We start from the raw sequence: 54,741 nt of genomic DNA, 5'->3' as shown, positions 1-54,741 counted from the left end.
GTCGCGGCGAGGCTGTGGATGGAGATACGCTGATCCTGCGGGGCGAGAAGATCCGCCTCTTCGGCATCGACGCGCCCGAGCATGACCAGACCTGCGATCGCGACGGAAAGAACTGGGACTGCGGCAAATGGTCGGGCCAGCAACTGGCGCAACTGCTGCGCGGGCGATCTGTCACCTGCGAAGGGGACGCGCATGACAGGTTCGGGCGCCTCCTCGCAGTCTGTCGTGTCGAGGGGCAGATCCTGAACGCGGCCTTGGTGCGCGACGGCGCGGCCTATGCCTACCGCCGCTATTCCAATGCGTTCGTGCCGGAGGAAAACATCGCCCGCTCCGAGAAACGCGGCCTCTGGGCGGCGCGGATGGTGACTCCGGAGGCCTACCGTCATCCGGAAGGTGCAGGTTCGGCCCCAACAGCAGGGGCGGGGGGCTGCCAACTCAAAGGCAACATCTCTGCCCGGGGAGAGCGCATCTTCCATAGCCCGGGGCAGGAACACTATGCCACGACGGTCATCAGCCCGTCGAAGGGTGAGCGGTGGTTTTGTACGGCAGCCGAGGCACGCGCAGCGGGTTGGCGCCCGGCCGCCCGATAAACGCCGGCGCAGACTTGATCGGTGTCAAATCGCAGTGCCGGTCGTGCCGATAATGTGAATCGGCAACGTATCGAAAGGGAGACGCAGATGTCCAACACACCACATGATCTGGCCGAGGAATTCCCGGCTGAAGCTGCGAAGATCAGCGCGCTGAAACAGAAGGATGCGCATTTCGCCAAACTGGTCGAAGAGTATCATGAGGTGAACCGCGCCGTGCACCGTGCCGAAACCCGCGTCGAGGTGATCGACGAGGCCGGCGAGCATGAACTGCGTCAGCGCCGCATGCGTCTCAAGGATCAGATCTGGCACGCGCTGAAGGCTGCGGCCTGAGAATTCCGCCGCGGGGGCGTATCGCCCCCGCGGTCAGCCCGCGATTTCGTAGGGCAGTATGCCGCGCCGGTCTGGCGTTACCTTCAGCCGCCGCTCCAGAGGCGGGACCGACCGCTGATGACAGGTCGCGCGCTCGCAGATCCGGCAGGAAATGCCGATCGGCTCGAAGCGCCCGGTCAGGTCGAGATCATCCGCATAGACAAGTTCCCCCGCATGCTGCACCTCGCAGCCGAGTCCGATCGCATAGCGGCGGACCGGCGCATGAAACGACCCTCCCGATTTCGAGACGTCGCGCGCCAGACAGAGGTAGCGCACGCCGTCCGGCGTCTCGGCGAGTTGGCGCAGGAAACGGCCCGGTGTTTCAAAGGCCTGATGCACGTTCCAAAGCGGGCAGGCGCCTCCGAACCGGGCAAATTGCAGCCGTGTCGCCGAATGGCGCTTGGTGATGGTGCCGGCCTGATCGACGCGGACGAAGAAGAACGGAATCCCCTTGGCGCCCGGCCGCTGCAGCGTGGACAGGCGGTGCGCCACCTGTTCGATCGAGGCGCCGAAGCGATCGGCCAGTTGCTCAAGATCATGCCGCGTTTCACGGGCCGCCTGAAGAAAAGCGCGATAGGGCATCTGGGCCGCCCCGGCGAAATAGTTCGCTAGCCCGATCTTGGCTATGTCGCGGGCCTCGGGCGTGTGGAACCGGGCAAGGTCGAGCGTCGCCTCGATCAGATCGTCCTGCGTCAGCAGCGCGACCTGGTGCAGCAACTGGAAGGTCTGGGTCGCCCCGGCCACGCGCCGCGAAATCGTCAGGACGCGGGCGGCGGGATCGTAGCGGCGCAGGTCGCTGTCGTCGTCATGGCGCAGCGTGATACTACGCGCAGCCAAAGCGTCAGTGGCGGCAAGTAGCGGGTCGCGCATCTGCCCCCCTGGCGCTGCGAAATGCTCGGCGGCGCGGTCGACGGCGTCGATGTAGTTGTCGCAGTAGTGGAAGAAATCCCGCACCTCCTCCCAGGGCGAGGGCCGCAGCGTCGCGCCCTCGCGGCCAAGCGCCTCGTCCAGCGAGGCGAGCCGTTCATGCGATTGGCGATAGGCGCGGTGGAGTTCTAGAAAGGCGCGGGCCAGCGCGGGGGCATTCGACGCAGCCAGCCGCAGGTCGGCCAAAGGCGGGGTTGCCGAGGCAAAGACAGGGTCCGCCAGCGCCTCACGCATGTCGCTGACCAGCCGCTCGCTGTCGCCGGTGGTCAGGGTCGTGACATCGAAGCCGAACTCCTGTGCCAGCGCCAGCACCACGGCAGCCGAAACCGGGCGGTGGTTGTTCTCCATCTGGTTCAGATAGGGCAGCGACACGTCGAGCTTGGCCGCGAAGGCCTTTTGCGTCAGGCCAAGGCGGCTGCGCAATTCGCGCAGCGTCGTTCCGGCGTAGAGTTTCTGGACGGCCATCGGCGGCTCCTTTGCTAAAGCGAGCCTAGCCTTTGCAAACCTATCCCGGCAAGCCGCCGCTTCGCCGCAGCGACCGCTCTCGCGCCAGTACCCAGAGAATGAATACGACCGACATCACCGAGCTTGCCAGCATCAGGAGGACCAGCGGCAGCGCCCCGGATCCGGGGCCCAGAACCGCACCCGCCAAGACCGAAAGGGCGGCGCCGCCACCGATCATGAAGGCCCCGCCCAGGCCGGAGGCCGACCCGGCCAGACGTGGGCGCACCGAAAGCATCCCGGCATTGGCGCTTGGCAGCACGACGCCGTTGCCGAGGCCCACCGTCACAATCGATCCGAAGAACACCGCCGGTGCCGTGAAGCCCGCCAGGGTCAGCAGCGTCAGCGCCAGGAGCCCGGCCGTGGTGAAAAGCGTCCCGATCAGCACCATGCGATTGACGCCCAGCCGCATGGCAAAGCGCCCGGAGAGGTAGTTGCCTGCCATGTAGCCCACTGCCGGTGCGCCGAACCAGAGGCCGAGCGTCGCCGGGTCCATCCCGAAGACCTCCGAGCCGACATAGGGCGCCCCGCCCAGATAGGCATAAAACGCCCCGGCTGCGCTGGCGGCCGAAAGGCAGTAACCCCAGAACCGTCTTGCTTTCAGCAATTCCGGATACTGCCGGACCTGTTCGGCGAAACCCGATCCTGCGCGCTGCGCCGTCTCACCCATATCGGCCCAGATCAGGGCGAAAAGCCCAAGCCCGCCAAGCAGAAGCAGCACGAAGCTGCCATGCCAGGACCAGGCCTCTTCCAACGCACCACCGATCACCGGGCCCACCATCGGCACGATCGACATGCCCATCGTGACATAGCCGATCATGGATGCGGCCTGATCCTGCGAGACGATATCCCGCACAACGGCTCGGGACAGAACAAGCCCGGCCGTCATTGTGGCCTGCAGAAGCCGACAGACAAGGAAGACGCCATAGTTTGGCGCCACCAACGCCCCAAAGGTCGCCAGGATGAAGATCGCGGTCGTGGCCAGCATCACCGGCCGCCGCCCCATCATGTCCGAAATCGGTCCGACCAGAATCTGCAGAACAGCGGTCGCCACGAGATACAGAGACAGCGACAATTGCATCGTGCTGTAGCTGACGCCGAAATGGCTGGCCATTGCCGGCAGCGAGGGCAGGAAGATGTTGAGCGAAAGAGCCGGCAGCCCGGCCAGCAGGACGAGCGTCATGATATGCGGCGGGCTGCGCCTGTCGAGGAAACGGCTGTCGGGGGTCATGATCCCGAGCTAGACCCGCGCGGGCAGAATGTCCATCGACGAGAACTAGCCGAAATGCCGGCGCAGCACCTCAGCGAGGGCCGGACGGGCCGAAGCCGCATCGCACAGGCGGGTGATGCCGGGGCAGGTGGCGGCAAGCCAGTCTCTGTCGACCCAGTGGCACAGCATCCAGAGATAGATGTCGAAGCTGCTCAGTCGCTCGCCAAAGAGGTAAGGGCCGGGGCCGAGTTGCCCCTCGAAGATCTCGAAGTGCCGCTTCACATAGGCGGTCGCAGCCGAGGCAACGGCGGTCGCGCCTGCGGGATCGTCGGTATAGGTTGCGGGCCGGAGTTCGCGCAGCATCGCTTCATAGACATTGGCGTGAAAGAAGGCCGTCCAGCGGTCGAGCGTCGCGCGGGCGCTGCTTCCTCCCGGCGGGACCAGGCCTGTTCCTGGAAAGGCATCGCCGATATGCGCAAGGATCGCCGGACCCTCGGTCACGACCGTGCCGTCGGGCAGGACCAGGGCGGGCAACTGCTGGCGCGGGTTGATCCGGGTGAAGGTCTCGCCGCGAGTCTCGTCGGTCGCGCGGCTGACGGGAATAAAGTCGTGGTCAACCCCGGCCTCGGCCAATGCGGCCTCGATCGCCATCGAACCGGTCTGTCTCCAGCCATAAAGTCTGTAACGCGCCATCTTTCACTCCCCCGCTTCCTGTCAGGATAGGGCGAACGGCGCGCGACTCAAATGGTTCAGCTCCAGCGGTGGAAGATGAAGAACGCGCCGAGCGCGATGAAGGCGAAGCCCAGCAGGTGATTCCAGCTGAGCGGCTCCTTCAGGTAGAGGACCGAGAACCCGGCAAAGATCGTCAGTGTGATGACCTCCTGAATGGTCTTTAATTGGGCGGCGTTGAAATAGCCGTAGCCAAAGCGGTTTGCCGGAACCATCAGAAGGTATTCGAAGAACGCGATCCCCCAACTGATGAAGATGACCTTGAGAAGCGGCTGGTCGGTGAACTTCAGATGCCCATACCAGGCGAATGTCATGAACAGGTTCGAACAGATCAGCAGGCCGATGGTCAGGACTGGAACGGGAATGGAGGGCATGATGAGTCTCGGATATCTGGAATGGGCCTCGGCTTACGCCAGCAGGCGGACATTGGCCAGTCAGACCTGATTTGCAATTTGCATCTGGACATCTGCCAATAGTTTGCAAATTTACGGGAATATTGTTCTCTCCGCCCGAACACGTCGCTATGGTGCGGCGCAAATCCGGGGGAGGACCGCCATGAAGGACATCCTGCAGCAACTCGAAGACCGTCGCACCATCGCTCGTGCGGGTGGAGGAGAGCGCCGGGTTGCGGCCCAGCATTCGAAGGGCAAGCTGACCGCGCGCGAGCGTGTCGAGCTTCTCCTCGACGAAGGTTCGTTCGAGGAATTCGACATGTTCGTTGCCCATCGCTGCACCGATTTCGGGATGGAGGAGACACGGATCCCCGGCGATGGTGTCGTGACTGGCTGGGGCACGATCAACGGGCGCATGGTTTATGTCTTCTCGCAAGACTTCACGGTGCTCGGCGGGTCGGTTTCCGAAACCCATGCCGCAAAGATCTGCAAGATCATGGACATGGCCGTGCAGAACGGCGCGCCAGTGATCGGCATCAATGACTCGGGCGGAGCGCGGATCCAGGAGGGGGTCGGCTCGCTGGCGGCCTATGGCGAGGTGTTCCAGCGCAATATCCTCGCCTCGGGCGTTGTGCCTCAGATCAGCCTCATCATGGGGCCTTGCGCTGGGGGCGCGGTCTATTCCCCTGCGATGACCGACTTCATCTTCATGGTGAAGGACAGCAGCTACATGTTCGTCACCGGACCCGACGTGGTGAAGACCGTGACGAACGAGGTGGTCACAGCCGAGGAACTTGGCGGCGCCTCGACCCATACACGCAAGTCCTCGGTCGCCGACGGCGCCTATGAGAACGACGTTGAGGCGCTGGCTGAAACTCGCCGCCTGTTCGATTTCCTGCCGCTTAACAACCGCGACAAGGCCCCCGTCCGCCCGTTCTTTGATGATCCGGCGCGCGTCGAGATGAGCCTCGACACGCTGGTGCCCGACAACCCAAACCAGCCCTACGACATGAAGGAACTGATCCTGAAGGTCGCTGACGAAGGTGATTTCCTCGAGATCCAGAAGGATTTTGCGGCGAACATCATCGTCGGCTTCATCCGGATCGAGGGGCAGACGGTTGGTATCGTGGCGAACCAGCCGATGGTGCTGGCCGGTTGTCTCGACATCGATTCCAGCCGCAAGGCCGCCCGCTTTGTGCGCTTCTGCGACGCCTTCGAGATCCCGATCCTGACGCTTGTCGATGTGCCCGGTTTCCTGCCCGGCACCAGCCAGGAATATGGTGGGGTCATCAAGCACGGCGCGAAGCTTCTCTTCGCCTATGGCGAAGCGACCGTGCCGAAAGTCACCGTCATCACCCGCAAGGCCTATGGCGGCGCCTATGACGTCATGTCGTCCAAGCACCTGCGCGGCGATTTCAACTATGCCTGGCCCACGGCCGAGATTGCGGTGATGGGCGCCAAGGGCGCGACCGAGATCCTCTATCGCAGCGAACTGGGCGATGCCGAGAAGATCGCGGCGCGGACCAAGGAATACGAAACCCGCTTTGCCACCCCCTTTGTCGCAGCCGAGCGCGGCTTTATCGACGAGGTGATCATGCCGCATTCAACGCGGCGGCGGGTGGCGCGGGCTTTCGCTTCGCTTCGCACGAAGAAGCTGAGCAATCCGTGGAAAAAGCACGATAACATCCCGCTTTGACCAAAGGAGTCATGGAGGTGCGGGCATGCGGTGCAGGATTTGGGCCATCTGGGTGGGGGGGCGGTCATGACCGATTTCGCGCCGATTGCCGTGCAGGCGGAGGGCGAGCAGGTGCTGCCCGCCGATCCGACCCAGATCGCCGTGCCGTCGGGGCAGGCGATCACGCTGCAAGATGTGGTCTGGAATGCGCCAGGACCGGCGGGACTGACCCTGCGCTTCCGCTTCGTCGCCCCCGGCATAGCCAAGGGTGGAGCCGTCTCCTTCGAGGCAGCCTCGGCCGACATGGAGTGGCTCTGCCAGAACTATGCCGTTCCCAGGATCGCCAATCTCGGGCCGCAGCCGGCGCAGATAGTGATCTCTCTGTCCGACCGCCCCTTGCCCTTCGGCGAGTCGGCGCCGGATGCCACCCAGTTCTTCGAAGCCTACAGCTTCACGGACGGGCAATGCGTGTGGGACATGTTCTGATGAATGCTGGATTTTGCGGCGTGCCGCAACAAGATGATGTAGGCGTGTCACAACCTGCCAACTTCCCATGCGATGCATGGGCAATCTCGCCGGGATCGGCTAAGGTGACTCGTGGCCCATCCCAAGCGGCCACTACCTCGCATCGGGGGCGCGGGGAGCTGAGGCTTGATCCGTCATCCCCCCAAGAAACTAGGAGTAGAGGATGTCCACGAGCACGCGCGTGCTTCTTGCCCTTTGCCTCGTCGCTTTCGCGGCGGCTTGCAAACCCAAGGAAGAAGCCATCGTTGTCCAAGAGCCGGTCACGACCGAACCGACCTTCACCGGCAAATACAAGTGACACGAAACGGCGGGGCTGGCCGGCTGGTCCGGCTTGCCCCGTCGGCAATGACGCCGCCTCCACCGGAGGGCGCGCGCCATGCTGAAACACCGCGGGTTTCCGAGCCGCCTTCCGGGCACCGATCTTCAGTTCACCATACGCCGCGCCAACCACAAGGACGGCCCGACCAAGATCATCCGGCGCGAGCGCTTCCGGGACCGGAAGCATGTCGATCGCATGGCCGATCGCATGTTCATGGCAGCGCTCTGGGCGCAGTTCGGTGAAGAGCCGTTCGAGCGCGGAAACCTGGATGCCGGGCGCCTGAGCTGGTTGTTCGGGCGTGAGGTTGTTCCGGCGGAAGATCCCTTCGATCCAGAAAGTTACGAAGCTCTCTTGAGAATTGACCTGAAGCGGGCGCAGGCCTCGTTTCCCGAAGTCTTTGCCGAGGATGCCGAACCGCTTCCCGAAGGCGACGACGACGACTGGGAGGACGAGTAGGCATGTTTCCGCCGCGGCCAGACTCCTTCCGGCAAATCCTCGCGCAGGTTCTGGGCCGGCACGCCTTGGCCTTTGTGCCGGAAGCCCAAGGCGGGCATCCTGATGCAGTTCCCGGCCTTTCCCGGGTTCGTCACGACCAGTTCCCTTTTCCCTACTTCCTGCCCGGTCCCGGACCGGGCAGGTCTTTCCCGGGTCTGGGTCGGCTGACCGGTCATTCCACAAAAGCAATCGCAACCGCCGCCGCCCGCCTGGGCGATCTGCGGGAGTCTTCAGAGATCGGGCGGCTAGCGCGGCCCGATATCGTCACTGACGCGCGCCAGGCCCACCGGCGCGCCCGAGGGGGAGCCCAATGTTCAAGAAGATCCTGATCGCCAACCGGGGCGAGATCGCCTGCCGCGTCATCAAGACCGCCCGCAAGATGGGCATCAAGACGGTGGCGGTCTATTCCGATGCCGACCGCAACGCGCTGCATGTGCAGATGGCGGACGAGGCGGTGCATATCGGGCCGCCCCCGGCTGCACAGAGCTATATCGTGATCGACAAGATCATGGACGCCATCCGTCAGACCGGCGCCGAGGCTGTCCATCCGGGCTATGGCTTCCTGTCCGAGAACCGCGCCTTCGCCGCCGCGCTGGAAAAGGAGGGTGTCGTCTTCATCGGCCCACCGTCCCCGGCGATCGAGGCGATGGGCGACAAGATCACCTCGAAGAAGATCGCCCAGGAGGCGAAGGTTTCGACCGTGCCGGGCTATATGGGCCTGATCGCCGATGCCGACGAGGCGGTGAAGATTTCGGGCGAGATCGGTTATCCGGTGATGATCAAGGCCTCGGCCGGCGGTGGCGGCAAGGGGATGCGGATCGCCTGGAACGACCAAGAGGCGCGCGAGGGCTTCCAGTCGTCCAAGAACGAGGCGGCGTCCTCTTTCGGCGACGACCGCATCTTCATCGAAAAGTTCGTCACCCAGCCCCGCCACATCGAGATCCAGGTGCTGGCCGACAAGCACGGCAACTGCGTCTATCTGCACGAACGCGAATGCTCGATTCAGCGCCGCAACCAGAAGGTCATCGAAGAAGCGCCATCGCCCTTCCTTGACGAGGAAACCCGCCGCGCCATGGGCGAACAGGCCTGCGCGCTGGCCAAGGCCGTGGGCTATACCAGTGCCGGGACAGTGGAATTCATCGTCGATGGCGCGCGGAACTTCTACTTCCTCGAGATGAACACCCGCCTGCAGGTGGAACACCCGGTCACCGAACTCATCACCGGCGTGGACCTCGTCGAGCAGATGATCCGCGTGGCCAATGGAGAGAAGCTGCCCTTCGCCCAGAAGGACCTCAAGATCAACGGCTGGGCGATGGAGAGCCGCCTCTACGCCGAAGATCCCTATCGCAACTTCCTGCCCTCGATCGGGCGGCTGACCCGCTACCGCCCGCCGATGGAGGGGCCGACCGAGCGCGGCGGCGTCGTGCGCAACGATACCGGCGTCTATGAAGGCGGCGAGATCAGCATGTATTACGACCCGATGATCGCCAAGCTCTGCACCTGGGGCGCGACAAGGGCCGAGGCGATCGAGGAGATGCGTCTGGCGCTCGACACGTTCGAGGTCGAAGGCATCGGCCACAACCTGCCCTTCGTTGGCGCGGTGATGGACCATCCCCGCTTCGTCTCGGGCAATATCACCACCGCCTTCATCGCCGAGGAATACCCCGAAGGTTTCCAGGGCGCGGTCCTGCATGGCCATGACATCCGCCGCATCGCCGCCGCCGCTGCCGCGATGAATCGCGTGGCCGAGATCCGCCGCACCCGGATTTCCGGTACGATGGACAACCACCAGCGCCGCGTCGGCGACGACTGGGTGGTCAGCCTGCAAGGCGAAAGCCATCCGGTGCGGATCGAGGCCGACCGCGACGGCTCGACCGTGCATTTCCCAGACGGCTCGCACCACCGCGTCACCTCGGACTGGACGCCGGGACAGCCGCTCGCCCGCCTGATGGTCGACGGCACGCCGCTGGTGATGAAGGTGGGCAAGATACCCTCCGGCTTCCGCCTGCGCCTGCGCGGTGCTGATCTGAAATGCCATGTCCGCAGCCCGCGCCAGCACGAGCTGTCGCTGCTGATGCCGGAAAAGCTGCCGCCGGATACGTCGAAGTTCCTGCTCTGCCCGATGCCGGGCCTTGTGGTGAAGATCAGCGTGGCCGAAGGCGACGAGGTGCAGGAAGGCCAGGCACTGGCGACCGTCGAGGCGATGAAGATGGAGAACATCCTCAAGGCCGAGCGGAAAGGCGTGGTCAAGAAGATCAGCGCGGCCGCCGGGGCGAGCCTCAAGGTCGACGACGTAATCATGGAGTTCGAGTAAGGCGATGGAGCCGCGGTCGCTGCCTTACCGTCCTGCCGGCCGCTGCTCCAGCATCTCTTGCCGGCGCAGCGGGAAGCGGTCGATGGCGTGGGTGATCTCGCGCACAGTCCAGGCGGACGGCACGCGGCGCTTCACCTCGCCATCCTTGTCCATGAGCACCAGCGCAAAGCCGCGCGGGCGGAGCCGCTGGCGGGCGTCGGTGGCGGCGGCGGGATCGGTGTCGGTGATGACCACCACGTCGCGCTCGGCCAACTCCCCGAGATCCGACTCGATGCGGGCCATCTGGCGCAGGAACTGCGGATCGTTCGGCGTATCGGCGAAGACCACGATAGGCCGCTGGACCCAGAGGAACTGGCTGAGCGTGACCGTATTCGCGGTGACAGGGCCGACTGCAGGTGCAGGGCTTTCCTGCGCCAGAACGGCAAGCGGCAGCAGCGCCGCGACGACAAGACTGAGAACAGATTTCATCGGGACTCCTTCCCCCCTGATATAGGGGGGAACGTCCTGAAACCAAAGCGGAACTGCCGGGAGGCCCAACCCGGCCAGACGGAAGGACGAGAGCGATGAGCGACAATCTCGAGGCCTGGCGCAAGCTTGCAGCGAAGGAGTTGAAGGGGGCCGACCCCGACAGCCTGACCTGGAACACGCTGGAAGGGATCGCGGTCAAGCCGCTTTACACCGAAGCAGATACGGCAAGCCTTCCTCATATGGGCAGCCTGCCGGGCCTCGCCCCCTTCACCCGCGGCGTGCGGGCGACGATGTATGCGGGCCGCCCCTGGACGATCCGGCAATATGCGGGCTTCTCGACGGCGGAAGAGAGCAACGCCTTCTATCGCAAGGCCCTGGCCGCCGGGCAACAGGGTGTTTCGGTCGCCTTCGACCTCGCCACCCACCGCGGCTATGACAGCGACCATCCGCGCGTCGTGGGCGATGTCGGCAAGGCGGGCGTCGCCATCGACTCGGTCGAGGACATGAAGGTGCTGTTCGACGGCATCCCGCTGGAAAAGATCAGCGTTTCCATGACGATGAACGGCGCGGTGATCCCGATCCTCGCCAATTTCATCGTCACCGGCGAAGAGCAGGGTGTGCCCAAGGCCGCGCTTTCGGGGACGATCCAGAACGACATCCTGAAAGAGTTCATGGTGCGGAACACCTATATCTATCCGCCCGAACCCTCGATGCGGATCATCGCCGACATCATCGAATACACCAGCCGCGAGATGCCGAAGTTCAACTCGATCTCGATCTCGGGCTACCACATGCAGGAAGCTGGCGCGAACCTCGTGCAGGAGCTGGCCTTCACGCTCGCCGACGGGCGCGAATATGTCCGGGCCGCCATCGCGCGCGGCATGGACGTGGATGATTTCGCCGGGCGGCTTTCCTTCTTCTTTGCCATCGGGATGAACTTCTTCATGGAGGCGGCGAAGCTGCGCGCCGCGCGGCTGCTCTGGCACCGGATCATGTCCGGGTTCGGGGCGAAGAAGCCGGGCAGCCTGATGCTGCGCACCCATTGCCAGACCTCCGGCGTGTCGCTTCAGGAGCAGGACCCCTACAACAACGTCATCCGCACCGCCTATGAGGCGATGGCGGCGGCGCTTGGCGGCACGCAGTCGCTCCACACCAACGCGCTGGACGAAGCGATAGCGCTGCCGACCGAGTTCTCGGCCCGGATCGCACGGAACACCCAGCTCATCCTGCAGGAAGAGACCGGGATCACGCATGTCGTCGATCCGCTGGCCGGCAGCTATTACGTCGAAAGCCTGACCGCTCAACTGGCCGAGGATGCCTGGAAGCTGATCGAGGAAGTCGAGGCCATGGGCGGCATGACCAAGGCTGTTGCCAGCGGCATGCCGAAGCTTCGCATAGAGGAAAGCGCGGCGCGGCGGCAGGCGATGATCGACCGGGGCGACGAGGTGGTCGTCGGGGTGAACAAGTATCGCCTCGCCAAGCAGGACCCGATCGACATCCTCGACATCGACAACGTCAAGGTCCGCGAGGCGCAGATCGCCCGCCTGACCGCGACCCGCGCCAAGCGCGACGAGACCAAGGCGCAGGCCGCGCTGGCCGAACTGACCCGCCGCGCCACCGAGGGCGGGAACCTTCTGGAAGCCGCCGTCGAAGCCGCCCGTGCGCGGGCCTCAGTCGGAGAGATCAGCGACGCCATGGAAAAGGTATTCGGACGGCATCGGGCCGAGGTGAAGACGCTGGCCGGCGTCTATGGCGCGGCCTACGAGGGCGATGACGGCTTTGCCGCCATCCAGAAGGATGTGGAGGCCTTCGCCGAGGAGGAAGGCCGCCGCCCGCGGATGCTGGTGGTCAAGATGGGGCAGGACGGGCATGACCGCGGCGCCAAGGTGATCGCGACGGCCTTTGCCGATATCGGCTTCGACGTCGATGTGGGCCCGCTGTTCCAGACGCCCGAAGAGGCGGCGCAGGACGCGATCGACAATGACGTGCATGTCGTCGGCATTTCGAGCCAGGCTGCGGGCCACAAGACGCTGGCGCCGAAGCTGGTCGAGGCTCTGAAGGCGGCGGGGGCGGGGGATATCCTGGTAATCTGCGGCGGGGTCATACCGCAGCAGGACTACCAGTTCCTCTACGACCACGGGGTCAAGGCGATCTTCGGGCCGGGCACCAACATCCCCGAGGCGGCACGGGATATCCTCAAGCTGATCCGGGCGACGCGCGCCTGAACGGCCGGGTAGGGGGCTTTCTGCCCCCTCGCGCCTCCGGCGCTCACCCCCGAGGATGTTTTTGAACAGAAGAAAGCCCGGGGCCTAGAGGTCGATCTGGCTGCCGGCCTCGGGTTCTTCCTGAGGCGCGGCACCGGGCGGAGGAGCAGGGGGCGCGGCCTTCCGGCGGATCAGGATGTCGCCGTTCTCGAGCATGACCGGCATTTCATACTGATCGGCGTTCTTCATCAGCTGGGCCAGTTGCAGCAGCATCGGCTTCATCTGTTCCAGCGCCTGGCCCATCTCGTCGAGATGCGGCTGCATCTCGGTGGCGAAGCCTTGCAGAAGGGTCTGCAGGCCGAGGCCCAGAAGGTCCATCCCGTCCTGCATTTGCGCATTGCCCGCGTCGCCGTCATCCGGAGGCAGGCCGGGCATCCCGTCTTCGGCAAGCGCGAGGGCGGGGAACAGGCAGAGAGGCAGGGCTATCCAGCGCATGAGGAGCAGCCTAGTCGAACTTTACGACAGTTTCCAATCACAAGCTCGGCGGGGGCGACGGGCGGTTCAGGTCGATGTCGATGCTGACCGGGAAATGGTCCGAAGCTGCCAGCAGCGCATCGCGCAGTTCGGGCACCTTCAGGCAGCCGGGGTCGTTCAGCGGGTGCCAGATGCGCCAGGCGGGCTTGCGGACGGCGAGGTCGGGCGAGATCATGATGTAGTCGAGCATCGCCTCGAAATAGCGCTTCTGGTCGTCGAGCCAGAAGCGCGCCGAGGTCGGCGTGATCGCGGGCTTGCGCACCAGCGCGAGATCGGCATTCGGGTCGTGCAGCTTCATCTCCGGTGCACAGTTTTGTCCAAGAACGATCTCGATGCCGGAATGGCCGAAAAGCGCCTCGTAATCGTCAAGCCCGGGGCCGTCGTTGAAATCGCCCATCACCATGACGCTGTCGCCCGCGTCCAGATGCTCGTCCACCCGGCGGCGTAGCCAGACGCATTCGGCGAGCTGCTTGCGGCGGTTGTCGATGGCGATGCGCATTTCTTCCTCGGGCGAGTTGGCGCCATGCGGGGCCTTGGACTTTGCATGAACGCCGATCAGCCGAAGGGCCTGGCCATCGGCCTCGACCGCAAGCTCCAGTGGCGGCTTGGAAAAACGGATGAGTTCGGGCACCGCATCCACATCGATGTCGAAGTAGAAGGACGTGTCGAAGCGCGGCGCTCGGGCGCGGGCCCCACTGGCGTCGCGCTCGCCCCCGCCCCGGGGATCGTGCCGCGCCTGAATGCGGTCTGGATCGTAGAGAAAGGCGATTTCCTGATGCGAGTCATTGGCGAAACCCATGATCGCGCGCGAGGTGCGGAGCTGGTAGTACCGCGCGAAGTTCTGCAGGGCGAGAACGGTGTCGCGCCGGTGCCCCTGGTTGGGCCCTTCGATGATCATCACACCATCGGCATCCATGGCGGTGAAGACGATGCCAAGCGAGTCGGCCTGATCGCCGCGAGTGACGTTGTAGCGCGCCGACCATTCACGATCGGTCAGCAGGCGGTTGTCATTGCCGAATAGTTGGGTGAACCATTCGATGTTGTAGGTGGCGAGCCGAAGCGGGCGCATCACGCCGCCTGCCGTGACGAGATCTCTGCCCAGGCCTCGTTGATGGCGATGAGGCGCTTTTCGGCCAGGCGCAGCGCTTCTTCTGGCACGCCGCGGGCGATCATCCGGTCAGGATGGCAATCGCGCACCGCCTGTTTCCAGGCGGCGCGGGCCTGTTCGATCGTGGCGTCGGGCGGGATGCCGAGGATGTCGTGGGGATCCTTTGGCGCATCGGGCACGAAATGCGCCCGGACCGCACGGAAGGCGCGTTCGTCGAGGCCGAAGATCATCGCGACTTCGTGCAGGAATACCTCTTCCGCCGGGTGATAGGCGCCGTCTGCCACGGCGATGTAGAACAGCCCTTCGATGAGATCGGTCAGGACGGCCCGGTCGTTGCGGAACATGGCAGCGATCTTTCGGGCGTAGGAGTCGAAACCGGCGACGTCCTGCCGGGCGAGGTTGAAGACACGGGAGGCATTCTGTTCTTCGCCGGGCGGGATGGCAAAGACCTGGCGAAAGGCCGAGACCTCGTCGCGTGTCACCGAACCGTCGGCCTTGGCCATCTTCGCGCCAAGGGCGATCACGGCAATCGTGAAGGCCACCGACCGTTCGGGGGGCGTGCGCAGCTTGTCGAAGACCGCAGACAGCCCTTCGCCGGAGACGAGGGCCGCCAGCGCGTCGGCGATGCGGGTCCAGATCGACATTGGACCAGCATAGAGAAGCCGAGACCCCCTGTCAGGAGAGGAATTTCTGCATCAGCACAAGGTCCAGCCAGCGGCCGAACTTCCAGCCCGTCTCGCGAAGGGTCCAGGTTTCGCTGTAGCCCATGGCGGCATGAAAGGCGCGTCCCGCCGCATTCTCGGCTGCAACCCCGGCAAAGATCGAATGCGCTCCCCCCGCGCGGGCATGGTCTTCGACCGCGGTCAGCAGGGCGCGCCCCAGTCCGGCGCCCGACGCCCCGGGCCTGAGCAGGATCGTATGCTCCATGCAGCGCGCATAGCCGTCGCCATTGCGGAATTGTCCGTAGGTGGCAAAGCCCAGAACCTCGCCGTCGCGCGCAGCGACGAAGAAGGCCGGGCGGGTGGCAATCATCGCCTCGACCTCGGCCAGGGTCTTTTCGGTCGAGGCAAAGTTGACCACCGTATTGCGGATGTAGTGGTTGTAGATTGCCAGCACGGCAGGCGCATCCTGCGCGGCAGCTGGTCGGATCGTCACAGGAAGCATTCGCCGTTCGGGCCATGGAACTCGGCGCGGATCGCCTTTTGTGCGCCTTCGACGATCGCCACGCGCGGATCGTGGAAACGTCCCTCCAGCTCGTGCCGAAGCGCGCCGGCGCGGGGATGTATGACCTCGAGCCGGACAAGCCGGAGCCCGCTGTCGGGAATGTGGTGGATCGGGTGATCCGTGCCTTCCCAATGGATCAGTGCGGGAAAGGCGTCGTCATAGGGCAGCTTGCCGCTTTCGGGAATCGCCATTTGCCAATGCAGGCTGCCGCGCTCCAGCTTGACCGGATGGCCGATGCCTTCAGGGCCTGTGGCGATTTCCGACTTGAGATTTTCGCACGCGACGATCCAGTTCGTGAGCCGAGGCTCCCCCGCCAGATTGTCCAAATCGAACCAGCGCGGCCAATCCGGCTTTGGAGCTTCGGGGTCGATGGCGATGATCTCCAGGTAGATATCGCCGAGCCCGACCAGCAGGTTGTGGGTGCCCATGTGTCGGTGGCGTCCGCCCGCGACCGGCGTCACGCCCAGGGCCAACTCGACATGGTGGGCGCCATCTTCCAGCGTGGCGGCGGACAGGGCGATATGATCGAGGCGCATCGATGTCAGGCTTTCTGCAGGGTGACGGAAGGCGTGGCGCGCAAGGACTGGGCGAACGAGGTGAAGCGGGCCTGCGCCACCTCGCCGAACAGGCCGACGCCAAGCGGGCTGAGACGCAGTTCGATCGTGTTCTGTTTTCGGTCAAGGTGAAGCGACCCCGCCTTGCCCGGATCGGAGACCGAGAACATCGCGCCGAACCGCATCGCCTTGCCCAAGACCTCGGCTTCGCGCACGCGGTCGTCGTCGAGCAAGCGGAAGAGCGGCTCCATCCGCGATCCTGAGCGCGAATTCTTGTAGCGGTGCAGCAGAGCGAGGCCCAGGAAGACGCGGCCGGGATGGTCTAGCCCGCCAAGGTTGGCCCGGGTCGCGTTGTCGAAGCAGATCTCGGCGCGATAGTCGGGGTGCGCGCGCCAGGCCGTGTCATGTAAAAGACAGGCGGCCTTGACCAGCCGCAGATGTTCCGGCGGGGCATCCTCGTAAAGCGGCGAGAGGAAGGCGAAGAGTTTCTTGCCGAATCCCGGGATCCGCGACGAGGTCGCCTCCATCACGCGTGCGGCCTCGATCAGAGGATCGCGCGCCCGCAGACCTTCCGACATCTGTTCGTAAAGCAGGCCTTCGCGGATGCCATAGGCCGAGACATCGACCTCGCGCGGGCGGAAGGTGGTGATGAGGCCACGCAGCACCTCGCAGGCGAGGGGGACCAGATCCATCCGTTCCTGTGAAGTGCCGGTCTGCGCCCGCAGCGCCGCCTGATCGCCCGAAGCGATCCAGTCGAGCGTCTCGAGCAGATGGTCAGGCATCATCCGGTATTCATGCAGCACGGTCAGCGGATAGGACCGGCGCAGCATGTCGAGCCGCGCGATCACCCGCCACGAGCCGCCGACAAGGTAAAGCCGCGGCGCCTCTTCGGTGAAGAGCGGGCGCATCTTTTCGAGGATGCCGGCGATATGAGTCTTGCGGGCCTTGGCGCCCCCCTTGACCTGCTGGAGCCGGAACGGCCCGAGCGGCGACGTGGCGCGCTTGCCCACTTGCCCGCCGCCGACCTCGGCCAGTTCCATCGAGTTGCCGCCGATGTCCGAGACGATGCCGCGCGCATCGGGCCAGCCAAGGAGCACGCCCTGGGCCGAGATTCGCGCCTCTTCGTCGCCCGAGATCACGAACATCTTCAGGCCGGTTTCCTTCAGCACCTGTGCCTGGAATTCGGGGCCGTCAATCGCCTCGCGCACCGCGGCAGTGGCGACAACGCGCAGGGGGGATATGCCCATGCCATCGGCCAGAAGCGCGAAGCGTTTCAGCGCGATCAACGCCCGTTCCCGGCCGCGCGGATTCAGCCGCCCGGTTTCGACGAGCCCGGCGCCAAGGCCGCACATCACCTTTTCGTTGTAGAAATAGGCAGGACTGCGGGCCGCGCCGTCGAAGACAACCATACGGACCGAGTTTGACCCGACATCAACCACGCCGACCCGACTGAGCGCCCGTGCCGAGGGGTCTTCGAGGATCGGGCGGCCATAGGGGCCCCAGTCATCCTCCGATTCCCTGCCCTTGTGCTTCATGCGCCTTCTCCGTCGTCCGGCGCGACCATGCCGTCCGGGGCGCCAGGGGTCAATCCTTGGCGGGCGTCAATCGGCGGATTGTGCGAGGCGCGGGACGTCCTTGGCCCCCGCCGTGCCGCGTCCGGAAAGGGACGGGTTCTCCATGAAGAAACGGTGACAGTTGAACAGCGGATGCTGTCCATCGCCCAGATCGCGGCGGTAGTGGCCGTCCGGTTGCAGGACCCAGCTTTGCGCCTCGTCCGCCATGTTGGCGACCATGATCTGGCTGACGATCTGTTCCCTGACCGTGGCGTTCTGGATCTCGACCAGAGTTTCGACCCTGCGCGTCAGGTTGCGGCTCATCCAGTCGGCCGAGGAGATGAACACCCGCGCCTTCTTCGAGGGCAGGCCCTGTCCGTTGCCGAAGCAGACGATGCGGCTGTGTTCGAGGAAGCGCCCGACGATCGACTTGACCCGGATGTTTTCGCTTAGCCCCTTGATGCCCGGGCGGACGCCACAGATGCCGCGCACGACAAGGCTGATCTTCACGCCCGCATTGCTCGCCTCGTAAAGCGCATCGATTACATCGGGCTCGATCAGGCTGTTCATCTTGGCCCAGATCGCGGCGGGGCGGCCGGCGCGGGCATGGGCCGCTTCGGCGGCGATCAGTTCCAGAAGGCGCGGCTTCAGCGTGATGGGCGAGATGGCGAGGTTCTCCAGCCCCTCGGGCTGCACGTATCCCGACAGGTAGTTAAAGACCTTCGATGCATCGCGCCCAAGCGCCGGGTCGCAGGTGAACAGGCTCAGGTCGGTGTAAATGCGCGCGGTGATCGGGTGGTAATTCCCGGTTCCGTAATGGGTGTAGGTGACAAGGTTCTCGCCCTCGCGGCGGACGACTGTCGCGATCTTGGCGTGGGTCTTGTAGTTGATGAAGCCGTAGACGACATGCGCCCCGGCCCGTTCCAGCCGCCGCGACTGGCGGATGTTCGCGGCCTCGTCGAAGCGGGCCTTCAGCTCCACGAGCGCCGTCACCGATTTCCCCGCCTCGGCCGCCTCGCACAGCGCGTCGACGACCGGGCTGTCATAGCTCGTCCGGTAGAGCGTCTGCTTGATCGCCAGCACATTCGGATCGCGGGCCGCCTGTGCGATGAAGCGGATCACCATGTCGAAGGTTTCATAGGGGTGGTGCAGGAGCATGTCCTTCTGCCGGATCGCCGCGTAGAGGTCGCCGTCATGGTCCTGCACCCGTTCAGGCACCCGCGGGGTGAATGTCGGCCAGAGCAGGTCTCGCCGGCTGTCGAGCACCAGTTCCTTCAGGTCAGCGACGCCAAGAAGCCCGCGCACCTCGACGACCTCGTCCTCGGTGACAGCGAGTTCCTCCATTATGAGGCCCCGCAAATCTTCCGGCGCGCCCGCCGAGATCTTGAGGCGGATCACCTCGCCGCGGCGGCGACGTTTCAGCGCTGTCTCGAACTCCCGCACAAGGTCTTCCGCCTCGTCCTCGACCTCGATGTCGCTGTCTCGCAGGACGCGGAAGGTGCAATGGCCGCGATCGACATAGCCGGGGAACAGCATGTTGAGATGCAGCATCAACAGCTCTTCCAGCGGCAGGAAACGGTATTCGCCGGGGCGCGCGGGCAGCGCGATGAAGCGGGTGATCTGCTGCGGGATCGGCAGAAGCGCCTGCAGCGGCCGGCCGTCGCGGCTGCGTTCCAATTGCAGGCCAAGGCAGAAGCCGGTGTTGGGGATGAAGGGGAAGGGGTGCGCCGGATCGATCGCGAGGGGCGACAGCACCGGGAAGACCTTGGCGAGGAAATGCGCCTCGAGGAACTTGAAATCGCGCGAGGTCAGCTTGGATCGGGTCAGGATCGCGATCCCCTCCGCCTCCATCTCGCGCTTGAGCTTGTTCAGCGTCGTCTGCTGGGTCTGCATCAGCCGCCGCGCATCGGCGTTGATGAGGGCCAGCTGCTCGGCCGGGGTGCGGCCATCCTCGGACAGCATGGCGTTCCCGGCGCGCGCAAGTTCGCGCAGGCCGGCGACGCGCACCGTATAGAATTCGTCCAGGTTGGTGGCCGAGATCGACAGGAAGCGCAGCCGTTCCAGCAGCGGGACCTTCGGGTTCGCCGCCTCTTCCAGCACTCGCCAGTTGAAGGCGAGCCAGCTGAGCTCTCGGTTGAAATAGCGCGCGGGACCGGTGATCTCTGCCTCGGGCAGGGGGATCGGCTTGGCGAAGGGAACCTTTAGGAAATCGGCCTGGGTCATGGCGAAACTGCTCGCGCTTTTTCGGTCACGCTACTGTGCAGACCCTTCGCTGTCCAGCAAGGGCGCGGCCAGTTGTCGGGTGATCGGACGCCCCTCGGCCAGTGATCTGGCGTCAAGAGCGGCGACAAGATCATGGGCCGCCGCAAAGGATCGGTCCATGCGGCTGACGAGGTATGGGATCAGTGTCGGTGCGACGGTGATCTGGCGGTCGGAGAAAAGCTTGACCAGAACTGCCGCCAGAAGCGCATCGTCCGGCGGTTCAAGCCGAGCCACGGGAAAGGCCTGCGCGCGGCTCAGAAGATCAGGCAGGCAAAGTCCCCAGTCGCGCGGGGCATGCTCTGCGGTCAGAAGCAGCGGTTGCCTTTGCGCCAATGTGAGGTTCATCAGGTGGAAGAGCGTGGTCTCGGCGGCGCTGTCGCCCGCAATCCGGTCGGCATCCTCGACAGCGAGAGGACCCTCGGCAAGTTCGTTGGGGTCACACCTCGTCAGCGCGTCAGCCGCGATGATCCGTGCTCCGGCTTCGGCCTCCCAGACATGGGCAAGATGTGTCTTGCCCGAACCGGCTGCTCCAAGCAGCAGCATCCGCGCGCCGGGCCAGTCCCGCCAGCTGCCGACGGCTGCAACCGCCAGCGCATTTGACGGCGACACGAAGAAATCTTCGCGCCCAAGCGCGACGCGCGAGGGCAGGTCGAAGGCCAGTTGCCGGATCACGATGAACTCTCGTCCTCCCAGGACGGGCGCTTGGCCATCTCCCCCCGGTAAAGCGGACTGCCCTGATACTGTGCCAGTGCAAAGCGGACGAGCACGCCAATGACTGCTGCCACCGGCACCGCGACCAGCATGCCGACAAAGCCGAACAGCGCGCCAAAGGCCGACAGGGCGAACAGGAGCCAGACCGGGTGCAGCCCGACCGATCCGCCGACGAGCTTGGGCGACAGGATGTTGCCCTCGAAGAACTGGCCGACGGCGAAGATGCCGGCAACAAGTCCGATCGACCACCAGTCCCCCCAGAACTGGAACAGCGCCAGTCCGATGGCAAGCGCGCCGCCTACCAGCGAGCCGACATAAGGGATGAACGTGATCGCCCCGGCGATGGCGCCGACGATCAGGCCGAAATTCAGCCCGGCCAGCATCAGGGCGACTGCATAGAAGGTGCCGAGGATGAGGCAGACACTGACCTGACCGCGCACGAAGCCCGCAAGAACCTCGTCAATGTCGCGGGCGATCTGGCGGATCGTGTCGGCATGGTCGCGCGGTAGGTAGCCATCGATGCGCGCGATCATCCGGTCCCAGTCGAGCAGCATGTAGAATGCCACAACGGGAACCACGACGATGAAGACGATGGCCGAGATCACGCTCAAGGCCGATGTCAGGAGCCCGTTCGCCAGTTCCGCGCCGCGCGACTGGATCGCCTCGCCGATCTGGGTCAGGGTCTGGCGCATGGTGCTGGTGCTGTCGGCCAGTTCGGGGAAACGGGCCAGCAGGAAGGTCTGCAATTGCTTCAGGATCGTTGGCGCCTCATTGATGAGCGCTGTCAGCTGGCTGAAGAGCGTCGGGATGACGGCAAGGACAAGCAGGACGACGAACAGCAGGGCCGCGACAGAGATGACGATCACCGACATGACGCGGCTCAGGCCCAGCCTTTCCAGCCGGTCGGCGACAGGATCAAGGAAATAGGCTACCGCCCCCCCGACGAGGAAGGGCAGCATCACATTGCCAAGCAGGTATAGCGCGGCAAAGAAGACCGCGGCGGCGATCCCCCAGTATTTCACCTGATCGCGGACGGGCAGCGACATGTCGTCTCCTCTGGCTCTGGTTCCATATCGCCCCTGAGCCGTGGTCATGCAAGGACCGAGGCACCTGCGCTTGCCTGCCTTGGGCCGATCGCCTAGACACGGGGCGACGTTGAAATCCGCTAGAACGAGGCCCCGCGCATGCGCCTGTCCCGCTACTTCCTGCCCGTGCTCAAGGAAAACCCTGCCGAGGCGCAGATCGTCAGCCACCGCTACATGCTGCGCGCCGGCATGATCAAGCAGCAGGCGGCGGGCATCTATTCCTGGCTGCCGCTCGGCTACCGGGTCCTCCGCCGCATCGAGCAGATCGTGCACGAGGAACAGCAGAAGGCCGGACACATCCCGCTGCTGATGCCGACGCTGCAACCCGCCGACCTGTGGCGGGAGTCCGGCCGCTACGACGATTACGGCGAGGAGATGCTGCGCATCACCGACCGCCACAAGCGTGACATGCTCTATGGGCCCACGAACGAGGAGATGATCACCGACATCTTCCGGGCGAACGTGGCCAGCTACAAGGACTTGCCGCTGACGCTCTACCACATCCAGTGGAAGTTCCGCGACGAGATCCGCCCGCGCTTTGGCGTGATGCGCGGCCGCGAGTTCCTGATGAAGGACGGCTACAACTTCGACATCGATGTGGACTCGGCGCTGCACGCCTATAATCGCCACATGGTCAGCTACCTGAAGACCTACGAGCGGATGGGGCTGCAGGCGATCCCGATGCGCGCGGCCTCGGGTCCGATCGGCGGCGACAACACCCATGAATTCCTCGTCCTCGCCTCGACCGGCGAAAGCGAGGTGTTCTACGACGCCGCAATCACCAACCTGAAGTTCGGCGACCGCGTGGTCGATTACGACAACCGCGCCGAATGCGCGGCGATCGTCAAGGAATGGACGACCCCCTACGCCCGCACCGACGAGACCCATGACGAGGCGATCTTCAACGCCATCCCCGAGGACCGCCGCCGCACCTCGCGCGGGATCGAGGTCGGGCAGATCTTCTTCTTCGGCACTAAGTATTCCGAACCGATGGGCGCCTTCGTCACCAATGACAAGGGCGAGCGGGTGCCGGTGCAGATGGGTTCGCACGGCATAGGCGTGTCGCGCCTCCTCGGCGCGATCATCGAGGCGAGCCACGACGACAAGGGCATCATCTGGCCGGAAGGGGTCACGCCCTTCCCGGTCGGGATCGTGAACCTCAAGCAGGGCGACGCCGCGACCGACGCCGCCTGCGAAGGCTTGGTCAAGGCGCTGACCGCGAAGGGGCTGGAGCCGCTTTACGACGACCGTGACGAGCGGGCAGGGGCCAAGTTCGCGACGATGGACCTGATCGGCCTGCCCTGGCGCATCACCGTCGGGCCGCGTGGCCTCGCCACCGGCAAGGTCGAACTCACCTCGCGGCGCACGGGGGAAAGCGAGGAGATGACGCCAGAGGCCGCCGTCGACCGCATCGCGCAGATCTACGCCGGCGTCTGATCCCGAACGAAGAGAGGGGGCCTTCTGCCCCCTCTTGGCCTGACGGCCAATTCACCCACGAGGGTATTTGGGCCAAGAAGAAAACGGGATCGGTCCCGCCTTCCGGTGACGCAGGCGTGACCTGCTCGACCCGGCAGGCCGGCTTGACCTTGGCCTGACGCCGTCGCAAAGGTGGCCCGCCGCAGGAACGGAGCCGAGATGGCCGGACGCACGCCCCCTTTCGCCCCTTTCGAATGGATGATCGCCTGGCGCTATCTGCGCGCGCGGCGGGCCGAGGGCGGCGTTTCCGTGATGACATGGATCAGCCTGATCGGGATCACGCTGGCGGTCTTTGCCCTGATCGCGACACTTTCGGTGCGGGCAGGGTTCCGGGCGGAATTCGTCGATACGATCCTCGGTGCGAATGCGCATGTGACCGTCTATTCGACGCCCTGGACCACGGAGAGCGGGCAGGAGACGCGTACAGTCGCGGATTTCGAGAATTTTTCCAACAAGCTCAAGCAGATCCCTGGCGTCACCCAGGCAGCGCCGCTGGTGAAGGGGCAGGTGCTTGCCTCGCATGGCTCCAGCAGCACGGGGGTCGAGGTCTATGGCATCCGCCTGGAAGACCTGAGGAAGATCCCGCGGGTCGGGCAGTCGAAGGATGCCTATGGCGACATCGACAGTTTTGATCGGGGAATCGCCATCGGCTCGGGCGTCGCCCGCGATCTGGGGGTCACGGTCGGCGACAAGATCAAGCTGATCTCGCCGGACGGGGCCAAGACCGCCTTCGGCACCAGTCCCCGCGTCGGCGCCTATGAAGTGGTCTACGTCTTCAGCGCTGGGCGCTGGGATATCGACCAGACGCGGGTCTACATGCCCTTCGCCGAGGCGCAGAGTTTCTTCAACCGCGACGGCATGGCCGACGAGATCGAGGTGATGGTCGCTGAGCCCGAGAAGGTCGAAGACCTGATCACCGCGATCCAGACGGCGGGCGACGAACGGACGCTGACCTGGACCTGGCGAGACAGCGCGGGAAGCTTTCTTCGCGCCCTGACCATCGAGGACAACGTGATGTTCGTGATCCTGTCGGTCCTGGTTCTGATCGCCACGATGAACATCGTCTCGGGTCTCATCATGCTGGTGAAGAACAAGGGGCGGGATATCGGCATCCTGCGGACGATGGGCCTGACCGAAGGGTCGATCCTGCGGGTCTTCTTCATCTGCGGTGCCTCGACCGGGCTGATCGGCACGGCGTTGGGCGTTCTTCTGGGCTGTCTCTTCGCGATCTATGTCGATCCGATCTTCAGCTTCGTGAATTACGTCTCGGGCGGTGGGGTCTGGGATCCCTCAATCCGCGGGATTTATGCCCTGCCGGCCAAGCTGCAATGGGGCGATGTGCTGTCGGCGGTTCTGCTGTCGCTTGGCCTGTCCTTCATCGTCACGATCTTCCCTGCCCGCCGCGCGGCGCGGATGAACCCGGTCGAGGCGCTGCGCTATGAGTGAGGCGATGCTGACGCTCGACCACATCGAGAAGACCTACAACAAGGGCCGCCCCGGCGAGGTGCAGGTGCTGCGCGGGGCTAGCCTGACGGTTGCCCCCGGCGAGGTCGTGGCGCTGGTCGCCCCTTCGGGTGCGGGCAAGTCGACGCTCCTGCATATTGCCGGTCTTCTCGATACGGCCGATTCCGGGAGGGTCTTGCTGGGCGGACGTGGCGTTGACGGGCTGTCGGACCGGGCACGGACCGAGGCGCGGCGCGCCGAGGTCGGCTTCATCTATCAGTTCCACCATCTGCTGCCGGAATTCACGGCGCTCGAGAATATCGTCATTCCGCAGATGGCCAATGGCGTAGGCAAGGCGGCAGCCGAGACGCGGGCGCGCGACCTTCTGGCTCGGGTCGGGATCGCGGCACGCTCCGACCACCGGCCGGCGGCGCTGTCGGGGGGCGAACAGCAGCGCGTCGCTTTCTGCCGCGCGCTTGCCAATGCGCCGAAGCTGCTCCTTGCCGATGAGCCGACCGGGAACCTTGACCCGGAGACCTCGGACCATGTCTTCGAGGCATTGATGGACGTGGTGCGCGAGACGGGACTGTCGGCGCTGATCGCCACCCACAACCTGGCACTGGCCGCTCGGATGGACCGTGTCGTTCGGCTTGATGGCGGCCGCATCGCCTGAGCGATTGCGCCACGCGGGCGCGCATGGTTCTATGCCCCAAACCGACCCGGAGAGCCATTCGATGCAGCCCCTGCGCCCCGCTTTCGTCTTCCTTCCCCTTGCGTTCGCGGGCCTTCTGGCCGCCTGCCTTCCGGCGGCCAAGGAACCCGCGGGCTTTCCGACCGGGGCTGAGGATTTCGCCAGCTATTGCGCTGGCTGTCACGGTGCGGATGGCAAGGGTGACGGACCGGCGGCGGCCGGATTGCCAAAGAAGCCCGCCAATCTGACCGTGCTTGCCAAGAACAACGGCGGGACCTTCCCGATGACCCGGGTCATGGCGCATATCTGGGGCTATGCACAGGAAGACGGTCGGGTCATGCCCAAATTCGCCCCGCTTCTGGACAGCAACATGGTGCTGTTCGATTCCGGGGACGGGATCCAGACACCGACTCCCATCAGGCTGGTTCAGCTCGGCGAGTATGTGAAAGGCTTGCAGGGAAGCTGAGGGGTCAGAGTCCCAGCTGCTGCGCAATCTCTAGCGCAATGGCTTCGGTCGGCTGGTCGATCGAGACGGTGATTGCACCGGCTTCGCCCTCGGGCGGTTCGAGCGTGGCAAACTGGCTGTCGAGCAGGGCGGAGGGCATGAAGTGACCGGTCCGCGCAGCCATGCGGTTGCCGATCAGGTCACGCGAACCGGAAAGGTGGACAAAGGTCACCGGGCCCGCCGCACCGGCGCGCAAGCGCTCGCGATAGATGCGCTTGAGGGCCGAGCACCCGATAGCGACCGGTGCCCGCTTCGCGAGCATGTCGGCAACGCGGTCGAGCCAGGGCCAGCGGTCCTCGTCCGTCAGGGGAATGCCGGCGGCCATCTTGGCCACGTTCGCGGCGGGGTGCAGGTCGTCCCCGTCGAGATAGGGCAGGCCGGTCAGCCGCTGCATCGCCTCGCCGACGCTGGACTTCCCGCAGCCCGACACGCCCATGAGCACGATACGCAATGGGGCGACCACATTCATACCGAGGCCGTGATCCCGCCATCGACATAGATCATCTGCCCGTTGACGAAGGATGAGGCGTCGGAGGCCAGAAAGATGGCTGCGCCGACCAGTTCCTCAACCCGCCCCCACCGCCCGGCGGGGGTGCGTTTCTCAAGCCAGGCGGTGAAATCGGGGTCAGCGGACAGGGTGGCATTCAACTCGGTCGCGAAGTACCCCGGCGCGATGCCGTTGCATTGCAGGCCGTGCCGCGCCCAGTCGGCCGCCATGCCCTTGGTCAGATTGGCCACTGCGCCCTTGGTTGCGGTGTAGGGAGCGATCGACGGACGGGCGAGGGCAGATTGCACGCTGCCGATGTTGATGATCTTGCCCCGCCCGCGTCGGATCATGTGCCTGGCGACCGCTTGCCCGACATGGAAGACCGAGGCGACATTTGTCTGCAAGAGCCGCTCGAAGGCTTCGGCGGGGAAATCCTCGAGCGGCGCGCGGTACTGGATGCCGGCATTGTTCACCAGGATCTCGATCGCGCCGATCTCGGCTTCGTACCGGTCGATGGCGGCGCGCGCTGCCTCGTGATCGGTTACGTCGAACATGAGCACGTCGCCAGCGCCGATCTGCCGGTTCGCCTCTGCCATCTTGTCAGGATCACGACCGTTCAGGATGGGTAGGGCCCCCGCGCCCGCCAGCCCGCGGGCAAGGGCAAGGCCGATCCCCCTGGTCGAACCGGTGACAAGCGCGCGTCGCCCGCTCAGGTCGAAGAGCTTCAAGGTCATGCCGGTCTCCTGCTTGCCTCTGGTTTGGTCCGCCAATGCGGGGCAGGTCAAGGGCCACAATCCGACGAAACCCGCGCAGATTTTACGGACAGGACCCGCCCGGCTGCGCTAGCAAGGGGCAATTTGTCCTTTTCTGGTGGAAACATGGCTGCTCGGCTTCTGCAAATCATCCTTGCCCTCTGGCTAGCCGCTGGCCCGACCAGCGCGCAGGAATTCGAGCAACCGCCGGATAGCCCGGTCGCGCAGGTGCTGGGTTCCCTTGCACAAGGCGCAAACTACTCGGTCGCTGATCCCGTCTACAGCGACGGACTGATGCACAATTTCACGCTACAAACGAACTACGGCAGCTTTCAGATTTCCGGCGATGCGATGATGCGCGAGCGCCTGCGCGAAATGGGGGCGCTGGCCACGCTGGAGTCGATGTCGAAAAGCGACGTTTTTCTGAAATCGCTCGGCCAGACGGCCCAAGCGCCCATCACCTTCGGGAAGAACCTCGTCAACGATCCCGACGCGACGATGAAGCGCGCGGCCTCGGGCGTGTCGCGGATGTTCGACAGGGTTGGCACCGGGATCAAGAACCGCAAGGCCAGCCGCGACAGTACGGTCGGCAGCGTCCTGGGTGTGGATGCGGCGCGGCGACAGATCGCGGTGCAGCTTGGTGTCGATCCCTACACGGACTTCGCTCCCCTGGCGCAGGCGCTCAACGATATCGCCACGGCCTCGGCCATGGGCGGGCTTTCGGTCAAGGCGCTGACCATGATGATTCCGGGGGGGGCGGGCCTCGCGGTCGGCTCGACCACGACGGTCGAGTCGATCACGCAGGCGCTGGCTGAAAAGACGTCGGCCGAAATCGCAGTAACCGTGCAGGCCCGGCTTTCGGCGCTGAAGGTGCCGCCGGACGTGGTGAACAAGCTGATCCAGAACCGCGCCTACAGCCCGGCGGACCTTCTGGTGATGGCCGAGATGCTGACCCAGCTCAACGCCGATGGAACGGCGATCTTCGTCGCCAGGGCCGCCGATGCCTCGACGCGCGACGAGGCGGTGTTCCAGCGGGTGCGGGCACGCGTGCTGGCCGACCAGGGCAAGGCGCTCGGCATCCGCGCCTTCGAGGATGTCGGAGGCTTCCCGTTGAACCGCCTGGCGGATGGCCGGATCCTGGCGCTGTTCCCGTTCGATCAGGTGGCCTGGACTGGCAGTATCGGGACAACCTTCGAAGCGGTCGGCCAGGCGCTTCCGCCCGATAGCGGAGCGCCGCTGCTTGTGATTACCGGACAGATGACCGATCTCGCCCGTGCCAACGTCACCAAGGGGGGCTGGACGGTGCAGACGGTGCCGCTGCCCTAGGATCTAGGGCGCCACCAGCGCCCAGACGAAGCGGGCACAGGTGAAGGCAAGGAACAGGCCGAACAAGACCTCGAGCCGGCGCTTGGGCATCGTATGTGCCATTGCCACCCCGAAGCGCGCCGTCAGTACCGAGGCGGGCACCAGCAGCACGAAGGCCAGAAGCGAGACGAAGCCGAGCGAGAAGGGCGGCAGCCCCGCCTTTCCCCAGCCTGCAAGGACATAGCCGATGGCACCCGGGATAGAGATCAGCACGCCCACACCGGCTGATGTCGCCACCGATTCACGGATCGGTTTGCCGTAAAGCGTGAAGAGCAGGTTCGAGATCGCCCCGCCGCCGATCCCCATCAGTGACGAGAAGAGACCGACGAAAAAGCCCATAACCTTGCGGACCATCCCCCCCGGCAGGCTATCCCCCAGCCGCCAGTTGTCGCGGCCGAACAGGAGCTTGAACGAGTTCGTCCCGGCGACGCCAATGAAGACCAGCTTGAACACCCAGGGCGGCGCATAGCGCGCGATCACCGAGCCGAGGATCACCCCGGTCAGGACCGGGACGATCCAGCTCTTCAGGATCGCCATATCCACGGCCCCGCGCTTGAAATGCCCGCGCGCCGACTGGATCGAGGTCGGGATGATGATGGCAAGCGAGGTGCCGACGGCAAGCGGCATCCTGACCGTGTCAGGTACCTGGATCAGTCCGAAGACCTCGTAGAGCACGGGCACGACGATGGCCCCGCCGCCCACACCGAACAGGCCGGCCAGGATGCCGGTCACGCCCCCCGCAACGAACAGTAGCCCGGCGATGATTGCGATCGTCTCGAGGTCCAGTCCGCCCATCGGTTTCTCCCATGCCTGTCAGGCCTGCTTAGCGGGGGCGTGCAGGCAGGGCAACGCAGGGTCCGCGCTCAGAACCGCATTCGGAGCAAATTTAGATCAAGGCTGATCGCGGTGCCGTCAAAAAGGTCGATGCTCGACTGCCGGTTCTCGATCGACAGCGTCGCGCTTAGAGTCGGGGAAATCTGCGCCGTCAAGTCGAGCGTGATAACGTCGTCGCTCCGGTCCGACCCGAACAGGACATCGCCCCCCTCGCGTTCCCAGGATAGGCCGATATTCGTGCCCACCCCCAGGACTGGGCGGCCGTAGTTCACATAGGCTCCGTAGAGCAGGGTGTTCTCGCCCTCGATCTTCTGGCCCCATGCCACCCGCCCGGTAACCACGCCGAAGTCGTTCAGATAGCTTTCCAGTCCAAGCGAAAGCGAGGCCTTTTCATACCGGTCCTGGAATTCCTGAAGCACGAAGATATTCGCCAGATGCGTGCCGGCGCCGCTGGAGAAAGCCTTGGCGTAGTTGGCCGAAAGGTATTGGGTGTTTGCCTCGCCCAGATCCTCCTGCTCGTAGATCGCTCCGCCGCAGATATCGAGAAAGCGCCACTGCTCAAGATAGGATCGCAGGCAGGTCTGCAGGTTGGCGTTGGTCTGCGTGATCTTGTAGTCCGGCGAATAGACCAGCTCGACAGTGCCTGAAACCGACAGGGTCTGGCCCGTCCCCACACTCCAGCCGATCGACTTGCCCAGTTCGGCCCCGACGACCGGACCCGACACGGCTTGCGAGTCCTCGTCGATCTGGAAGATCAGGGACCCGATCTCAATCTGGTCCCCCGGCAGGCCGCCGTTGATGTTGGGCTCATAGCGCAGGACCGGCTGGACGCTGGTGAAGTTCCACGCGGGTTGCGGCCCCTGTCCCTGCTTGTGAAGGAAACCCAGGCCCTGCATCAGCACGGCAAGGGTCCGGTCGGTGCCCGGCGGACGCGTTTCCACAAGGGTATAGAACAGCAGGCGGGGCGAGACGGAAAAGAACGTATCCTGGAAATCCCGCAGGGTGTTCAGCGTCGCCTGTGCCCGTGCAGGCCGCGCCACAGGGACAAGGCTCATCACAAGGGCCAGCAGAACGAGGATCCGCCCAAGCGCGGGCATTGGCCGCACGCGCGACACCTTACCGGCTGGACCCCAAGACCCCGATCAGCGTGGAGTCTGGCGTGGTCAACCCGCGGTCAATTCGGACCGCTCCGTATGCATACTCTGCCGCATCGCCGCCAAAGACGCCTTTTACGGTGCCTGTCGACGGGTACACCTCTCCTGCCGGTCCGATCGAGCCCCCCATGTCCCCCGTGAAGTCGCTGCCGCTGATCACGCCGTTCGAAATGCTCATCCCGCCCTGCCAGACGCCGGTAGATCTATCTGTAAAGTTCGCAAGGGTACCAAAAATCGTGCTTGCGCCGAAGTTTGCATTCAACGTCGCGTCGGACACCACTTGGGGGTTGTCCACGATGTATTTAGGTTTTTCTGCATCTGGTATTGCCGAGAGATCAGCAGACGAGACATAGCTGACTGCACCCCTGTAAGTGGCAGTTCCCGTGGTCGGCATGTTCGCTTCGGGCGTCACGCTTAGGGACTCGGTCTTGGCAAAAAGTGTCTGGCCAAGAGCCGCAAGTTCATCGAACGTGGCCTGACCATCTGGCGTGTCGGGATCGACCGGTGTTTCCCCTCCGCTGCTGTCTCCTCCAAGCGGACCGAACACACCTGAACCGCCCGAACCGCTGCATGCCCCGATCAGGCAGACCAAGGCGGTCGAAAGAACGATTTGCGTCGGTGCGGGGAACGGAACAAACGGCATAATCATCTCCAGAACGACCGATGCTGCCCTGCATTTTGCCGGGGATCGACTCAGCATTTGTCGAGACGCTGTTTCGACGCAAGAGCAGCGACGGGCTTCCAAAGCAAAAGCTTGAAATGGTTGCAGCGCCGCCGATGGCTTTCCGTAGACAAGACCGCTCAGGCTGTTGCTCAGGTTGACCGGTCCGACATCAACCAGTGCCGGACCGCAATCCGGGGTCACCGGCGCAGCGTTCGCGGGCTTGCGCTCAGGACTATGCCTTCACGCGAGTCATTTTCGGATCATAGAACGGCTCCAGTGACACCTGCGCCCGGACCCTCTCCGAGGCCACTTCCAGGTCGTAGTCGCCCGACAGCACGAACTCTTCGGTCACGCCCTCGGCCCGGCGGACGTAGCCATAACCCACGGGTTTGCCGAGCGTGTGGCCGTAGCCGCCCGAAGACAGCCAACCGACCCGTTCGCCGTTGCGGTAGATCGTCTCGCGGCCGAGGAGGATGACGGAGGGATCATCGACCACGAAGCCCGCAAGGCGCTTCTTCACACCGCCGTTCACCTGAGCCTCGATCGCGGCGCGGCCGATAAAGGGCAGGCCGGACTTCAGCTTGCAAGCCCAGGTCAGCCCTGCTTCGACCGGTGTGTGGTCCGGCCCGATATCGGCTCCCCAGGCGCGGTAGCCTTTTTCCAGCCGCAAGGTCTCAATGGCGCGATAGCCGGCATTGACCAAGCCGAGAGGCGCGCCTGCGGCAACCAGCGCCTCGTAGACGGTCACGGCGAATTCCGTCGGGATGTGCAACTCCCAGCCCAGTTCGCCGACATAGGTCACGCGGAGCGCCAGAACCGGGCAGCCGGCAATGCCAATCGTGCGCGCTGTGCCAAAGGGGAAGGCCGCGTTCGAGACGTCGTCCTCGCTGACCGCCGACAGGATCGCCCGCGCTTGCGGTCCCATCAGCGACAGCACCGCCCCGCCCGAGGTGATGTCGGTCAGCATCGCGCAGGCATCGTCGCTCAGGTTGCGCCGGATCCAGTCGAAGTCATGGGTGGCAAAGCCCGTGCCGGTGACGATGTAGAAGCGGTCCTCGGCCGTCCGCGCGACTGTCACGTCGGCCTCGATTCCGCCCTTGCCGTTCAGCATCTGGGTGTAGATCAGGCTGCCCACGGGCCGGTCGACATTATTCGCGGCGATGCGGTTCAGTTCGGCGGCGGCGTCGGGCCCCTTCAGTTCGAACTTGGCGAAGCTTGTCTGGTCGATCAGCACGGCGGCGTTGCGGCAGGCGTGATGCTCGCGCGCGACGGCGTCGAACCAGCCGGGACGCTGGTAGGAATAGCGGTCCACCGGTTCTTCGCCCGAGGCGAGGTCGGCGAACCAGTTCGGGCGCTCCCAGCCGAGTTTCTCGCCGAAGCAGGCCCCGGCGGCCTTCAGATGGGCATAGAGCGGCGAGCGGCGCATCGGGCGGCCGGTCTTATACTCTTCGGACGGCCAGGCGATCGTGTAGTGCTTGCCATAGGCCTCCATCGTCCGCGTGCGGACCCACGAGGTTTCGTGGTGCACCGGGCCGAAGCGGCGGATGTCCACGGGCCAGAGGTCGAAGGGCGGTGCCCCTGCCGCCACCCATTCCGCCAGCGCCATACCCGCACCGCCGCCCGAGGCGATGCCGAAGGCGTTGAAGCCCGCACCGACGAACAGGTTCTTCAGTTCCGGGGCTTCGCCGAGGATGAAGTTTCCATCCGGCGTGAAGCTTTCCGGCCCGTTCAGCAGCTGCTTGATCCCGGCCTCGGCAAGCGCCGGGACGCGGCCGATGGCCAGATCCATGAATTGTTCGAAATGGTCAAAATCCGGGGTCAAAGTCTCGAAATGGAAGCCCTCCGGTATTCCATTTTGTGCCCATGGCTTCGGGTTCGGCTCGTAGCCGCCCATCACCAGACCGCCGACTTCTTCCTTCCAGTAGGTCAGCCGGTCGGGGTCGCGCAGCGTCGGCAGGCCGGGGGTGACCCCCTCGATCCGCTCGGTGATCATGTACTGGTGCTCGACCGAGACGAGAGGGACATTCACCCCGACCGTTGCCGCCAGCGACCGCGTCCATTGCCCGGCGCAGATCACGACCTTCTCGCATTCGATCGTGCCCGCCGCCGTCTCGACACCCCTGATGCGGCCATTCTCCACGAGGATACGAGTCACCGGCGTGTCCTCGAAGATCGACACGCCCTTCATCCGCGCGCCCTTGGCGAGGCTTTGGGTGATGTCCGAGGGGTTCGCCTGCCCGTCGGTCGGCAGGAAGGCCGCACCGACGAGGTCATCGACATTCATCAGCGGCCAGAGATCCTGCGCCTCTTTCGGCGTCAGCAGATGCATCTCCAGTCCGAAGGAATGCGCGGTCGTTGCCTGTCGCTTCACCTCGGTCCAGCGTTCGGCATTGCAGGCGAGCCGCAGCCCTCCGTTGCGCTTCCACCCGGTCGCCAGGCCCGTCTCCTGTGCCAGCCGGTCGTAGAGCGCGACCGAATAGCCCAGGAGTTGCGTAATGTTGGCCGAGGTGCGCAGCTGCCCGACCAGCCCTGCGGCGTGGAAGGTCGTGCCCGAGGTCAGCTTCTTGCGTTCGAGCAGCACAGTGTCGGTCCAGCCCATCTGGCCGAGGTGATAGGCCGTGGAACAGCCGATGATGCCACCGCCGATGATGACGACGCGGGCGCTCGTGGGAAGGGAAGCCATGATGTCCTCAGCTTTGCTCGAATTCTGTCAGCGCCAAGCGATAGGCGGCCAGCGCGTTATCGGTATAGGCGAGGTAATCGACCGGAAGGTCGGAGTGCGTTTCCTGCACCATCGACCACATTGCCTCGCGCAGCGCCGCCGCTGCCTTCATGGCGCGGTAGCGCCGCCAGAGATCGGCATCGGCGGGTTTGCCGAAATACTGGGCCAGCATCGCCTCTTCCTGCGCATGGCTCAGGGCGTTGTTGGCGGCCAGTCCGCCCAGATCGAAAAGCGGCGAGTTGAAGCCGGCATAGTCCCAGTCGATCAGCCACAGGCGCTTGCCATCATCGATGAAGTTCGCCGGCAAAAGGTCATTGTGGCCAAAGACGATCTCGACGCGGCCGACCGCCTCTTCCAGCCGGGCGCAGGCGGCTAGGTAGCCGGCAAGGTCAAGCTCGTGACGGGTGTAGCGCAGGGTTCCCGCATAGTCGCGGATGACATGGAACACCCAAAAGGACAGGACCGGCCCGCGGATGTAGTTCGGAATGTCCCGATGCGCCCGCGCGACCAGATCGACGACCCGTGGCAGCATCCCTTCGGCGCGCACGTCGGCGGCTGTCAGCGTCTTGCCCTCGATCCAGTCGATCACGAGGATGCCCGTCTCGGCATGCACGACGCGGGGCGAGATCCCTGCGGCATGGGCGGCGCGGCTGGCCGCAAGTTCGTTGAAGCGCATGATCTGGTGGACGCCGATATCGGCGCCGACGCGCACGACGTAGATGCCTTCGCTGTCCTGCACGCGGAAATTCAGGTTGGTGATGCCGCCGCCGAGCGGCTCGGCGATGATCCGGCCATGCCAGATCGGCAGATCGCGAATGCGGTCGAGTGCGTCCATCGGTTCCCTCACGGCGCGCGTGCGCCGACTGGCGGCAGGCTGCGCGGGAAGGGCGGGGATTGTCAAATCCGATCCTGCGGGCGCGTTGCAAAGTCGCTGTTTCTGGGCGAGACCTGCCGCATCTCATTCCTGCGGAGTCGCCGATGCCCGACCCAGATCCCCGTCTTTACGCGACTGCCCTGCGCGAGATCATGCAGGCCGCGCGCGAGGTGCCGCTAGGGTTTTTCCGCAAGGCGCTCGATGTCGAGTCCAAGGCCGACGCAAGCCCCGTCACCCGAGCCGACCGCCAGACCGAGGAGCGGTTGCGCAGTGAAATCGCGAAGCGGTTTCCCGGCCATGGCATTCTCGGCGAAGAATTCGGCGGGGCCCAGGACGCGGAATTCCTCTGGGTGATCGACCCGATCGATGGCACGAAAAGCTTCATTTCCGGCCATCCGCTCTGGGGGATGCTGCTCGGGCTTCTGCATGACGGCAAGCCGCTGGTCGGCGGCATCCAGGCGCCGGTCATGGGCGAGGTCGCCTGGGGCGGGCCGGGATTGGGGGCGTTTCTGAACGACCGACCGGTGCGGGTTCGAAAAGTAGATCCTTCGGATTCATTTATCTGCATCAATGAATTGCGGCGTGTTCTTGCGAAAGAGCCTCAAGTCGCTTTTGCGCTTATGGACGCTGGCCGCACCGTACGGGAATCGGCCGACTGCTATTCCTATTTGCAACTCGCTGCGGGCTGGGTGGATGGCGTGGTCGACTATGGGCTGGAGCCCTACGACTACCTGCCAGTCCTGCCGGTGGTCGAGGCCGCAGGCGGGGTGATGACCGACTGGCAGGGCAATCCGCTGCGCTTCGGCTCGGACGGGCGCGTGGTGGCGGGCAGCCCCGCCGTCCACGCCCATCTGCTCGAGGTCATCGCCCGCGCGGGCGGTTAGGTCCGTACCCCGGCGAAGCGGGTCTGCCAGTCGGCGCGCTCTTCGTCGGTGATCTTGCGGAACAGGTTTTCCGGCACCGAGAAGCCGTGGCCGGCGGGCAGGGCGCGAAGGGCGGCGCTGACGTCATCGGGCCAGGTCCAGTCGTCCGAGCCCATCGCCGCCATCATCGCGGCGCTCGCATCCGGGATGAAGGGGCGCGACAGGATCGCGTAGAGGCGGATCAGGTTCAGCCCCAGCCGCACGATGGCCTGTGCGCGATCGGGGTCGGTCTTGACTGCCGACCAGGGTGCCGCTGACTGCAGGTATTCGTTGCCGACGACCCAGATGGCGCGCAACTCGGCCGCGGATTTCCGCACCTCCATCGCGTCCATATACCCCTCGTAATCCTTGATCCGGGCGCCAAGGTCGGCGATCAGCGCCGCCTCCTGCGGGCCGAATTCGCCGCCCGCGGGAACCTCGTTGCCGAATTTCGACACGCAGAACTTGGTGACGCGGCTGACGAAGTTGCCAAGCACATCGGCGAGGTCCTTGTTCACCGAGGCCTGGAAGTTCTCCCAGGTGAATTCGCTGTCGCTACTCTCGGGCGCATGGGACAAGAGCCACCAGCGCCAGTAATCGGCGGGCAGGATCGACAGGGCCTGGTCCATGAATACGCCGCGGCCCTGGCTGGTCGAGAACTGGCCGCCGTCATAGTTCAGGTAGTTGAACGACTTCAGGTAATCGACCATCTTCCACGGCTCGCCCGAGCCGAGGATCGTGGCCGGGAAGCTGAGCGTGTGGAAGGGGACGTTGTCCTTGCCCATGAACTGGAAATACTTCACGTCGGCTGCGCCCTTGTCGGTGCGCCACCAGCGTTCCCAGTCGGCTTCCGTCTTGCCGTTCGCGTCGACCCATTCGGCGGCGCAGGCGATGTATTCGATCGGCGCGTCGAACCAGACGTAGAAGACCTTGCCTTCCATTCCCGGCCAGGGCTGGTCGCCCTTCATCACCGGCACGCCCCAGTACAGGTCGCGGGTGATCCCACGGTCCTGCAGCCCGTCACCGTCGTTCAGCCATTTCTTGGCGATCGAGGTGGTCAGGATCGGCCAGTCGGTCTTGCTGTCGATCCAGGCCTCGAGCTTGTCCTTGAGCGAGCGCTGCTTGAGGTAAAGGTGCTTGGTCTCGCGCACCTCGAGATCGGTCGAGCCGGAGATCGCCGAGCGCGGGTTGATGAGGTCGGTGGGGTCCAACTGCTTGGTGCAGTTCTCGCACTGGTCGCCGCGGGCCCGGTCATAGCCGCAGTTCGGGCAGGTGCCCTCGATGTAGCGGTCGGGCAGGAAGCGGTTGTCGGCGATGGAGAACATCTGCTTTTCCGACACTTCCTCGATATAGCCGTTCTCGGCCAGCTTCCCGGCGAAATGCTGGGTCAGCTTGCGGTTGCGCAGGCTCGACGAGCGGCCGAAATGGTCGAAAGACAAGCGGAACCCGGCGGCGAGATCCTTCTGAACCTCGTACATCTCGGCGCAGTACTGCTCGACCGGCTTGCCGGCCTTGGCGGCGGCCAGTTCGGCAGGGGTGCCATGTTCGTCGGTGGCGCAGAGGAACAGCACCTCGTTCCCACGGCCGCGCATGTATCGGGCAAAGAGGTCAGCCGGAAGCTGGCTGCCCACGAGATTGCCCAGATGCTTGATCCCATTGATATAGGGGATCGCCGAGGTGATGAGAATCCGCGCCATGCGTCTGCCCTTGCCTTTGCTGTCGCGCCCCCTTTAGCGCAAGGGATTGGCGAGAACCAGAAGCGTTGCACGGGTCCAGGCCGCTCGGCGCTGGCGGTCTGTGCCTTACCCTTCCTCTCGGTCGCGGCGCAGGAGCCGACCGATGAGGAAAGAGGTGCGCGGTTCGTAGGTGTAGGCGGTCCGACCTTCCGGGGCAGGGCGCGCGCGCATCCTCACAAGACCGAACACGATCAGTAGCGCATGGGCCAGCGCGATCATTAGGAACATCGCCCCCGGTCCGAAGGCCTCGATCACGATAGAGGCGAACCAGGGGCTGGCGATGGCGCCCACCGCGTAAAGAAACATCAGAGCGGCGGAGAGCTCGACCCGTTCGAGACTGGTCGAATAGTCGTGGGCATGTGCGGTCGAGACCGAGTAGATAGGCAGAGTGGCAAAGCCAAAGACCACGGCTGCGGTGAAGATCGCCACGTTTCCGCGATCGGCAAAGGTCACGGCACCCGCACAGGCGATTATGCTGAGGACGGAGAGCCCTATCAGGACATGGCGGCGGTCGAACTTGTCGGCGACCCAGCCAACCGGGAACTGGGCGAGCGCACCCCCGACCACATAGGCGGCCAGGAACAGTGCGATCTGGTCGGCCCGCAGGCCGACTTCGACGCCGTAGACCGGTCCCACCATGCGGAAGGCGGCCCCGGTGATGCCCGAGACAATTACCCCCACCGCCGCCAGAGGCGAGCGGTCCCAGGCCAGCCGAGGGCGCAGGCGCGGGGCAAGCGGCATTTCCGGTGCTTCGGCCTTGGTCAGCGTCAGGGGAAAGATCGCGGCGCAGCAGGCCAGCGCCAGGATGTTGTAGGACAGGTATGAGGCGGGTTCGAGCACGCCGATCATCAGCTGGGCCAGCAGGCTGCCGCTGATGTCGACGATCCGGTAGACGCCCATGGCGCGACCGCGCGTCTCGTTCGTGACCTTGGCTTGCAGCCAGGCCTCGATGATGGTGTAGCAGCCCGCGACGCAAAGGCCCGACGCCATGCGCATGATCGCCCAGGCATAGGGATTGACGATCATCATATGGGCGAGGATGCCGATGGTGCCTGCGGCGGTGAAGGCGGCGAAGGCACGGGAATGGCCCACCTCGCCCATCAGGCGCGGCGCCCACCAGCAGCCGATGAAGAAGCCGAAGAAATGTGCCGAGCCGAGAAGGCCGATCTGCGCCGTGGTGAAGCCGAGCTTGACGCCCGAAATCGCGTCAAGCGGAGCCACGCCGCCGGTTCCGAGTTGCAGGAGCACGACAGACACGAACAGGGCAGTAAAGGAGATGAGAAGGCGCATCGCTCACCGGTGGAGTGGCCGCAGACTGCCCGTATTTCAGGACGGGGGGAAGCGCTGAAAGGCCGGTTTCAGGCACGGCACGCGAAAGCCCTCAAGGACTTTCCGCGTGTGGCGTAGAAGAGGCGTGGTTCGGCGCAGGGGCTCAGTTGCCACCTGACCACATGCGCCGCAACGTGCCGTCGCCGTCCATCTGCCGTTTCAGTGCGGCGGCGACATGCACCAGCAGGACCGCCATGAGCAGCTTGGTCAAAAGGCCATGGGCGGCCCAGCCGGCATTTTCCCAGGCTGCCGAGACGGGCGCGATCCGCGGCACGGTCCAGGTTTCGAACAGCACAGTGTCGATCCCGCTTGCGGAACTGGCGATCCAGCCAGACAGCGGAATGGCGAGGAGCAGGATATAGATCAGCGCATGGCCCCATCGCGCCAGCCGTTGCGACAGCGCCCTGGGGTCGCCGATCGGCGAAGGCGGCGGGCTGATCCGGTGCCAGACCAGCCGGATCACGACCAGCGCCAGCAGGCAGAGGCCGATGCTCTTGTGCAGACCGTAGAGCCAGAGGTTGGCAAGACCCGGCTGCATGCCGGCCAGCCGGGTGCCAAGCGCAAGAAGGAAGAGGATCCCGATGGCCATCAGCCAATGGAGGAGCCGGGTGACAAGGCCGAAATTGTCGGGCGTGTTCCGCCAGGTCATCGCTCAGTCCTTCGAGATCCGGGCAAGGATATCCAGGCTGACCTTGTCGGCGACCATGTCGCTCCACCCGACTGCGCCGAAATCGCTGCGGTTGATCGCGCCGGTCAATCGGATCGTCAGGTTGCTGAGGTCCCCGCTTTCGCTGCCTTGCTGGCGCCAGATATTGGCTTCGAAGGTGATCGGGCGGGTCACGCCGCGGATGGTGATATCCCCGTCGATCTGGGCCTTGCTCGCATCTTTCGGTCGGACGGCGGTCGAGACGAAGGTGATCAGGGGATAGGTCCCGGCATCCAGTACCTTCGGCCCCTTCATCGCTTGCGCCGCGAAGGGAAAGCTCGCCTCCGCATTCGTCACATCCAGCGCGACTGCGACCTTCGAGGCGGTAAGCCGTTCGAAGTCGATCGTGAGGTCGGCCCTGGTCACGGGCATGGTTCCGGTGATGGCATCGGCTCCGAACATGGTCTCGAATCCGACCTTCGAAGAGGAGGAATCCAGCGAGTAGCGGACAGGCGCCGCAAGGGCCGCGCTCGACAGCGTGCATGCTGCAGCCAGCCCAAGCGCGACCGACCGGAAGTTGATTATGGTCATGTTTACCTCTCTGCTCGATTGACGATAGCACGCCGGATTTCATCCGCCGCAGTTTTCACAACGAGGTGAAGACGGGTCTGTCCCCTCGCATCGCGGTTTGGCCGCGCCTGGCCCGGCATGGAAATCTGCGACAGAGGCATGGGGTTGCCGATCCCGACCGAGCCGCTAGGGTGGCGCCAAATCCATGAAGGGCCGAGGAGGCAAGATGAAGCAGGTTCCCCTGGGGCGCACCGGTCTGACCGTGTCGGAAATCTGCCTTGGCACAATGACCTGGGGCAGCCAGAACACCGAGGCTGAGGGCCATGCCCAGATGGACATGGCGATGGATCACGGTGCGACCTTCTGGGATGCGGCCGAGATGTATCCTGTCAACCCGGTCAGGGCCGAGACCGTCGGCCGTACGGAAGAGATCATCGGCAGCTGGTTCGCGAAGACAGGACGTCGGCACGACGTTGTTCTCGCGACGAAAGTTACCGGAGGGGGGCAGGCCGCCGTCCGAAACGGCGCGCCCATGAGCGGCACGATCATGCGCGAGGCCGTCGAGGGATCGCTGCGCCGGCTGAAGACCGATGTCATCGACCTCTATCAGTTGCACTGGCCCAACCGGGAAGCCTATCACTTCCGCGATATCTGGACGTTCGACCCGCGCGGGCAGGATCGCAACGCAGTGACCGACCACATGCTCGAGATGCTGGAGGCAGCCGACGAATTGATCCGCGCCGGCAAGATCCGCCATATCGCCCTTTCGAACGAAAGCGTCTGGGGGGCGGCGAAATGGCTGGCTTTGGCCGAGGCCCATGGACTGCCGCGCATGATGACCGTGCAGAACGAGTATTCGCTGCTTTGTCGGCAGTTCGACAGCGACTGGGCCGAGTTCTCGGTCATGGAAGACATGCCGCTTCTGGCCTTCTCGCCGCTGGCGACGGGCCTTCTGACCGGGAAGTATGCCAACGGGGCGACGCCACCCGGTTCCCGCCGCAGCCTGAACCCGACGCTGAGCGGCCGCCTGACGCCGCAAGCGCAGGCAGCGGTCGATGAATATGTCGGCGTTGCCGGGCGCCACGGCCTCGATCCGGCGCAGATGGCCATCGCATTCTGCATGTCGCGGCCGTTCCCGACGATCCCGATCATTGGCGCAACCTCGACCGACCAGTTGCGCATCTGTCTCGGGGCTGCCGATGTCCGGCTGGCGGAAGAGGTTCTGGCCGAGATCGACCGGGTTCATCGCCGCTTCGGACAGCCGTTCTGAGAGGCGGGGCTTGCGTCCGTCGGGGCGCTCGTGCCTTTTGGGCGTAACTTCGAATGCAATCGGATTTACAGTCGATGCTCCGCCCCCTGATCCTTGTCGCGTTGCTGGTCCTGTCTGCCTGCAAGCTTTCTTTGCCGGGTGCCCAGCCGAAGGAGGGAGAGCCGACGCCGGCCGCTTCCGCCGCTGCGACCGACATCGCGGTTACACCGCTCGATGCCGCAAAACCCGGGTCCGCGAAGTCCGATGCTCCCCAGCCGGAAGCTGCTGCCGCCACCGCGGGCGCAAAGCCAGCAGCGGCTCCGGCGGCTGCCGGGGGCAAGCCGGGCAAGCCGCAGATGGCTGCGAGCGAGGTCGCCCCAACCGAACCGGACCCCGCCGCGAAGGCGGCCGTCGATGCCGCCGCAGAGGCGGTGCAGCCGCCACCGCCGGTCTACAAGTCTCCCGCGCAACTGGCCTGCGAGAAGAAGAAGGGCGTCTATTCCAAGGTCGGATCGACCGGCGCCCGCGCCTGCGTGATGGAAACGCGCGATGCCGGAAAGCATTGCAGCAAGAAGAGCGACTGCGAGGGGCAATGCCTTGCACGGTCGCAGACCTGTTCGCCGATCACGCCTCTGTTCGGCTGCCAGGACATTCTCGGGCTCAATGGGGAAAGGATGACCCAATGCATCGACTGATCCTTGCTGCGCTGACGCTTGTTGCGGCCTGCGCCCCCGCGCCCACAAAGACCGAAGCACTGCGCCGCGATGGGACGCCGATGTATTCCAATGCGACCTTCGATCCTGCGCGGCTGAAGGGGAAATGGGTTCAAGTGGCCGAACTCGCCTCGGCCGGGGCGCGGCCCTGTTCCGCCGGTGGGCTGACCGTGTCTGACGTGCGCGGCAGCGATTTCACCGTCGATGCCGATCTCTGCCTTGCCGGATTGCCTGCAGGATATGCCGGTCCGGGACGGATCACCGGGCCGGGCCGGATCAGGCTGACCGCTGCCGACCCCGAGGGGCTGGGCGCCGAATGGTGGGTGCTCTGGGTTGATGCGGACTACCGCACGATTGTGATCGGCACGCCCTCTGGCAAGTTCGGCATGATCCTGAACCGCAGCGCCGATCTTCCCCCTGACCGGCTGGCTGCGGCCAAGGAAATCCTCGACTGGAATGGCTACAACACAGCCCGTTTGCGACCGGTGGGTTAGGGCGTGAGGCTCGATCGCAAGGCGCGCAGGTGGCCGGGCAGATCCCGCGCCGCCATGCCCGCGTCGCGCACCAGCCCGTCAAAATGCCGCGACAGCACGGCGATCCGCTCTGGGTCGCGCAGGGCCAGGTAGTGGCTGCCGAGATAGATCACCGCCAGGAAGGGCCCGAAGATGGTGATGGGGGCCGAGAAGATGCGGCGCGCATCGAAGAGGTAGATGCGGACCGAAGGGTAGAGCGCGTCGACCAACGCGATCAGCCTGTCGATCTGCTCCAGCCGGACGCCTAGAGGTAGGCCGGCGTAATAGCCCTCGGCCCGGACGAAAGCTTCGAGTTCGTGAAGCGGAAATGCGATCTCGTAATCGGACCGCGCATGGCGCATCCAGTCGAGCCGCGCCTCGGCTGTCGCCAGCGCCTGAGCCGCATCAGCGCCCAGTTGGGGGCCGTATTCCCATTCCATCATCCGCCGGGTCTTGACCATGTCAGGCAGGGTCGCGGGAACGTGGCGGATCTTGTAGCCCGCAGCTTCCTGATGCCAGCCGAAGATCGTCTCGTCGATCAGGGCGCGCGAGGCGTCCGTCAGCCTGAGAACCTCGGCCAGCCGCGCGTCCGGCAGCTCCGGACGGTCGGTCAGGCCAAGAAGCCAGTCGGCACTGACCGAAAGCGCGATGGCGCATTCTGCCGCCACCTGCGCGTTCGGCAGCCGCGCCGATGCGGGATCGAGAAGCTGCGAGATCGTCGACCGGTCGACACCGACCCTCCGGGCAAGGGCGCTCTGGCTTAGCCCGCGCAGATCCATCGCTTCGCCCAGACGGGCGCGAAACAGATCGGCTCGGCTTCGCTTGTCGCGTGAATCATTCATTTGTTTCATAAAATCATCAATGTTGTGGTTGTGTTGCTTATCCTCTGAATTCCCGCGAGTCCTTGCAAGTGCTATCTTGGCGGGAAAAGAGCCGGGGAATTCAATGCGTTCGAACACGACAGCGGTCGAATGGCCGACTGTGCTTCTGATGGCGGCAACATATGCGCTCTGGGTGATCGGAACGACCTGGGCGGCATCGCTGTGGCTGCCGCTCGGGATCGGACTGACGGCGGTGGCGATTGCCCAGTTCTCGTCGTTGCAGCACGAGGTCATCCACGGCCATCCCTTCCCGTCGCAGGCGTTGAATGATGCGCTCGTTTTCCCGGCACTGATGCCCTATGTGCCCTACGAACGGTTCCGCACCACCCATCTTCAGCATCACTACGATCCGGCCCTGACCGATCCCTACGATGACCCGGAATCGAACTATCAGGACCCGGCGGTCTGGGCGCGGATGCCCTCTTGGGCGCAGACGCTTCTGCGCCTGAACAATACGCTGCTCGGTAGGATGCTGCTGGGTCCGGCAATAGGCACGGTCCTTTTCGTGCAGTCGGACCTCAGGTTGCTGCGTGGCGGGCAAACCGAGATCCGCCGGGCCTGGGCGCTGCACGGGATCGGGCTTCTCCTGGTTCTCGGCTGGCTTCTGGCGGTCGGCTCAATGCCGGTTCTGGCCTATCTCCTTTCGGCCTATCTCGCTTATTCGGTGCTCAAGATCCGCACCTATCTTGAACATCGGGCGCATGAGGCGGCCCGGGCGCGGACCGTGCTGATCGAGGATCGGGGGCCGCTGTCGCTGCTCTTCCTGAACAACAACCTTCATGTGGTGCATCACATGCATCCGGCGGTGCCGTGGTACCGGCTGCCCGCGATGTATGCCGCCAACCGCGACCATTACCTGCGCCGCAACGAAGGCTATCGGTATGTCGGCTACGGCGAAGTGTTCCGCCGCTATTTCCTCAAGGCGAAGGACCCGGTTCCCCATCCGATCTGGCCCGTCCAAAGGAATGCGATGCCGCCTCAGGACGAGCGTATCCGCGCCGCCGAATAGCACCTTGCAGCGGGCAGGGGGGCCTGCGAAACCGGGGTCATGGAACTCTGGGTCATTGTCACCATTGCCGCCGCCGCCGTCCAAACGCTGCGGTTCCTGCTGCAGAAGCGCCTGAAGGGGATTGGCCTTTCGACCGGCGGCGCGACCTTCTCGCGGTTCCTGTTCGGCGCGCCTTTGGCCCTTGCCGTCCTTGCCGTGCTCGTCGTCGCTGGAGAACGTCTTGTTTGGCCGGACTGGACCTTCTGGCCCTACATGCTGATGGGCGGTGTGACGCAGATCGTCGCCACCTTCTGCACGGTGGCGCTGTTTTCCGAACGGAGCTTTGCCGTCGGGATCGCCTTTACCAAGTCGGAGACGCTGATTGTGGCTCTGTTCTCGGCGGTTATTCTGGCCGAGCCAGTTTCGAATGCCGGCCTGATTGCCATTGCCATTGGCACTGCCGGGGTGATCCTGCTGTCGCGTCCGGCGAAGGGGTGGGGCCATTTCTCGATCTTCAACCGCGCCGTTGCGCTTGGTCTGACCGCCGGGGCGCTCTTCGGCCTGTCATCGGTCGGTTATCGCGGTGCGACGCTTCAGGTCGCATCGGACTCGCCCCTTTTCCGAGCTACGGTGGCGTTGGCGGCGGTCAGCACCTTCCAGGCGCTGGCCATGCGCTTCTGGCTGAACTGGCGCGAGCCGGGTGAGGTCGGGCGCGTCATTGCTGCCTGGCGGTCGACAGCGTTCGTCGGGCTGACCGGCATCCTTGGTTCATTCGGGTGGTTCCTGGCCTTCGCGCTGATGAATGCGGCCTATGTGCGAAGCCTGGGTCAGATCGAGCTGATCTTCTCGCTCGCGGTCTCGGTTCTCATCTTCCACGAGAAGGTTACGGCGCGCGAGCTTTTCGGGATCGCGCTGCTGGCCGCGGGAATCGTTGGCGTTGTCGCTATTGCCTAGGCGATGCGCCGGAACACCGGGCGCGGGCCGGTATTGTCGAAGAAGGGCACCGGCGGCGGCGGGCCGTCTTCCGTGAGCCTCTGCGCCACCTCGGCAAGGACGATCTCGGTGATGAAAGGCAGATCGAGCCGCCGTGCCTCTGCCAGAGGAAGCCAGTGCAGGTGGCTGAGTTCGTCCGTCGCCGCCGAGAAATCGCCCGTATCGCCGACGACTGCCTCGGCCCGCGCAAGGAAGAAGCGGGCATCGAACCGGCGCGTCCGTGCGGGTGGAGTTACCGCGCGAAAGATGTAGCGCAGGCCGGCGGCCGAGGGGATCACGCCTCGTTCCGCGAAGCCGTCCCAGCCGGGCGGAAGGTCGGCCTTGCCGGGCCGGCCGAGCGCCAATCCCGCCTCTTCCCACATCTCGCGCAGGGCCGCACCGACCAGGGCATCGGCCGCGCAGTTCCCGCCCGAACTTAGCCGGGCCGCACAGACCGGCGACAGTTCGGTCGAAAGGGGCAGCGCGCCGTCCTCGGGATCGACGGCCCCACCCGGAAAGACGAACTTGGACGGCATGAAGGCCGCAGCTGCGCCGCGTTGGCCCATGAGAACCTCGGGCCCAGACAGCCCGTCCCGCACCAGGATCAGGCTGGACGCGTCGCGGGGAACCGGAACCTCATCCACTTGCGCCGAACCCATGCATCCTCTTTGCCCATTGAACCCCGATCAGGGCGCCCTTCAGCCTTGGCAGAAGATAGAGCGAAAGTGCGACTGTCCCGACCGAAAAGATCGTGCCGAGCAGCAGCGGATCGGGTCGGAATTCGACGAAGGCAATCAGCAGCGCCGGCGCCATCAGGTGGCCGACGATGAGGATGGTCAGGTAGGCGGGGCCGTCATCGGCGCGGTGATGCATCAGTTCCTGTCCGCAGACCGGACAGTGATCGCGGACCTTGAGATAGCCGCTCATCATCGGCCCTGCGCCGCAGTTTGGGCACCGCCGCCGCCAGCCCCGCGAAAGCGCGAGGCGCAGCGGCCGGTCGTCGGCATCGGTAAGGGCGGCGTATGTCATCGCGGAATCCTGAACTGCAGAGACCAGATTTCTACATCGGAGATGCTGCCGCAGAAAGTCATGATCGACGGGGCGCGGCGCGTTGTCGCTGAAACAGGCAGCGACGGAAGTTAACGGCTCATACGTTTCTCATCCAGAACGGCGCGCATGGGTGCGCCCGCCAGAAGGAGTGAGACGATGAACAAGAAGACTGTGTTCGGCACATTCGGGCTGATCGCCGCGATCAGTATTGCCGGTTTCGCACTGGCACAGGAAAACGCGCCTGATGCTCCTGCTCAGGGGATGATGGGCGCCGGCCAGATGGGCGGCCCCGGCATGGGCCGTGGCATGGGGCAGGGCATGGGCGGAATGCCGATGTTCATGTTCGAGCAGATCGATGTGAACAGCGACGGCAAGATCACCAAGGACGAGGTCTTGGCCTTCCGTCAAAGCCGCATCGCCGGACTGGATGCAAACAAGGATAACAAGATTACTGCTGACGAGCTTTCTGCGCAGATGATGCAGAACATGGCGCAGATGGTCGCGCAGCGTTCCACCCAGATGATCGCCCGTCTCGATGTCGACGGGGATGGCGCCCTGTCGGTCGAGGAACTGGCCGCCGGCCCGATGATGGGCGGAGGCATGGGCGAAATGATGTTCGAGCGGTTCGATATCGATGGTGACGGCGCGGTCACGAAGGACGAGGCTGCGGCGGCCATGGCCGACAGGGGGGAGCCCGGCCGCGGACCGGGTGGAAAGCACGGCCATCGCGGCCAAGGCTGGGGCGAGTGGATGCACGGCTGGGGCGACGACAACTGAGCTGAGTGAATCGCGCTCCGGTCCATGCTGGCCGGGGCGCGGACTTGGAAAGGACGGACGGTCAGGCTAGACCCGGACGGAATGGAAATGGCGCTTGATGCCCTGTCGGACGTCTCGGACGAGGCGCTTCTGGTCCTCTATGCCAATGGGGACCAGGCGGCTGCCCGTGCCCTGACCCTTCGCCTGACCCCGCGCGCGTTCGGTTTTGCCGCGCGGGTACTGAGCGACCGGGCCGAGGCCGAGGATGTGGTGCAGGAGGCGATGCTGCGTCTTTGGCGCGTGGCGTCAGACTGGCGGCAGGGTGAGGCGAAAATCTCGACCTGGCTCTATCGCGTGGTGCTGAACCTTTGCACCGACCGCATCCGCAAAAAGCGCCCATCGGCGCTCGAGGATGTGGCCGAGCCAGAGGACGATACACCCGGCGCGCAGGCGGGGCTGATCGAGCGGGACCGGATGCAGGCGCTGGAGGCGGCGCTGGCGCGACTGCCAGATCGGCAGCGACAGGCGGTGGTCTTGCGCCACCTGGAAGGACTGGGCAATCCAGAGATTGCCGAAGTGATGGACATAGGCGTGGAAGCGGTCGAAAGTTTGATTGCGCGAGGCAAGCGCAGCCTGACTGCAATTCTGTCGCCGCGGCGGGCGGAGCTCGGATATGACAACGAAGTTTGAGATGGGCGAGGAGGACCTGGACGGTCTTTTTGCGGAAGCGCGGGCAGACGCACCGCTTCCCCCGGGCAGTCTGGTTCAGCGGATCGAGGCGGCGGCCCTTGCCGAACAGGCCGGGCGCGCAAGCCGTCCGCCTCTTCGGGCCAACATCCCTTCACGAGGACTGATGCCGCACCTGTCAGGCTGGTTCAGAGGGCTCGGTTTGACGGCGGGTCTTGCGACGGCGACGCTGGCGGGGGTCTGGCTTGGTGCCGTCCAACCCGCCGGGCTGTCGAGCGTGACGGACAGTGTCTCGCGGGCGCTTGGGGTGACCGCCTCCCTCGATAGGGTAGACCTGATCCCGGCCTTTGACCCCTTCCAGTCAGAGGGCTGACATGACGCTGGACACCAATCCCGAGGTCGTTTCCCCCGCTCCGGGGCCTGCAGCTACACCGCGCTGGATGAAGATCGCGCTGGTGATCTCGGTTGCGCTCAATCTCGCCGTGGTCGGCGCGATTGCGGGCGCGGCCCTGTTCGGCCCCGGTCGTGAGCATCGTCTGAGTGTGCGCGAGCTCGGTTTCGGTCCCTTCGACAGAGCGTTGTCGCTGAAGGATCGTGAAGCGCTCCGCGACGAGTTCCAGGCCCGGATGGGCGGTCGGTGGAGCGACATAAGGGCAGTCCGCAAGGATCTTGGGGACTTCCTTGCCGCTTTGCGGGCCCAGCCTTTCCAGCCTGACACCCTCTGGTCGCTGGCGGATCAGCAGGAGCAACGCTTGACCGAGAGGCTGAAGCTTGGGCAGCGACTCCTGATCGAACGGGTGGTTGCGATGACCGATGAAGAGCGTCAGCGCTTCGCAGATCGACTTGAAGAAGAGATGTCCCACGGTCGGCGCATGAGTGAGCCGCCACCGATGGCCCCCTGATGGGCAGGGTCGAATTTATGCGGCGGATCGGCTTTGGATGGCGCGATTGCGCCCGGCGGCCTTGGCCATGAGCAGCGCCTGATCGGCACGCTCGACCATGCTGAGGCGCGTGTCTTCGGGCCTTTCGGCGATGGAGAGCGACCAACCGATCGAGACGGTTACCGCGATCGGTTGGCCCGACGGTGTGAGGAAAGGCTCGCCCTTGATTGCGGCACACAGGCGCTGCGCGGTTGCTCGGGCCAGATCGGTGTCGCAATCCGGCAAGGCGACCATGAATTCCTCGCCGCCCATCCGGGCGAGCAAGGCGCCCGGACTGAGTGCAGCCTTCAGCCGCCGGGCCACTTCGACGAGAACCGCGTTGCCAGTCGGGTGCCCCCAGATGTCATTGACCGACTTGAAGCGGTCGAGGTCGATGACCATCACGGCCAGCGACCTGCCCTGCCGCCGCGACCGTTCGATCAGCCGGTCGAGTTCGGGTTCTGCAAAGCGCATGTTGTGCAAGCCGGTGAGCGGATCCATCACCGAATAGCGCAGGCCGTCATCGATCGCCTTGCGCCTGCGGTCGTCATGCTTCTTGCGGCGGATCATCCGATCGAGCCGGAAAGCGATCTCCTCTGCCGGGCAGTCCCGGTCGAGAACGTCCTGGGCATCCATGTTCAGGGCGTTGATGGCCGCAGTGCCGGCTGCGTCCTGCAGGAGCACGCAGAATTCCGCTTCCGGCGCGGCGCCGCGGGTTCTGAGTTCGGACATGAGACGCAGCGTGGCCTCCCCATTTCCGGGGCTGGCGGCCAGCAGGAACGCGTCGATGTGAAGCTGGCCGGCGTCGCGGGGGTTCAGCGCCTCGCTCCGGGTCAGTGCCACAAGGCGATTGCGCTGGTGCGGTTCGAGCCGCTGCAGCAGGGCATCGGCCACGTCATACTTCTCGGCCACGATGGCGGCTAGCCCGGGATGGTCGAATCCCTCGGGCCGTTCTGCCATCCCCGCCTGGCCGAGCGTCGCCTCATGCGCCCGCAGGAGACGCGACGCCGCCCGGGACCGCATCAGCGCCCGCGCCCGCGCCAGCAGCCAGTTCGGGTCGATGGACCGGGGCAGGGCGTCGTCCGCGCCGGCGCGGATTAGCTCAAGGCGCTGGTCGGACAAGAGGTTGTCCAAGAGCATCACGACCGGCACGTCGCTCAGGGCTGGATTTGACCGGATCCGCGCCAGAACCGCAGTGCCCGGCATGTCTGGCAAGGTGCCATTCAGCAGCACCAGGTTGGGAGGGTTGCGCCGCATCACGTCAAGCCCGTTGGCGCCGTCCGCGGCTGTCACGGCGTGGTAGCAGGCCGCCTGAAGCCGCGCCATCAGCACGATCCGGTTCGTCGCGACGCCGTCAATGATGAGTATCCGTCCGCTCATGCCCGGGCTGCCGCATCCTGTTCTTCGCCCCTTCACACTGGATGGCGATTGGTTAAGAAAGTCTTTCGGTCCGGCAGCCACCGCGCTCTCGGCATGGGAGATTACGAAATCGTGAAGCATGATTCTGCCGAGATGCTGGCAATTCGGGCCCTGGGCTGGATCGCGTCGCAACACGAGCTTCTGCCGGCCTTTCTTGCCGCGACCGGTGCCTCGCCTGCCGATTTGCGGCAGGCCGCGTCACAGCCGGCGTTCCTGCGGTCGGTCCTCGAGTTCCTGCTGCAAGAGGATGCCAGGGTGACCGCTTTCTGCGATGAGGCAGGGCTACCCTATTCCGAGCCCATGCAGGCGCATCTGATGCTTCTGGGTGAAGCCGGGCGGAACTGGACCTGATGGATTGCAATTGCTGGCCGTGCGGGTAGGGTGCCCGCATTCTCAGTCGGCGCCAGGTAAGCAAGCGATGATCAAGGGCGTTCTCTTCGACAAGGACGGCACGCTTTTCGACTTCCGCAAGAGCTGGGGCCGCTGGACGCGCAGCATGCTCGATGAATTCGCGCAAGACGAGGCCCATGCCGATGCGATGGCCGCCGCGCTTGGTTATGATCTTGTGACGGATGTCTTCGCGCCGCACAGCCCGGTCGTGACGTCGACCAGCTACGAGATCGCCGAGACTGTCCTGCCGCATCTTCCCGGCGCGACGCACGAAGCGCTGATTGCCCGTTTCAACCAGCTTGCCGTCGAGGCCGAGATGGTGCCGGCTGTTCCTCTGGAACTGCTTCTGTTGCAGCTGCGCGAGCGTGGCCTGCGGATCGGCCTGGCGACGAACGACGTGGAAGAGGCCGCGCGGGCGCATCTCTCTGCGCACGGCGTCGAGGAACTGTTCGATTTCATCGCCGGCAGCGATTCCGGCCATGGGGCCAAGCCCGCGCCGGGGATGCTTCTGGCCTTTGCCCATGCGCAGGGCGTCGCGCCCGGGCAGGTGCTGATGGTGGGTGACAGCACCCATGATCTTGTCGCCGGCAAGGCCGCCGGAATGCGGCCGATCGGCGTGCTGACCGGGCCGGCGGAGCATGAGGATCTGGCCCATCTCGCCGAAGCGGTTCTGCCCAGCATCGGCGACCTTCCGGCCTGGATCGACGATCAGCAGCGCCCGTCAGCGCGCGCTCATGCCAAAAACGACGCAGTTGCGTCGTAAAGTACTCGTCTCGCCCGTCATCCTTGCGCCAATGTCTGGGAAAGACGCGCATCAGGCGGAGTGAAGCGATGAACGATGATGCAGGCCGGCGCAAGCGGGCCGGGGGACGGGCGGGCAACAAGCAGCGCGCAGGGTCCGCGGCCATCGAGCAGATGCCGTGGCGCATCCCCGAGAACCCCGACCGGCCGACCGAACCGCTCGACCATGACGGCGTTATGGCGGTCCATCGCACCACGATGCGCATCCTGCGCGACATCGGCATCGAGTTCCTGAACCCCGAAGCCGTGACGATCCTGAAGAAGGCCGGCTGCAAGGTCGACGGTACCAATGTCCGGATGGACGAGGCCTTCGTCATGGAAATGCTGGGCCACGCCCCGGCCAGCTTCACCATCACGCCTCGCAACCCCGAGCGCGAGATCGTGATGGGCGGCAAGAAGATGGTCTTCGTCAACGTCTCGTCCCCGCCGAATTCCTGGGACCTCGAACGCGGCAAGCGGTCGGGCGATTTCGAGACGTTCAAGGACTTCATGAAGCTGACGCAGTACTTCAACTGCATCCACATTGCCGGCGGCTACCCAGTGGAGCCGATCGACATCCACCCCTCGATCCGCCATCTCGACTGCCTCTTCGAGAAGCTGACGCTGACCGACAAGGTTTGTCACGCCTACTCTCTGGGCGCCGAGCGGGTCGAGGACGTGATGGAGATGGTCCGCATCGCTGGCGGATTGTCCGAGGACGAGTTCCGCGCCAAGCCGCGGATGTATACCAACATCAACTCGGTCTCACCGCTGAAGCACGACTTCCCGATGCTGGACGGCGCGATGCGCCTTGCGCGGCGTGGGCAGCCGGTGGTGGTTACGCCCTTCACGCTGGCCGGCGCGATGGCGCCCGTCACCATGTCGGGGGCAGTGGCGCTGTCTCTGGCCGAGGGCCTCGCCGCGATCGCGCTCCTGCAATACATCAATCCGGGCTGCCCGGTGGCGATCGGCACCTTCACCTCGAACGTGGACATGAAATCTGGCGCGCCGGCCTTCGGCACGCCAGAATACATGCGCGCGACCCAGATGACCGGGCAGCTGGCGCGGTTCTACAAGCTGCCGATGCGGTCCTCGGGTGTCTGTGCCGCCAACGTCCCGGATGCGCAGGCGATGTGGGAAACCTCGAACAGCCTCTGGGCCGCCGTCACCTCGGGCACCAACATGGTCTACCACGCCGCCGGCTGGCTTGAGGGCGGTCTTATCGCCAGCCCCGAAAAGTTCGTGATGGACTGCGAAGTGCTGCAGATGATCCAGCGCTATTTCGAAGAGGCGACCTGGTCCACGACCGAAGACGACCTTGCCTTCGACGCCATCCGAGAAGTCGGTCCAAACGGCCATTATTTCGGCTGCCAGCACACGCAGGAGCGCTACACCACCGCCTTCTATTCTCCCTTCGTGTCGGACTGGCGCAACTACGAGGCCTGGCAACTGGATGGCGCGGTCGAGACGCCCGAACGGGCGCACCGCATCTACAAGGCGATTCTCGCCGAGTTCGAACCGCCACCGATCAACGGTGACCACCTGGAGGAACTGCGCCGCTTCGTGGCGCGGCGAAAACAGGAGGGCGGCGCGCCCACCGATTTCTGAGCCTATCTAGTAGAATTCGTAGCATTCTGCTCGCGACAGGCCGGATGCCCCGGGGTCGGATTACCTCTGTGTTAACCCGCGAAACCTAGCCTTCCCGAAACACCGGGGATGCGCAGATGCATGGGTTGCTCAACCGCTCTATTCAGGGCTTTCTTCGTCGCACCTATGGCGAGGCTGTCTGGCTGGATGTTGCCGCACGCGCCGGACTTGGTCCCGATGGCTTCGAGGCGCTTCTCGATTACGAAGATAGCCTGACCGACCGTGTCGTCGCGGCGGCGGCGCAGCGTTTGGACCGCCCTCGCGATGCCTTGCTGGAGGATCTTGGAACCTATCTCGTCTCCCATCCCGAACTGGAGCGGCTGCGCCGGCTTTTGCGCTTTGGCGGAACCGGCTTTGTCGATTTCCTGCACTCGCTCGACGACCTGCCCGATCGGGCCCGCATGGCGCTGCCGGAGCTGGTGTTGCCGCAACTCGCCCTGAGCGAGCAAAGGTCAGACCGCTTTCGCCTGATGTGCAAGTCTCCGCTCATCGGCACGGGGCATGTCATACTTGGGCTTCTGCGCGCGATGGCCGACGATTACGGTAGCCTTGCCATCCTGGAGCATGAGGGGGCATGGCCCGAAGGCGAAATCATCCGAATCGATCTTCTCGACCTGACCTTCTCGGAAGGGCGGCGCTTCGATCTGGCCGGGATCTCCTGACATGGACGGCGGCATGACCCTGACGGGCCTGATGCTCGACATTGGCTCGATGGCCCGGCTGATGCCGATGTTTCTTTGGCTGACCGAGACCGGGCGTATCGCCCAAGTCGGACCGACGCTGGCCAAGCTTCTGCCCGAGGATGCCGTCGGGCAGGAGTTCTTTGCGCTGTTCGAGGTTGGCCGTCCGGGGAACATCGCCGACATGGCTGCGCTCGCAGCGCGGACAGGCGACCGCCTGCATCTGGTTCGTCGCGGTGAAGGCAGGACCTCGCTTCGCGGCCTTGCCGTTCCACTGCAGGCAGGTCAGGGGCTGCTGCTGAATCTTTCTTTGGGCATCACGGTTGCGGAAGCCGTGCGCGACCACGACCTTACGGATGCGGATTTCGCGCCGACCGACCTCGCGATGGAGCTTCTGTACCTGATCGAGGCCAAGACGGCCGTGATGGGCGAGTTGCGCGCCATGAATCGCCGCCTGGAAGGCGCCCGGTCTGAGGCGGAAGAACGGGCGATGACCGATACACTGACCGGCCTGCGCAACCGTCGGGCGCTTGATCTTGCCCTGGCGGAGCTGGTGACGCGCGGGCAGCCGTTCGGCCTCATGCATCTGGACCTCGACTGGTTCAAGGCAGTGAACGACACGCTCGGCCACGCGGCTGGCGATCATGTCCTGCGCAGCGTGGCGGGCGTTCTGCGGGCGCAGACGCGTGCCGGCGACACGGTGGCGAGGGTCGGCGGCGACGAATTCGTCATCTTGTTGCCCGGACTCGTCGATGCCGAGCGGCTGCAACTCATCTCTGCTCGCATCATCGCGCGGCTGGAGGAGCCGATGGATTTTCAGGGAGTTTCGACGCGGGTCTCTGCCAGCATCGGCATGGCGGCGTCGACCGGTTACGACTGCGTCCTGTCCGACCGGATGCTCGCCGATGCCGATGCCGCGCTATACGAGGCCAAACGGCAGGGACGCGGGCGCGCCATCCTCCACGCATCGACCTGACCCTTCCGGGCGGCGAAGGCCACGGGGCAGGGAGGTTTTCGTCACAAAGGCGAGGACCGGCGGTCAGGCCCGTGGCCGACAGGCTGTCACTTATCGCCCAGTTCCGCGGGCATTCACCGGCAGGTTGGCGCTGGACCGCCGCGACGGCATTGGGTAAGCCTCACGCCGCGCCAACAACCGAGGTTTCCATGTCCGGCCACGCCACGCCCGAACCGATGACCG

The 54,741-nt window shown here is 64.9% G+C and carries 58 protein-coding genes (2 of these 58 only partly in view); 29 read left to right on the top strand and 29 right to left on the bottom strand.

Features of this window, described 5'->3' with window-relative positions; genetic code table 11:
• Positions 1–590 carry the 3' portion of a thermonuclease family protein gene (locus tag L0V05_RS08660; RefSeq protein ID WP_234869712.1) on the top strand. It extends 76 nt beyond the left edge of the window, so 590 of the gene's 666 nt are visible here — the last part of the coding sequence; its start codon lies off the left edge, out of view; it ends in the stop codon at positions 588–590.
• Between the two features lie 87 nt (positions 591–677).
• The gene (locus tag L0V05_RS08655; RefSeq protein ID WP_234869711.1) at positions 678–920 is read left to right on the top strand and encodes an HP1242/YdcH family protein; all 243 of its coding nucleotides are present in this window, start codon (positions 678–680) and stop codon (positions 918–920) included.
• Positions 921–953: 33 nt separating this feature from the next.
• Here the strand turns inward: L0V05_RS08655 and L0V05_RS08650 are convergent, their stop codons facing one another.
• Genes L0V05_RS08650 through L0V05_RS08635 form a run of 4 tightly spaced genes read right to left on the bottom strand, consistent with a single transcriptional unit; the run spans position 954 to position 4,700 of the window.
• Entirely contained in the window at positions 954–2,351 is a 1,398-nt protein-coding gene (locus L0V05_RS08650) for a helix-turn-helix domain-containing protein (protein ID WP_234869710.1), read from the bottom strand.
• Between the two features lie 40 nt (positions 2,352–2,391).
• The gene (locus L0V05_RS08645) at positions 2,392–3,618 is read right to left on the bottom strand and encodes a multidrug effflux MFS transporter (protein WP_234869709.1); all 1,227 of its coding nucleotides are present in this window, start codon (positions 3,616–3,618) and stop codon (positions 2,392–2,394) included.
• 45 nt (positions 3,619–3,663) lie between these two features.
• Positions 3,664–4,290: a glutathione S-transferase family protein gene (locus tag L0V05_RS08640; RefSeq protein ID WP_234869708.1), complete on the bottom strand. Its 627-nt coding sequence runs from the start codon at positions 4,288–4,290 to the stop codon at positions 3,664–3,666.
• Between the two features lie 56 nt (positions 4,291–4,346).
• On the bottom strand, positions 4,347–4,700 hold the full coding sequence (locus L0V05_RS08635) for a DMT family protein (protein ID WP_234869707.1): 354 nt from the start codon (positions 4,698–4,700) through the stop codon (positions 4,347–4,349).
• 181 nt (positions 4,701–4,881) lie between these two features.
• On the opposite strand from L0V05_RS08635, the gene L0V05_RS08630 reads away from it, so the two are divergent.
• The 5 genes from L0V05_RS08630 (at position 4,882) to L0V05_RS08615 (ending at position 10,046) form a co-directional block, all read left to right on the top strand.
• The gene (locus tag L0V05_RS08630) at positions 4,882–6,414 is read left to right on the top strand and encodes an acyl-CoA carboxylase subunit beta (RefSeq protein WP_234869706.1); all 1,533 of its coding nucleotides are present in this window, start codon (positions 4,882–4,884) and stop codon (positions 6,412–6,414) included.
• Between the two features lie 66 nt (positions 6,415–6,480).
• Complete coding sequence (locus L0V05_RS08625) at positions 6,481–6,879, top strand: DUF6497 family protein (protein WP_234869705.1); 399 nt, start codon at positions 6,481–6,483, stop codon at positions 6,877–6,879.
• 202 nt (positions 6,880–7,081) lie between these two features.
• A complete protein-coding gene (locus tag L0V05_RS20495; RefSeq protein ID WP_255683688.1) occupies positions 7,082–7,216 on the top strand; it encodes a hypothetical protein in 135 nt (44 codons plus the stop codon).
• A 78-nt stretch (positions 7,217–7,294) separates the two neighbouring features.
• A complete protein-coding gene (locus tag L0V05_RS08620; RefSeq protein WP_234869704.1) occupies positions 7,295–7,693 on the top strand; it encodes a hypothetical protein in 399 nt (132 codons plus the stop codon).
• 349 nt (positions 7,694–8,042) lie between these two features.
• On the top strand, positions 8,043–10,046 hold the full coding sequence (locus L0V05_RS08615) for an acetyl-CoA carboxylase biotin carboxylase subunit (protein ID WP_234869703.1): 2,004 nt from the start codon (positions 8,043–8,045) through the stop codon (positions 10,044–10,046).
• A gap of 24 nt (positions 10,047–10,070) precedes the next feature.
• Here L0V05_RS08615 and L0V05_RS08610 read toward each other — a convergent pair whose 3' ends face one another.
• On the bottom strand, positions 10,071–10,514 hold the full coding sequence (locus L0V05_RS08610) for a DUF4174 domain-containing protein (protein ID WP_234869702.1): 444 nt from the start codon (positions 10,512–10,514) through the stop codon (positions 10,071–10,073).
• A 95-nt stretch (positions 10,515–10,609) separates the two neighbouring features.
• Here L0V05_RS08610 and scpA point away from each other — a divergent pair, with 95 nt between their 5' ends.
• Positions 10,610–12,739 carry a methylmalonyl-CoA mutase gene (gene scpA / locus L0V05_RS08605; RefSeq protein WP_234869701.1) on the top strand — a complete coding sequence of 710 codons (2,130 nt, stop codon included), beginning with the start codon at positions 10,610–10,612 and terminating at the stop codon, positions 12,737–12,739.
• An 84-nt stretch (positions 12,740–12,823) separates the two neighbouring features.
• Here the strand turns inward: scpA and L0V05_RS08600 are convergent, their stop codons facing one another.
• The 9 genes from L0V05_RS08600 to L0V05_RS08560 form a co-directional block, all read right to left on the bottom strand.
• Positions 12,824–13,213 (bottom strand): AAA+ family ATPase, encoded by a 390-nt coding sequence (locus L0V05_RS08600; protein WP_234869700.1) that lies wholly within the window; start codon positions 13,211–13,213, stop codon positions 12,824–12,826.
• Positions 13,214–13,250: 37 nt separating this feature from the next.
• Positions 13,251–14,324 (bottom strand): endonuclease/exonuclease/phosphatase family protein, encoded by a 1,074-nt coding sequence (locus L0V05_RS08595; RefSeq protein WP_234869699.1) that lies wholly within the window; start codon positions 14,322–14,324, stop codon positions 13,251–13,253.
• Complete coding sequence (locus L0V05_RS08590; protein WP_234869698.1) at positions 14,321–15,004, bottom strand: molecular chaperone DjiA; 684 nt, start codon at positions 15,002–15,004, stop codon at positions 14,321–14,323. Before L0V05_RS08590 ends, L0V05_RS08595 begins: the two co-directional genes overlap by 4 nt.
• Positions 15,005–15,035: 31 nt before the next feature.
• Complete coding sequence (locus L0V05_RS08585; RefSeq protein ID WP_234869697.1) at positions 15,036–15,524, bottom strand: GNAT family N-acetyltransferase; 489 nt, start codon at positions 15,522–15,524, stop codon at positions 15,036–15,038.
• Entirely contained in the window at positions 15,512–16,120 is a 609-nt protein-coding gene (locus L0V05_RS08580; protein WP_234869696.1) for a VOC family protein, read from the bottom strand. The genes L0V05_RS08585 and L0V05_RS08580 overlap by 13 nt, the downstream gene beginning before the upstream one ends.
• 5 nt (positions 16,121–16,125) lie before the next feature.
• Positions 16,126–17,673: a Ppx/GppA family phosphatase gene (locus L0V05_RS08575; protein WP_234869695.1), complete on the bottom strand. Its 1,548-nt coding sequence runs from the start codon at positions 17,671–17,673 to the stop codon at positions 16,126–16,128.
• 66 nt (positions 17,674–17,739) lie between these two features.
• Positions 17,740–19,914, bottom strand: coding sequence for an RNA degradosome polyphosphate kinase (locus tag L0V05_RS08570; protein ID WP_234869694.1), 2,175 nt, complete (start codon positions 19,912–19,914; stop codon positions 17,740–17,742).
• A 30-nt stretch (positions 19,915–19,944) separates the two neighbouring features.
• Positions 19,945–20,625: a P-loop NTPase family protein gene (locus L0V05_RS08565; RefSeq protein WP_234869693.1), complete on the bottom strand. Its 681-nt coding sequence runs from the start codon at positions 20,623–20,625 to the stop codon at positions 19,945–19,947.
• Positions 20,622–21,710 carry an AI-2E family transporter gene (locus tag L0V05_RS08560; RefSeq protein ID WP_234869692.1) on the bottom strand — a complete coding sequence of 363 codons (1,089 nt, stop codon included), beginning with the start codon at positions 21,708–21,710 and terminating at the stop codon, positions 20,622–20,624. The genes L0V05_RS08565 and L0V05_RS08560 overlap by 4 nt, the downstream gene beginning before the upstream one ends.
• Before the next feature lie 138 nt (positions 21,711–21,848).
• Here L0V05_RS08560 and proS point away from each other — a divergent pair, with 138 nt between their 5' ends.
• From proS to L0V05_RS08540, 4 genes are all read left to right on the top strand, one after another.
• Entirely contained in the window at positions 21,849–23,186 is a 1,338-nt protein-coding gene (gene proS, locus L0V05_RS08555) for a proline--tRNA ligase (RefSeq protein WP_234869691.1), read from the top strand.
• 198 nt (positions 23,187–23,384) lie between these two features.
• Positions 23,385–24,671, top strand: coding sequence for a lipoprotein-releasing ABC transporter permease subunit (locus L0V05_RS08550; protein WP_234869690.1), 1,287 nt, complete (start codon positions 23,385–23,387; stop codon positions 24,669–24,671).
• Entirely contained in the window at positions 24,664–25,341 is a 678-nt protein-coding gene (locus L0V05_RS08545; RefSeq protein ID WP_234869689.1) for an ABC transporter ATP-binding protein, read from the top strand. Before L0V05_RS08550 ends, L0V05_RS08545 begins: the two co-directional genes overlap by 8 nt.
• Before the next feature lie 61 nt (positions 25,342–25,402).
• Positions 25,403–25,825, top strand: a complete 423-nt coding sequence (locus L0V05_RS08540) for a c-type cytochrome (protein ID WP_234869688.1) — start codon at positions 25,403–25,405, stop codon at positions 25,823–25,825.
• 4 nt (positions 25,826–25,829) lie between these two features.
• On the opposite strand, the gene L0V05_RS08535 is transcribed toward L0V05_RS08540, so the two are convergent.
• On the bottom strand, positions 25,830–26,306 hold the full coding sequence (locus L0V05_RS08535) for a gluconokinase (RefSeq protein WP_234870571.1): 477 nt from the start codon (positions 26,304–26,306) through the stop codon (positions 25,830–25,832).
• 23 nt (positions 26,307–26,329) lie between these two features.
• Positions 26,330–27,085 (bottom strand): SDR family oxidoreductase, encoded by a 756-nt coding sequence (locus tag L0V05_RS08530; RefSeq protein WP_234869687.1) that lies wholly within the window; start codon positions 27,083–27,085, stop codon positions 26,330–26,332.
• Positions 27,086–27,229: 144 nt separating this feature from the next.
• Between L0V05_RS08530 and L0V05_RS08525 the strand changes: the two genes are divergently transcribed.
• A complete protein-coding gene (locus tag L0V05_RS08525; protein WP_234869686.1) occupies positions 27,230–28,429 on the top strand; it encodes a hypothetical protein in 1,200 nt (399 codons plus the stop codon).
• Positions 28,430–28,432: 3 nt separating this feature from the next.
• Here L0V05_RS08525 and L0V05_RS08520 read toward each other — a convergent pair whose 3' ends face one another.
• From L0V05_RS08520 to L0V05_RS08500, 5 genes are all read right to left on the bottom strand, one after another.
• Positions 28,433–29,263, bottom strand: coding sequence for a sulfite exporter TauE/SafE family protein (locus L0V05_RS08520; protein ID WP_234869685.1), 831 nt, complete (start codon positions 29,261–29,263; stop codon positions 28,433–28,435).
• A gap of 68 nt (positions 29,264–29,331) precedes the next feature.
• Complete coding sequence (locus tag L0V05_RS08515; RefSeq protein WP_234869684.1) at positions 29,332–30,408, bottom strand: hypothetical protein; 1,077 nt, start codon at positions 30,406–30,408, stop codon at positions 29,332–29,334.
• Between the two features lie 10 nt (positions 30,409–30,418).
• A complete protein-coding gene (locus tag L0V05_RS20645; RefSeq protein WP_234869683.1) occupies positions 30,419–31,321 on the bottom strand; it encodes a transferrin-binding protein-like solute binding protein in 903 nt (300 codons plus the stop codon).
• Positions 31,322–31,352: 31 nt separating this feature from the next.
• Positions 31,353–33,803, bottom strand: coding sequence for a GcvT family protein (locus tag L0V05_RS08505; protein WP_234869682.1), 2,451 nt, complete (start codon positions 33,801–33,803; stop codon positions 31,353–31,355).
• A gap of 7 nt (positions 33,804–33,810) precedes the next feature.
• The gene (locus tag L0V05_RS08500) at positions 33,811–34,677 is read right to left on the bottom strand and encodes a phosphotransferase (protein WP_234869681.1); all 867 of its coding nucleotides are present in this window, start codon (positions 34,675–34,677) and stop codon (positions 33,811–33,813) included.
• A 143-nt stretch (positions 34,678–34,820) separates the two neighbouring features.
• Here L0V05_RS08500 and L0V05_RS08495 point away from each other — a divergent pair, with 143 nt between their 5' ends.
• Positions 34,821–35,600, top strand: a complete 780-nt coding sequence (locus L0V05_RS08495; protein WP_234869680.1) for an inositol monophosphatase family protein — start codon at positions 34,821–34,823, stop codon at positions 35,598–35,600.
• Here the strand turns inward: L0V05_RS08495 and metG are convergent.
• From metG to L0V05_RS08475, 4 genes are all read right to left on the bottom strand, one after another.
• Positions 35,597–37,315, bottom strand: coding sequence for a methionine--tRNA ligase (gene metG / locus L0V05_RS08490; RefSeq protein ID WP_234869679.1), 1,719 nt, complete (start codon positions 37,313–37,315; stop codon positions 35,597–35,599). The two genes, L0V05_RS08495 and metG, sit on opposite strands and share 4 nt — an antisense overlap.
• A gap of 105 nt (positions 37,316–37,420) precedes the next feature.
• On the bottom strand, positions 37,421–38,644 hold the full coding sequence (locus L0V05_RS08485; RefSeq protein ID WP_234869678.1) for an MFS transporter: 1,224 nt from the start codon (positions 38,642–38,644) through the stop codon (positions 37,421–37,423).
• 142 nt (positions 38,645–38,786) lie between these two features.
• Entirely contained in the window at positions 38,787–39,332 is a 546-nt protein-coding gene (locus tag L0V05_RS08480; RefSeq protein WP_234869677.1) for a cytochrome b, read from the bottom strand.
• 3 nt (positions 39,333–39,335) lie between these two features.
• The gene (locus L0V05_RS08475) at positions 39,336–39,920 is read right to left on the bottom strand and encodes a YceI family protein (protein WP_234869676.1); all 585 of its coding nucleotides are present in this window, start codon (positions 39,918–39,920) and stop codon (positions 39,336–39,338) included.
• Positions 39,921–40,125: 205 nt separating this feature from the next.
• Between L0V05_RS08475 and L0V05_RS08470 the strand changes: the two genes are divergently transcribed.
• From L0V05_RS08470 to L0V05_RS08460, 3 genes are all read left to right on the top strand, one after another.
• Positions 40,126–41,169, top strand: a complete 1,044-nt coding sequence (locus tag L0V05_RS08470) for an aldo/keto reductase (protein ID WP_234869675.1) — start codon at positions 40,126–40,128, stop codon at positions 41,167–41,169.
• Between the two features lie 74 nt (positions 41,170–41,243).
• Positions 41,244–41,843 (top strand): hypothetical protein, encoded by a 600-nt coding sequence (locus L0V05_RS08465; protein ID WP_234869674.1) that lies wholly within the window; start codon positions 41,244–41,246, stop codon positions 41,841–41,843.
• Positions 41,831–42,355, top strand: a complete 525-nt coding sequence (locus L0V05_RS08460; protein WP_234869673.1) for a lipocalin family protein — start codon at positions 41,831–41,833, stop codon at positions 42,353–42,355. The genes L0V05_RS08465 and L0V05_RS08460 overlap by 13 nt, the downstream gene beginning before the upstream one ends.
• On the opposite strand, the gene L0V05_RS08455 is transcribed toward L0V05_RS08460, so the two are convergent.
• Positions 42,352–43,215: a helix-turn-helix domain-containing protein gene (locus tag L0V05_RS08455; protein WP_234869672.1), complete on the bottom strand. Its 864-nt coding sequence runs from the start codon at positions 43,213–43,215 to the stop codon at positions 42,352–42,354. The genes L0V05_RS08460 and L0V05_RS08455 overlap by 4 nt on opposite strands.
• A 103-nt stretch (positions 43,216–43,318) precedes the next feature.
• On the opposite strand from L0V05_RS08455, the gene L0V05_RS08450 reads away from it, so the two are divergent.
• Both L0V05_RS08450 and L0V05_RS08445 read left to right on the top strand, forming a co-directional pair.
• Entirely contained in the window at positions 43,319–44,263 is a 945-nt protein-coding gene (locus tag L0V05_RS08450) for a fatty acid desaturase (protein WP_234869671.1), read from the top strand.
• Between the two features lie 39 nt (positions 44,264–44,302).
• A complete protein-coding gene (locus tag L0V05_RS08445) occupies positions 44,303–45,196 on the top strand; it encodes a DMT family transporter (protein ID WP_234869670.1) in 894 nt (297 codons plus the stop codon).
• On the opposite strand, the gene L0V05_RS08440 is transcribed toward L0V05_RS08445, so the two are convergent.
• Positions 45,193–45,873 carry an NUDIX hydrolase gene (locus L0V05_RS08440; RefSeq protein ID WP_234869669.1) on the bottom strand — a complete coding sequence of 227 codons (681 nt, stop codon included), beginning with the start codon at positions 45,871–45,873 and terminating at the stop codon, positions 45,193–45,195. The genes L0V05_RS08445 and L0V05_RS08440 overlap by 4 nt on opposite strands.
• Positions 45,851–46,243: a DUF983 domain-containing protein gene (locus L0V05_RS08435; RefSeq protein ID WP_234869668.1), complete on the bottom strand. Its 393-nt coding sequence runs from the start codon at positions 46,241–46,243 to the stop codon at positions 45,851–45,853. The genes L0V05_RS08440 and L0V05_RS08435 overlap by 23 nt, the downstream gene beginning before the upstream one ends.
• A gap of 177 nt (positions 46,244–46,420) precedes the next feature.
• Between L0V05_RS08435 and L0V05_RS08430 the strand changes: the two genes are divergently transcribed.
• The 4 genes from L0V05_RS08430 (at position 46,421) to L0V05_RS08415 (ending at position 48,609) form a co-directional block, all read left to right on the top strand.
• A complete protein-coding gene (locus tag L0V05_RS08430; protein WP_234869667.1) occupies positions 46,421–47,041 on the top strand; it encodes an EF-hand domain-containing protein in 621 nt (206 codons plus the stop codon).
• An 81-nt stretch (positions 47,042–47,122) separates the two neighbouring features.
• Positions 47,123–47,710, top strand: coding sequence for an RNA polymerase sigma factor (locus L0V05_RS08425; RefSeq protein WP_234869666.1), 588 nt, complete (start codon positions 47,123–47,125; stop codon positions 47,708–47,710).
• Entirely contained in the window at positions 47,694–48,080 is a 387-nt protein-coding gene (locus L0V05_RS08420) for a dihydroorotate dehydrogenase (protein WP_234869665.1), read from the top strand. The genes L0V05_RS08425 and L0V05_RS08420 overlap by 17 nt, the downstream gene beginning before the upstream one ends.
• A 1-nt stretch (position 48,081) precedes the next feature.
• Positions 48,082–48,609, top strand: coding sequence for a periplasmic heavy metal sensor (locus L0V05_RS08415; RefSeq protein ID WP_234869664.1), 528 nt, complete (start codon positions 48,082–48,084; stop codon positions 48,607–48,609).
• Between the two features lie 15 nt (positions 48,610–48,624).
• On the opposite strand, the gene L0V05_RS08410 is transcribed toward L0V05_RS08415, so the two are convergent.
• The gene (locus tag L0V05_RS08410; RefSeq protein WP_234869663.1) at positions 48,625–50,007 is read right to left on the bottom strand and encodes a diguanylate cyclase domain-containing protein; all 1,383 of its coding nucleotides are present in this window, start codon (positions 50,005–50,007) and stop codon (positions 48,625–48,627) included.
• Between the two features lie 111 nt (positions 50,008–50,118).
• Between L0V05_RS08410 and L0V05_RS08405 the strand changes: the two genes are divergently transcribed.
• The 6 genes from L0V05_RS08405 to aroA form a co-directional block, all read left to right on the top strand.
• A complete protein-coding gene (locus L0V05_RS08405; RefSeq protein WP_234869662.1) occupies positions 50,119–50,397 on the top strand; it encodes a DUF3572 domain-containing protein in 279 nt (92 codons plus the stop codon).
• Between the two features lie 67 nt (positions 50,398–50,464).
• Positions 50,465–51,199, top strand: a complete 735-nt coding sequence (locus L0V05_RS08400; RefSeq protein ID WP_234869661.1) for an HAD family hydrolase — start codon at positions 50,465–50,467, stop codon at positions 51,197–51,199.
• 68 nt (positions 51,200–51,267) lie between these two features.
• Positions 51,268–52,824 carry a trimethylamine methyltransferase family protein gene (locus L0V05_RS08395; protein ID WP_234869660.1) on the top strand — a complete coding sequence of 519 codons (1,557 nt, stop codon included), beginning with the start codon at positions 51,268–51,270 and terminating at the stop codon, positions 52,822–52,824.
• Positions 52,825–52,940: 116 nt separating this feature from the next.
• On the top strand, positions 52,941–53,525 hold the full coding sequence (locus tag L0V05_RS08390; protein ID WP_234869659.1) for a heme NO-binding domain-containing protein: 585 nt from the start codon (positions 52,941–52,943) through the stop codon (positions 53,523–53,525).
• A 13-nt stretch (positions 53,526–53,538) separates the two neighbouring features.
• A complete protein-coding gene (locus L0V05_RS08385) occupies positions 53,539–54,519 on the top strand; it encodes a GGDEF domain-containing protein (protein ID WP_234869658.1) in 981 nt (326 codons plus the stop codon).
• A gap of 188 nt (positions 54,520–54,707) precedes the next feature.
• A protein-coding gene (gene aroA / locus L0V05_RS08380; RefSeq protein ID WP_234869657.1) for a 3-phosphoshikimate 1-carboxyvinyltransferase crosses the window boundary here: on the top strand, positions 54,708–54,741 show its 5' portion. It continues 1,310 nt past the right edge of the window; only the first 34 of its 1,344 coding nucleotides appear in the window; the start codon lies at positions 54,708–54,710; its stop codon lies off the right edge, out of view.

The sequence above is a fragment of the Alitabrizicola rongguiensis genome (assembly GCF_021491355.1).
Lineage (GTDB): Bacteria > Pseudomonadota > Alphaproteobacteria > Rhodobacterales > Rhodobacteraceae > Aliitabrizicola > Aliitabrizicola rongguiensis.
This window is presented reverse-complemented; position numbering and strand designations above follow the sequence as displayed.

What these genes read in the sequence shown, in the direction of transcription:
- L0V05_RS08655 (WP_234869711.1), top strand. Translation starts at nt 678, where the DNA reads ATGTCCAACACACCACATGATCTGGCCGAGGAATTCCCGGCTGAAGCT.
- L0V05_RS08650 (WP_234869710.1), bottom strand. Translation starts at nt 2,351, where the DNA reads ATGGCCGTCCAGAAACTCTACGCCGGAACGACGCTGCGCGAATTGCGC.
- L0V05_RS08645 (WP_234869709.1), bottom strand. Translation starts at nt 3,618, where the DNA reads ATGACCCCCGACAGCCGTTTCCTCGACAGGCGCAGCCCGCCGCATATC.
- L0V05_RS08640 (WP_234869708.1), bottom strand. Translation starts at nt 4,290, where the DNA reads ATGGCGCGTTACAGACTTTATGGCTGGAGACAGACCGGTTCGATGGCG.
- L0V05_RS08635 (WP_234869707.1), bottom strand. Translation starts at nt 4,700, where the DNA reads ATGCCCTCCATTCCCGTTCCAGTCCTGACCATCGGCCTGCTGATCTGT.
- L0V05_RS08630 (WP_234869706.1), top strand. Translation starts at nt 4,882, where the DNA reads ATGAAGGACATCCTGCAGCAACTCGAAGACCGTCGCACCATCGCTCGT.
- L0V05_RS08625 (WP_234869705.1), top strand. Translation starts at nt 6,481, where the DNA reads ATGACCGATTTCGCGCCGATTGCCGTGCAGGCGGAGGGCGAGCAGGTG.
- L0V05_RS20495 (WP_255683688.1), top strand. Translation starts at nt 7,082, where the DNA reads ATGTCCACGAGCACGCGCGTGCTTCTTGCCCTTTGCCTCGTCGCTTTC.
- L0V05_RS08620 (WP_234869704.1), top strand. Translation starts at nt 7,295, where the DNA reads ATGCTGAAACACCGCGGGTTTCCGAGCCGCCTTCCGGGCACCGATCTT.
- L0V05_RS08615 (WP_234869703.1), top strand. Translation starts at nt 8,043, where the DNA reads ATGTTCAAGAAGATCCTGATCGCCAACCGGGGCGAGATCGCCTGCCGC.
- L0V05_RS08610 (WP_234869702.1), bottom strand. Translation starts at nt 10,514, where the DNA reads ATGAAATCTGTTCTCAGTCTTGTCGTCGCGGCGCTGCTGCCGCTTGCC.
- scpA (WP_234869701.1), top strand. Translation starts at nt 10,610, where the DNA reads ATGAGCGACAATCTCGAGGCCTGGCGCAAGCTTGCAGCGAAGGAGTTG.
- L0V05_RS08600 (WP_234869700.1), bottom strand. Translation starts at nt 13,213, where the DNA reads ATGCGCTGGATAGCCCTGCCTCTCTGCCTGTTCCCCGCCCTCGCGCTT.
- L0V05_RS08590 (WP_234869698.1), bottom strand. Translation starts at nt 15,004, where the DNA reads ATGTCGATCTGGACCCGCATCGCCGACGCGCTGGCGGCCCTCGTCTCC.
- L0V05_RS08585 (WP_234869697.1), bottom strand. Translation starts at nt 15,524, where the DNA reads ATGCTTCCTGTGACGATCCGACCAGCTGCCGCGCAGGATGCGCCTGCC.
- L0V05_RS08580 (WP_234869696.1), bottom strand. Translation starts at nt 16,120, where the DNA reads ATGCGCCTCGATCATATCGCCCTGTCCGCCGCCACGCTGGAAGATGGC.
- L0V05_RS08575 (WP_234869695.1), bottom strand. Translation starts at nt 17,673, where the DNA reads ATGAAGCACAAGGGCAGGGAATCGGAGGATGACTGGGGCCCCTATGGC.
- L0V05_RS08570 (WP_234869694.1), bottom strand. Translation starts at nt 19,914, where the DNA reads ATGACCCAGGCCGATTTCCTAAAGGTTCCCTTCGCCAAGCCGATCCCC.
- L0V05_RS08560 (WP_234869692.1), bottom strand. Translation starts at nt 21,710, where the DNA reads ATGTCGCTGCCCGTCCGCGATCAGGTGAAATACTGGGGGATCGCCGCC.
- proS (WP_234869691.1), top strand. Translation starts at nt 21,849, where the DNA reads ATGCGCCTGTCCCGCTACTTCCTGCCCGTGCTCAAGGAAAACCCTGCC.
- L0V05_RS08550 (WP_234869690.1), top strand. Translation starts at nt 23,385, where the DNA reads ATGGCCGGACGCACGCCCCCTTTCGCCCCTTTCGAATGGATGATCGCC.
- L0V05_RS08545 (WP_234869689.1), top strand. Translation starts at nt 24,664, where the DNA reads ATGAGTGAGGCGATGCTGACGCTCGACCACATCGAGAAGACCTACAAC.
- L0V05_RS08540 (WP_234869688.1), top strand. Translation starts at nt 25,403, where the DNA reads ATGCAGCCCCTGCGCCCCGCTTTCGTCTTCCTTCCCCTTGCGTTCGCG.
- L0V05_RS08530 (WP_234869687.1), bottom strand. Translation starts at nt 27,085, where the DNA reads ATGACCTTGAAGCTCTTCGACCTGAGCGGGCGACGCGCGCTTGTCACC.
- L0V05_RS08525 (WP_234869686.1), top strand. Translation starts at nt 27,230, where the DNA reads ATGGCTGCTCGGCTTCTGCAAATCATCCTTGCCCTCTGGCTAGCCGCT.
- L0V05_RS08520 (WP_234869685.1), bottom strand. Translation starts at nt 29,263, where the DNA reads ATGGGCGGACTGGACCTCGAGACGATCGCAATCATCGCCGGGCTACTG.
- L0V05_RS08505 (WP_234869682.1), bottom strand. Translation starts at nt 33,803, where the DNA reads ATGGCTTCCCTTCCCACGAGCGCCCGCGTCGTCATCATCGGCGGTGGC.
- L0V05_RS08500 (WP_234869681.1), bottom strand. Translation starts at nt 34,677, where the DNA reads ATGGACGCACTCGACCGCATTCGCGATCTGCCGATCTGGCATGGCCGG.
- L0V05_RS08495 (WP_234869680.1), top strand. Translation starts at nt 34,821, where the DNA reads ATGCCCGACCCAGATCCCCGTCTTTACGCGACTGCCCTGCGCGAGATC.
- metG (WP_234869679.1), bottom strand. Translation starts at nt 37,315, where the DNA reads ATGGCGCGGATTCTCATCACCTCGGCGATCCCCTATATCAATGGGATC.
- L0V05_RS08485 (WP_234869678.1), bottom strand. Translation starts at nt 38,644, where the DNA reads ATGCGCCTTCTCATCTCCTTTACTGCCCTGTTCGTGTCTGTCGTGCTC.
- L0V05_RS08480 (WP_234869677.1), bottom strand. Translation starts at nt 39,332, where the DNA reads ATGACCTGGCGGAACACGCCCGACAATTTCGGCCTTGTCACCCGGCTC.
- L0V05_RS08475 (WP_234869676.1), bottom strand. Translation starts at nt 39,920, where the DNA reads ATGACCATAATCAACTTCCGGTCGGTCGCGCTTGGGCTGGCTGCAGCA.
- L0V05_RS08470 (WP_234869675.1), top strand. Translation starts at nt 40,126, where the DNA reads ATGAAGCAGGTTCCCCTGGGGCGCACCGGTCTGACCGTGTCGGAAATC.
- L0V05_RS08465 (WP_234869674.1), top strand. Translation starts at nt 41,244, where the DNA reads ATGCTCCGCCCCCTGATCCTTGTCGCGTTGCTGGTCCTGTCTGCCTGC.
- L0V05_RS08460 (WP_234869673.1), top strand. Translation starts at nt 41,831, where the DNA reads ATGCATCGACTGATCCTTGCTGCGCTGACGCTTGTTGCGGCCTGCGCC.
- L0V05_RS08455 (WP_234869672.1), bottom strand. Translation starts at nt 43,215, where the DNA reads ATGAATGATTCACGCGACAAGCGAAGCCGAGCCGATCTGTTTCGCGCC.
- L0V05_RS08450 (WP_234869671.1), top strand. Translation starts at nt 43,319, where the DNA reads ATGCGTTCGAACACGACAGCGGTCGAATGGCCGACTGTGCTTCTGATG.
- L0V05_RS08445 (WP_234869670.1), top strand. Translation starts at nt 44,303, where the DNA reads ATGGAACTCTGGGTCATTGTCACCATTGCCGCCGCCGCCGTCCAAACG.
- L0V05_RS08440 (WP_234869669.1), bottom strand. Translation starts at nt 45,873, where the DNA reads ATGGGTTCGGCGCAAGTGGATGAGGTTCCGGTTCCCCGCGACGCGTCC.
- L0V05_RS08435 (WP_234869668.1), bottom strand. Translation starts at nt 46,243, where the DNA reads ATGACATACGCCGCCCTTACCGATGCCGACGACCGGCCGCTGCGCCTC.
- L0V05_RS08430 (WP_234869667.1), top strand. Translation starts at nt 46,421, where the DNA reads ATGAACAAGAAGACTGTGTTCGGCACATTCGGGCTGATCGCCGCGATC.
- L0V05_RS08425 (WP_234869666.1), top strand. Translation starts at nt 47,123, where the DNA reads ATGGAAATGGCGCTTGATGCCCTGTCGGACGTCTCGGACGAGGCGCTT.
- L0V05_RS08420 (WP_234869665.1), top strand. Translation starts at nt 47,694, where the DNA reads ATGACAACGAAGTTTGAGATGGGCGAGGAGGACCTGGACGGTCTTTTT.
- L0V05_RS08415 (WP_234869664.1), top strand. Translation starts at nt 48,082, where the DNA reads ATGACGCTGGACACCAATCCCGAGGTCGTTTCCCCCGCTCCGGGGCCT.
- L0V05_RS08410 (WP_234869663.1), bottom strand. Translation starts at nt 50,007, where the DNA reads ATGAGCGGACGGATACTCATCATTGACGGCGTCGCGACGAACCGGATC.
- L0V05_RS08400 (WP_234869661.1), top strand. Translation starts at nt 50,465, where the DNA reads ATGATCAAGGGCGTTCTCTTCGACAAGGACGGCACGCTTTTCGACTTC.
- L0V05_RS08395 (WP_234869660.1), top strand. Translation starts at nt 51,268, where the DNA reads ATGAACGATGATGCAGGCCGGCGCAAGCGGGCCGGGGGACGGGCGGGC.
- L0V05_RS08390 (WP_234869659.1), top strand. Translation starts at nt 52,941, where the DNA reads ATGCATGGGTTGCTCAACCGCTCTATTCAGGGCTTTCTTCGTCGCACC.
- L0V05_RS08385 (WP_234869658.1), top strand. Translation starts at nt 53,539, where the DNA reads ATGACCCTGACGGGCCTGATGCTCGACATTGGCTCGATGGCCCGGCTG.